Raw genomic sequence first — 57,671 nt, 5'->3', positions numbered from 1 at the left:
CCATCGAGGGCGATCCTGCCATGCGCCGCCGCTCCAGCCGGGCGATGCAAATCAGCGTAATGGCTGCCAGTACGCTATAGAACGCGGCCAAGGGCCACCATTGCCCGGCGTACTGATGCACGAGCACCGTTCCGATCAACGGTGTCAAACCACCCGCCAACGCCGCGCATAGCTGATACGAAAGCGAGATGGCGGAGTAACGCACACGCACTGGAAAAACGCTCGTCATGAAACCCGCCATGACCGCGTACGAGCTGGACATGCACATGACGGCAAACCCCACGCCGATCACAATGGCCACGGGCCGACCCGTCTGGACCAGCAGAAACATGGGGTACGGTGACAACATCGCGAGCAACGCAGCGCGTTTGAGAAACCGCACGTTGCCGATTCGATCCGCAAGCCAGCCCGACGCGAGCTGAGTGCAAAACTGCACGATCGCTACGATGAAGAGACAACCCAGCACCATCGCCCGGTCGAAGTGAAGTGTCTGCGTGGTGTAGCTCAACATGAAGGTGTTCACGAACCACGCGCCCGCCACGCCGATTACGTTCGCTCCGAGACATAGCAGGACCGTGCGCCATTCATCACGTATAACCATCGCTATCGGCAGCTTGACGGTCTTGTGTTGAAGTTTCATCTGCTCGAACGCCGGCGATTCAGCCACGCCCAGGCGGATGACCAGGCCGACAAGCAATAACACCGCGCTCGCAAGAAACGGCGCACGCCATCCCCAACTCCAGAAATCCTCGGCCGGCATCGACGAAACGATCCGGAACGCAATCAGCGACAGGATCAATCCTGCGGGACTCCCTAACTGCGCAAAGGACGCAAAGAATGTACGGCGTTCGGCGGGTGCGTGCTCACCGGCAAGCAGCACCGCTCCGCCCCATTCACCGCCAATCGCAATACCTTGTGCAACCCGCAGCGCAATCAGCAATGCGGGCGCCCATACGCCAATGCGCTCGAAGGTCGGCAAAAAACCAATCCCGACAGTGCCGATCGCCATGATGACGAGCGTCGTCAACAAGGCTTTCTTCCGGCCGATACGGTCTCCCAGGTGGCCGAACACCAATCCGCCGAACGGGCGCGCAAAGAAGCCGACCGCGAACGTCCCGAACGAAGCGAGCGTACTGAGAAACGGGTCGTGCGAAGGGAAAAACAGCTTGCCGAAGATCAGCGCGGAAGCGGTCGCATAGATGTAGAAGTCATACCATTCAATCGTAGTGCCAACGAATGCCGCACCCGCGGCCCGCGCGGGTTGGCGCTGTCCTGGGTGCTGTGCTTCTGAGTCCATTTGCTTGTCTCCTGTGTAGGCTTTGCGCACGGACTCGGACGGTCCGCTTCGCGCGGGTTATCGGGCTTTGACCACACCTGCTGCAATCAGCTTTGTCTGCGTTTCCCGGTCAATGCCCAGTGAATCGAGCACGGCAAGCGTGTCTGCTCCAAGCGCGGGAGGACGTGATCTATACGTCGCGGGCGTGCGGGACAACTTGATCGGCGTACCGGTTCCGCGATACGCGCCCATCTCCACCACCATCTCCCGATGCAGCGTATGCGGATGGCGCGCGACATCATCGACTCCTTGCACAGGGCCGCACGGCACGCCTTCCCTGATCAGCATGGCAGCCAGCAACGCGCATTCGTGCGTAGCAAGCAGCGCTTCGAGCGCTTCCTTCAGTTCTTCACGATGCCCACAGCGCGTGCGGTTGTCGATAAAGCGCGCATCGGCGGCAAGCTGTGGTGCGCCCAGATGCGTGCACAACTTCAGGAACTGGCGATCATTTCCGACAGCCAGGAAAATCGGCTCGCTGCCGGTACGATAACTGTCGTAAGGCGCAATATTCGGGTGCGCGTTGCCGGTACGAACGGGCGTCTTGCCGGAGCCGAAGTAGTTCGGCAGATGCGGATGAAGCAGGGATATTCCGCAGTCGTAGAGCGCGATATCGATCGACTGGCCGAGTCCGCTCAGGGCTCGCTCATGAAGCGCGAGAAGAATGCCGGCGAACGCGTTAAGCCCGGTCACCATATCGACGATAGGCAAGCCCACCCGCAACGGCCCCGCTCCTGCTTCGCCATTCACGCTCATAAGTCCGGTCATCGCCTGGATGACGGCGTCGTAGCCGGGTAAACCACCGAGCGGGCCGTCCGGTCCGAAACCCGAAATCGAACAATGGATGAGCTTGGGGAAGCGCGCCTTCAGTACCTGCTGATAGCCCATGTTCCAGCGCTCGAGCGTGCCGGGTTTGAAGTTCTCGATCAGGACATCGGCATCGGCCAGCAATTGCATGACGATCTCGCGTCCTTCTTCACGCGTGAGATCGACAACGATTCCCTGCTTGTTGCGATTCACGCCTTCGAAGTACGACGCGGTATCTCCGACAAAAGGCGGACCCCAGCCGCGTGTTTCATCGCCTGCGGGAGGTTCCAGCTTGATGACGGTAGCGCCATGGTCGGCGATGGCCTGCGTGCAATACGGGCCGCCTAGAACGCGGCTGAGGTCGATTACTTTGAGTCCCTGGAGTGCTCCGATTTTTCTGGTCATGCTGTTTGCTCCGCATGCTCAGGAAGCAGCCGAAGCGCATCGTCGAGCGACAGCGGCGCCTCGGCGACGATCAACGCCAGGGTTTCCTGCGCGACATCCTCTGCGCCAATTGCAAGCGGGTCTCGCGGGAGAAGCTTGTATCGGGCGATCAGGTGAGCGAGTCCCAGCCTCCTGTAGTCCGGTGCTTGCTTCGAGGCTTCGCTTGCCATGAAGATCGCCGTGCACGCGTGGTACAGCGCTGTGCCCGCCTCGCGCACGAGTTCATCGCGCTGGGTATCTGCTGTGACCCGCAGTAGCACGCTGCAAGCACGCTCCAACACCGACGCAAAGAGCGCATGGCTGCGTGACGGCAGGCGCGCTTCACCAAGCAGCCGTACGAGATATTCTCGCAACGGCTCAAGCGCACCTTCGCGCTTGACCGCCCGCGCAATATCCAGTGCCACGATATTGCTGGTGCCTTCCCAGATCGATCCGAGATGCGCGTCGCGTACGAGCCGCGGGTCGCTCCATTCCTCGATATAACCCACGCCGCCCCGCACTTCCATGGCGTCGCCGGTCACGCGACGCGCATCGCGGCAAGCCCGGAACTTGATCAGCGGCGTCAGGATACGCACGAGCTTTTTGGCTTCCTCATCGCCGGCGTCGGCACGGGGCAGATTGATTGCAATTTGCATGAACATCGAACGGGCTTGCTCGGTGGGCAGCATCATCTTGACGAGTTGCCGCTGCATCAATGGCAGGTCGACGAGCTTCCGGCCGAACGCCTCCCGATTGCGCGCAACGTGCAGCGCTTCGTTGACGGCTCGTCTCATCAGACCTGCAGCGCGCACGCCATTTGAAAGCCGCGACATGTTGATCATGTCGGCCATCTGGTGAAAGCCGCGTCCCACTTCACCGATCAAATAGGCATGAGCATTGTCGAGAATAATCTCGCCGCTCGCCATGGAGCGGCTACCCAGTTTGTCCTTCAGCCGCACGATCCGATAGTGATTGCGCGTGCCATCATCGAGGGTCTTGGGAAGCAGGAACAGCCCCAGTCCTTTCATGCCCGCTGCTGCCCCATCGACATGAGCGAGAACCATCGCCAGGTCGGCGTCGGGGTTGGAGCAAAACCACTTATCGCCGGTGATTCGCCACTCGTCCCCCATCCTTTTCGCTCGCGTGGAAATGCCCGCTACGTCGGAACCGGCCGCTTGCTCGGTCATGAACATCGCGCCCTGGAACAAGGTGTCGAAGTCCTGCGAAACAAGGTTTGGAAGGAAGCGCTCGACCAGGGCGGCCGAGCCGAACTTGCGCAACGTGCGTGTCAGGGAATCCGTCATGCTCACCGGACAGCACAGACCGAATTCGGCCTGGACAAACAGGAACGTCAGCGCGTATTTCACGAGCGGCGCAATGGCCTCGCCGCGATGGCTCATGGACGCAAGTCCGAGCTCGGAATAAGCGACCCGCTCCAGTTCAACGTAAGCGGGATGTTTGTCGATCGACTGGAGATCTTCGCCGCGCCGCGTGCGGTGGCGCAACGTCGGCGGGTTCTTGTCGGCCGTCGCGGCCAGCACGTCGAGCTCGTTCGCAGCGCGGCGGCCTAACTCAACCAGCTTCGGCTCTAAAGCCTCGAAGGCGGCCTGGCCGAGATAAACCCGCAGCAGCGACCCAAAGCCCGGGTCGCTGTAGTAGAAATTTGTGCCGCGGCTATCGGGAATATTCGACTGACCAATGACCGGTCCGCGCTCCATGACGCCCATATGCTTGTCTCCACGTTTTTGCAGTTTTCCCAAGCTTAGGCGTGGTATCGATAATCGTCTAATACCGGTTTTGTTTGGTACGATAAACGCAGATTATCGATGGGAGAGCGTCATGGAACTCAGGCAACTCCGGTTTTTTGTCGCTGCGGCGGAAGAGTTGCACTTCGGTCGTGCGGCGAAACGGCTTCACGTTTCGCAACCCGCCCTCTCCTTCGAGATCCGTAAATTCGAAGAACAACTCGGCGTGCAATTGCTCGCCCGAACCAACAAGAGCGTGGCGCTGACCAACTCGGGACAGGTGTTGCTCAGCGAAGCGCGCAACCTCTTGCAGCAGGCTGCCGAAGCCGAGCGGCTGACGGTGCGATCGGCGCAAGGACTCGCGGGGCGGCTTCGCGTCGGCTTCGTGAATTCGATGTTGTATAGGGGGCTGTCCGAAGCGGTGAAGCGCTTCGAAGCCGATCACCCGGCACTCGAGATTGTGTTGACCGAGATGAACACGAACGAACAAGTCCACGCGATCCAGCGAATGCAGATCGACGTCGGGTGCAGCTACTGGTGCGATCTGCCGACGGGTGTTGTCTCGGTCCCTATCGTCACGGAACCGTTTGTCTGCTGCTTGCCGGAACATCACCGGCTGGCATCGAACAAGATCATCGATCTGCGCAAGCTGTCGCAAGATGACTTCATCCTTTTTCCGCGACAGGTCTCGCCTCATTACCATGACCTGATCATCGCGCTTTGCGTGGAAGCCGGCTTCAGTCCGCGCATACGTCATGAGGTCAGGCTTTGGCAGACCGTTGTGACCATGGTCGGTCATGCAATGGGTATCGCGCTGGTTCCTCAGGCGTTGCGCAGCTCGCAGGACTTGGGCGTGGTCTTCAGGCCGATGAAAAACAATCGCCTTGTCTCGGACGTACTCGCACTCAAACGCGACGATCAGCCGGAGCCTGCGCCTGCGTTGTTCATTGATTATGTGAAAGAGGCGGCGCTGCGTGCGGCCAGGTGAATAGTGACGGCTTGAGCGGGGATAAGCGCGGTGAGAACGCCTCTTCCCCGGGTCAAAGTTCGATTGGAAAATGTCGCCCAGGCGCCGCCGTCGATCAGCTTCAGCCTGCGCCTCGGCACGATTTCTCAGGCTCGCGGAGCACGTTGTAGCTCCGTGCGGTAGGATGCCGGATCGCAAGCCGCTCTCGGCACCGGCGCCTTACCGGCACCTTGCGCCGCTTCTCTCCCATCGCTCATCTGCCGTCCCGCATGACTGCCCTTTCCATATCGTCCAATCGCCATCGTGTTTCATGCATCATTTGTGCGTTTAACGAAGCTCCGCGCATCGGCGCGGTGCTGGCCGTTGCAACGGTGCATCCGCTGCTGGACGAGGTGATCGTGGTCGACGATGGCTCGACCGACGGGACCGCCGACGTCGTCAAGCGCTTCCCTTCTGTCAGGCTGATTACGTGCCCGGTGAATCGCGGTAAAAGCGCGGCGATGGCCGTAGGCATTTCCGCGGCCCAGAACGCGTTGCTCATGCTGCTCGATGCAGACCTCAAGGGGCTCGCGAGCGAACATATCACCGCACTCGCCGCCCCCGTTCTGAATGGCACCGCGGACGTCAGCCTGAGCCTGCGGCAGAACAGCCTGCTGCTGTTTCGCGCCATCGGCCTGGACTTCGTTTCGGGTGAGCGCGTGGTCAGGAAAGAACTGTTAAGCGAAGCGCTCAAGGAAATTCACCGCTTGCCGCGCTTTGGCATCGAGGTGTTCATGAACGACCTGATCATCGAACGCCGGCTCTCGATTGCAGTCACCCACTGGCCGAACGTAACGCAGGCGCGCAAGACTGAAAAGCTCGGCTACTGGGCAGGCGTTCGCGCTGAATGGCGCATGATTGCCGACTTGTTGAAAGTCAGCTATCCGCTCGCGCTGCTGTCACAGACATGTCATCTCTTTTCGTTACGAGTCGATCACGCCGGGCATGCGCCGTTCTTCGTACGCATCCGGAGCCCACGCGACAATGTAGCGTGAGGTTGCTTTGAAGGGTTCCGCCGAAAGGTTCCGTCGAAAGGTTCCGTCTATGCCTCAGTCACGAGCCGGAGCAGGTGTGGCCGCGCGGCGGCGCCACGCAAGCGCGAGAAAGCCCATTGCGCCCAGCAACAGCGGGCAATAGAGCGTCGCGAATCGCCAAAGAACCAGGGCCGTCGCCATGACCGTCCGCGGAACCCAGGCCGCAAACGCAGCTGCAAGCGCCAGGTCTCCCCCGCCCCCGCCTGCAGGAACGCCAGTCCAAAGTGCCGCGTGCAACACCACTGCCTGCACCGCGAGGACAAAGCCCAGCGGCAACCGGTATCCGAGTTCCAGCAAGATGAACCATAGGGCGCTATAGCGAAGCAGCCACTGCAGCGTGGTTAGCAGCAACAGCGCGACCAACCTGTCACGAGGCCCTGTGATGAGCAGGCGCCACTGCTGATGCACGCTGTGGCGAAATTTGTCCCAGCGGGACCGTCGAGCCCTGAGCCATGGGACAAGATGGCCCGCCGCGTCGAGTGCACGTGCGACATAGCGACGGCACATCCAAAGAGCGCCCATCAGGATTGCGACACCTGCGAGCGTGACGGCAACCGTGGATAAACTCACCCTCGGAAGGAAATGCGCTAAAGGGCCGATAGAGAACAGAAGCGCAATCGGGACCGCTACCCCGAAGAACGTCAGGTCGAGTGCCTGGTCGGCGCCCACAACGGTGGTGGCTGTCGCCCACGAAGCCCCGGCGCGCTGAAGCAGGCCGATATTGACCCCGTACCCGGCTGCGCCCATCGGTGACACCAGGAAGGCTAAGTCCGTCACGAGAGTGATCGCAAACGTGCGCATGAAAGAAACATGCAAGCCAAGTGTCGTTTGCATGAGTTGCAGCTTGCCGGCCTTCGCTAGCGCACTCACAGCGGCGCTTGCAGCCAGCACCACGAATACTTCTACCGGGATGGTTCGAAGGCCGGCAAACAACGCGTGGGAGCCTAATAGAAAAGGCACGCCCATCGAGAGACCGACCCCAAGCAACGCGAGCAGGATCGCGACGTTACGTGTGTGGGCGCTGGTCACCGGGACCGCCTGAAAACTTGCCGCAGGGCATTGAGATTCGATATGAAGGAGTCAGATCGCGCCGACCGCACGATCGAGTGGTCGGTCACGAATTCAAGCATGAGAGGCCGAAAAATACGCATTCGATTGGATGATCCTTAAAGCAGTGTCATTACGCCATCGCCATTACCTGTGCACGGGCGACTCAAGACAAACTCGCGCTCGGCATAACCGCTTACCCGTTGCGGTCGCACCCCCATTCTCCCGCACGATAATGTCAAACACGCTGCGATGCGCTTTGACAAAGCCAACGGCATCACTCCTTAAGGCGGTCTTCATCCTCACGTTAGCGCAAAAAACACTCGCGTCACATAATGGTCGCCAGACCCGGGTAACTTCATAAGGCGGCCCATTCGAAACGTTTTTATGTGACCACTTCACCACACCGATGCTACCTGCATCCAGCTCGCATACGGCGGATCATGGTCGTGTGCGCGCATCGTCCAGGTGGAGGGCTTCTGCTTTTAATTATGTCCCGGCGTGGAAAATAATATTTTTGATCGGTGAATGGCGGGGCTAAAGTTATCGGAGATCGACAATCAAATGAAAGGAGATGCAATGGTCTTTTATCACCATGGTGCTGCTATTCAACCGTCGGTAACAAGACTAGGCAACACGTTTCTGGCCCGCGTTTCCATCCTGGAAGAGGATGGCGAAGCGACCTCTCTTGGCAATCTTGGACAGTTCGCCAATCGTGACTGTGCGTTCGAGTTTGCTGTGCGCAGCGCCACGGCGTTCGTAGATGGCGAGCCCTTGCCGCGGTCCCCGTTTGAACAGCCAGGGACCAAATGAATCAACGATAGGCTACTAATCAGGATGTCGCTTGGCTGGCGACATCCTGCGGCAAGTCGTAGCGCATTCGCGCGAAGCATGCTGGGTCGATACCCAAGGTTTCGTTGGTTCGGCTCCAGCGAGATCGACTGCGATGAGGCAGGCATTCGCGCCCAGGATAGTTGCTGCCATCTTGGGAAGTCCCGCGCGCAAGAACCCCCTTTAGACAATCAACGTCTGCATGCTATTGCATCGACAACGAACCTGTGTCGCCTTTAATCCTCAACACGGCCGCTTGAGCCGGTGGCACTATTTTTTGCTCAGCAAGGCTGGCCTTAAGCACGGTAACCTGATTCTCGCTACCCTGATCGAAGTCCGCATCGAGTTCACTGATGCGACGGTTGTACCAGTTGACCACGCAGATCTTGTCCTTGCAATTGTGTTGACGCCATTGCCACTGCTTGACCCGATCGTCCTCAAAAGCTTCTGTGTCGGGCGTAACGTCTTTAGCGCGCTTGTAGGCGATCGCCAGCTTGTCGTCGAGAGTGGACAGTTCGGGATCGTTGCAAACGAGCTTTTCCGAGCTTGAGACCTTCTTGCCGCAATGGAAGCTCGCCGCCTGTGCGGATCCGGAAAAGCCGCCACCCAACAGCAATAACGCCAGCGTGGCGGTCCCGGCAACACGCTTCACGTTGAACAACTTCGATTCCAATTTTCCTGACCTTGTCATACCTGCCCCCGTTAATCCATCGTTGAAGTTGCGCTGATCGAACACGATGCCTGCCATTCGCCGGGCTAAGCTTTTCAAAAGCAGTAGCTTTGAAACGAACGGTCGCACGCCGACTCCTGGAAGCGCGCCTGATGACACGTGAATGTTCACGTTCCATCGCTAACGTTTCCGATACCTCTCCGCCCAAGCGCGGTTCGCCATCGCCTATGTGAGAGCGTTCCTTGGGCGCATGCCTAAAGGCTGAGTCGTTAGGGGGATGATCCAAGTTTTCGAGCGAATGAACCGTGCGAAAAGGAGGCGACCTTCTTAAGGCCTTACGCAATATTTCACGCGTGTAGTGAACTCGGCGGCTTAACATCTCGCCGAGAGTTTTGCATGCAAGATTTTGAAGGGAGCAACTGGATACTTGTCGCTCCGGGAGCGCTCTGCTCCGCTGTAGTGGTCGACCGTGGATCGTTATTGTGAGGCACGTGTGCTGCCTTATTTCGTCTTGATCGTGCGGGGTCCAACCGAGTTTCGACGCCCAACCCAAGCGTCATCCCACTCGCGCGTAATAAAGGTTTTGCGGATGCTTTGCCTCGGCGAAGAAGAACCATCGCTCCGCCACCAGGCCCGCGTACTGCACGAGACACGCCGCGGCCAGCAGGACGACGGAGACGCCGATCGAATGCACGCCTGCGCCCAGCGCCAGCAGTACTACAGGCACCACGAATGCAGTCGCAAGGAAGCCCCACTTGACCCCGCGCAGCGTGCCGGCCGATTTACCGTGAAAGAACTCGCGCAGATTGAATGCGCCGGCCGTGAAACCGCGTGATACCTGCACGACCTTGGCATTCTTGATCCCCGTCGCGCTCTGCACGGTGGACTTGGGCCGCAATCGTGCGTTGCGCACGAGCGATGCCGACCGGCTCGCGCAACCGGCAAGCGTCAATGCGCATGCACAGGTCGCAAGCCCCGCAGTCAGTGCAGGCGCGAACCACGCGCTCAATGCGGTGACCAGCGTAAATCCGGACGCGCAGCCAAGCAGGACGAAGTTGGCCAGCGTGAGCGGCGTGGCCCACTCTTGCAGGAAGCGCAGGCATGCGTAGATCATGGCCGAGCACACGAAGAGCGCGGCGCTCGCGATCACGCCAAACGTCCCCACCGCGAGCGACCATGGTGAGCCGAACCAGTGCGCCAGGCCGTAGAAAAAGTCGCACGCGAGAAACGCCGGCAGGCAGAGGCATTCACGCGATAACCACGAGGTTCGCCACATCGCGACCGCCCGCCAGGCGCGTTCAGGATGCCCGAGATGGAAGAACGAGGCGATGAGTCCGAGTCCGCCAAGCACCACCGACAACGCCGCGCCCGCGACATAGAACGCGCTCGGCGGGGCTGCGAGAAGGCCCAGATAAGAGGCCGTCTCCACGCCGACGAGCGCGATCAACAGGCCCTGCGCCGCACCGCTTAGCGTGGTGAGGAAGACGACTGAGAAAGCGGGGTTCATTGCGGAGTCCTTTGGATGCGCGTCGCGACCGACGCAAGATTCAATTGCCCACCCTCGAGTTGCGCGTCCAAGGTTTGCGGCATGGACTCGGCGGATGCCGTCTTGCACGAACACCCGCCCTCCCCACACCCAGAAGCCGGCGTCATCTTGCGCGGCAAATAATGGTTCGCGGGCTTCGTGTCCCATTCAGGCATCAACTGATACCCCCCTCGCTCCTTGATCGCTTTCGACACCACGGATTCCGGATCGTGAATGTCACCAAACAATCGTGCAGAGGTCGGACAGGCGAGCACACACGCCGGTTGTCGATCCCGATCGGAGAGATTTTCATCATGGATACGATCCACGCACAACGTGCACTTCGTCATCTCCTTGCGCTCTTCGTCCAGTTCGCGTGCGCCGTACGGGCACGCCCAAGCACAGTACTTGCAGCCGATGCATTTATCGAAGTCCACCAGCACAAGCCCGTCTTCCTTGCGCTTATAACTCGCACCGGTTGGACACACCGGCACGCACGGCGGGTCCTCGCAGTGCAGGCACGACTTCGGGAAATGAATAGTCTCAGCGTTCGGATAACTGCCCGCCTCGAAGCTCTGGACCCGATTGAAGAACGTGCCGGACGGATCGGCGTCGTAGGGATTGAGGTCGGCAAGGCTGCCCGACTCGCCCGATGTATTCCACTCCTTGCAACTCGTCACGCAAGCATGGCATCCCACGCACACGTTCAGGTCGATCACCAGCGCCATTTGAGTCATTGCATGTCCCCTTGCTTCTTAGAGTCGCTACTTGCGCCCTACCGCACCGCGCAGCCGTGCCGCGAATTTGCCTTGCCCCGCGAAGTAGGTCTGCACGATCCGCGATATCACGCCGTTCGAACCCGGCAGCGAATGCATGGCGTCGAACTGCGGCAGCGTGTGTTTCGCGTCGGCTTCTGCCGCATAGATCCGTACGCGCACGTCGTACCACGCAGCCTGTCCTGTTATCGGGTCCGAGTTCGAGACACGTCCGGCGGCTTCGTCCGCGTGGTCCGTACCGGGCAGTTCGTCGGTGATCAGGTGATTGAGGAGGAAGCCACGCTGCGATTCGTTCGCGTCCGCGCCAAGGTTCCATGCGCCCGACGCCTTGCCGATCGCATTCCAGGTCCATACCGTCCCCGGCTCAACCGTTTCACTGAAGCGCGCCATGCAGCGCACGCGGCCCCACTGCGATTCAACGTAAATCCAGCCGCCGTCCGCAATGCCGTTCTCGGCCGCCATCAACGGATTCATGTAGAGATAATTCTCGCCGTGGATCTGACGCAACCACGCATTCTGCGAGTCCCATGAGTGATACATCGCCATCGGCCGCTGCGTGACGGCGGCGAGCGGAAAGCGCTCGAGATCGGTTGAATTGCTTTCAAGCGGCGCGTACCAGAATGGCAGCGGGTCGAAGTATTTTTCGACGCGCTCGCGCAGGTGATCGGGAGGCTGCCTGCCTTTCGTTCGCCCTTGCGCGGCGAGACGAAACTTCTGCATGACATCGGAATAAAGCTGGATGACGATTGGTTCGCGGAACTTGCGAAAGCCATTTTTCACCGCCCAGTCCAGATACGGCCCGTTGCAGTTGCGCATGTACTGCAAGTGTTCCGGCATCACGTGATGGAACACGCAGTTATTCTTTGCGTACTGTTCCCACTGCTTCGGATTCGGCTCGCCGACCAGCGCCTTGTCCCCATCCTTGCCACGCCATCCAATCAGGAATCCCACCCCGGAATTGGGCGACGTCGTGAAATTGACCACGAAGTCAGGATAATCACGAAAGCGCCGCGCCCCTTCGGCCGTGGTGAATGCCGGAAACTTCAGTCGCGACGCAAGTTCTATAAGCACTTCCTGGAACGGCTTGCACTGCCCCGAAGGCGGCACGACCGGCACCCGCACTGAATCGGCCGGACCGTCGAACTCGGAGATCGGACGATCGAGCATCGACATCGCGTCGTAGCGCTCAAGGTAAGTCGTGTCCGGCAGGATGAGATCGGCGAACGCTGTCATCTCCGACTGGAACGCATCGCACACCACGAGAAACGGAATCTTGTAGTCACCGTTCGCGTGTTTGTCGACGAGCATCTCGCGCACCTTCGTCGTATTCATCGACGAGTTCCAGGCCATGTTGGCCATGAAGATCATCAACGTGTCGATCGGGTACGGGTCGCCTCGCCACGCGTTGGTGATCACGCTATGCATCACACCATGCACGGCAAGCGGGTACTCCCACGAGAACGCTTTATCAATGCGAACGGGGCCGCCGTTTTCATCGATGAACAGATCTTCCGGCGCGGCAGGCCAGCCCAGCGGCCCGGTTGCAAGCGGCGTGTTCGGCTTGACGGCGTCGGGACTGTTCGGCGGTTTCGCCGATGGCGGCACGGCACGCGGAAACGGCGACTTATGCCGAAAGCCGCCGGGCCGGTCGATCGTGCCCAGCAGCGACATCAGCACCGCGAGCGCACGGATCGACTGGAAGCCGTTGGAGTGCGCAGCGAGTCCGCGCATGGCGTGAAAAGCGACGGGGTTGCCGGTGACGGTTTCGTGCGTCTCGCCCCACGCGTCAGTCCAGGGAATAGGCAGCGTGATGCGGTGATCGCGGCTCGTCTGGATCATCTCCTGCGCGAGACGGCGAATGGTGGCAGCGGGAATGCCCGTGATATCAGCCGCCCACTCGGGCGTGCAATCCGCGACGCGCTCACGCAGCAGCGTGAACGACGGCGCAACGGGCGTACCGTCCGCGAGCGTATAGCGGCCCTCGAGCGCGGGTGTCACGCCGGGGGAATGATGGGGCACGGCGCGCGCCGCATCGACATCCCACCACGCATGATTTTGCGGAAACAGCGGATTGCCCGCGGGTGTATCCGGGTCGTTCACGAACAGGCCGAAGTTCTCACTCTGTTCAGTGAGATCGACGAGATCGGCCGCGTTCGTATAGCGCTGCACGAACTCGTGGTCCCAGGCGTCGGCTGCTATCAACTCGTGGAGAAACGCCATGAACAGCGCGCCGTCTGTGCCGGGTTTGATCGGCACCCATTCGTCGGCAATGGCGGCGTAACCGGTGCGGATGGGATTGATCGCGATAAAGCGACCGCCCGCGCGCTTGAACTTCGAGATCGCGATCTTCAGCGGATTCGAATGATGATCCTCCGCCGTGCCGATCATGAAGAACAACTTGGCGCTGTCGAGATCGGGACCGCCGAATTCCCAAAACGAGCCGCCGATCGTGTAGATCATGCCGGCTGCCATGTTGGCTGAACAAAATCCGCCATGAGCCGCATAGTTAGGCGTACCGAACTGTTTGGCGAAGAGGCCTGTCAGCGCCTGCATCTGATCGCGGCCGGTGAAGAGCGCGAATTTCTTGGGGTCGGTGGCACGGATAGCGGCAAGGCGCTTTTCCAGGGTATCGAAGGCGACATCCCACGACACCGGTTCGAACTGCGCGCTGCCTCGCTCGGCGCCTGCCTTGCGCATCAATGGCTGAGTGAGCCGGGCGGGCGAATACTGCTTCATGATTCCGGATGCGCCCTTCGCGCAGATCACGCCCTGGTTGAGTGGGTGCTCCGGGTTGCCATCGATGTATCGCACTTCGCCTTCGCGCAAATGCACGCGAATACCGCAACGACAAGCGCACATGTAGCAGGTGGTCGTCTTGATCTCGAGCCGCTCGTCCTGCGTGCGGGCGTGATGTTCCATGCTTGGGTCTCCCTCGAGGCTTCCGGTATATGCAGGTGCTACCGAGCCGGTCGAAACCATCCTAATCCCCGCCGGGCGCCAAGGGAAATCGCTATTTGCGAGAGGAACTATCCGCTACGCTGATGATTTCAACTTCCCTTCAATTGCGCGATCAACGTATCGGGAATATCAATCCCTTCCTGTTCCGAAGCTTCGGCAATTCGTTCTCTCCGATAGCCGGGAAGCCGGACGTCGTCGTCCATGAGCATCATTTCAATCAGCGTTTCAACACGCGAGAGATAGGTGTCGTCGCCGGCCAGTGCGCCCGGATCGATCGCCCAGAATAAATGGCCGATACGGGAACGCTCACCCTCCTCTGTCAGGAACGAACCGGCTTCGTAACCGAAGTTCGCGCCGGTCAGCGCCGCTGCCAATAACTCGACTACCAACGCCAGCATGGCGCCCTTCGCCCCGCCGAACGGCAGCATCATGCCGTCGAGGGCGGCACGGGCATCGGTCGTCGGCTGGCCGTCGCGGGTGGTCGCCCAGCCTTCCGGAATCGGCTTGCCGTCACGCGCGGCGATGGCAATCTTGCCGCGTGCGATCTCCGAGAGCGCCAAGTCGATCACCAGCGGCTCCGCGTGACGGCGCGGGAAGACGGCAGCAATCGGATTGGTGCCGAAGAGCGCGCGCCGACCGCCCCACGCGGGCATGGCCGCGGGCGAGTTGCTGAACGCGAGGCCGACCATGCCCGCCGCGCCAAGCGCCTGCAGGTGCGCCGCGCCGACACCGAAATGATGACTGCGCCTCACGCCCGCCACCGCGCTGCCGAACTGCCGCGCGCGTTCGATCAGCGCGTTTATCGCGAGATCGCAGGCGGGATACGCGAGTCCATCGGCGCCGTCGACCAGCACGGCCGCACCACGATCCGAGACGATGCGCGGCTGCGCCAACGGATCGACGCGGCCGTTCCTGAGTTGCGCACAATACATCGGCAGACGGGACACGCCATGCGACGACAACCCGCGCAGGTCGGCATAAACAAGCGCACGGGCCGTCGATTGCGCGGTCTCGGGCAACGCGCCCGCGGCAAGCAGCGAGTCAACAGCAAGCGCGCTCAGCGCGTCGGGAAGCAGTCGGGACATCGATCATTCCTTTTAAGTGATGGGTTTCAATCTGCAAGCGCAGCCGCGATTGGTGCCGCTGCGAGGGAACTCGTGCGCAACGTCGCGCTCCGTCACCTTGAAACGCTGCATGTGATCAGCGAGGTCCTCAGGGAATCTGCTTGAGGATGGCGTCCATGAGGCCCGGAAACCTGCTATCGAGTTCGGCACGTCGCAACGTGTTCTGATGAACCGTGCCGGCCACGCGGGTCTGGACGAGACCCGCCTCGCGCAAGATGCGGAAATGATGGGACATGCTTGATTTCGGGCGGCCGCCGTCGAGCTCGCCGCAGGTGGCCTCCGTGACACGCGACAAATGCCGCACGATGTCGAGACGCACCGGGTCGCTCAAAGCGTTGAAGAGCCGCGTGAGGGTAAAGCCCTCAGGGTCAGGATGGTTAAATATGCGCATACTGCAGATGGTACCGGCTTCTGTGATAATCGGTTGTTCGAGTTATATCGAACTACCGATTTAGCATTATTTCACGGAGCCTGCACGATGCCCGCATTATTCGAACCCTTCAAACTCAAAGACATCTCTTTGCGCAACCGCATCGCGATCCCGCCGATGTGCCAATACTCCGCTGTCGACGGCCTGATCAACGACTGGCACCGGGTGCATCTGGCGGGTCTCGCGCGCGGTGGCGCCGGGCTGGTGATCGTCGAGGCGACGGCAGTGTCGCCTGAAGGCCGCATAACCCCGGGCTGCACTGGCATCTGGAATGATGAGCAAGCGCAGGCGTTCGTGCCCGTCGTTGCATCGATCAAGGCAGCAGGCTCGGTGCCGGGCATCCAGATCGCGCACGCGGGTCGCAAGGCCAGCGCCAACCGGCCGTGGGAAGGCGACGACCATATCGGTGATGATGATCCGCGCGGCTGGGCAACCATCGCGCCCTCGGCTATCGCCTTCGGGGCCAACCTGCCCAAGGTGCCCAAAGCGATGACCCTCGACGATATCGCCCGCGTGCGCCAGGATTTCGTCGATGCCGCCAAACGAGCACGCGATGCGGGTTTTGAATGGCTGGAACTGCACTTCGCTCACGGCTATCTCGGTCAGAGCTTTTTCTCGACGCACTCGAATCAACGCGACGATGCCTATGGCGGAAGCCTCGAGAACCGCAGCCGTTTCATGCTTGAGACGCTGGCTGCAGTGCGCGAAGTATGGCCCGAGCATCTGCCGCTGACGGCTCGCTTTGGCGTGATCGAATACGACGGTCGCGATGAGGAGACCCTCGCGGAGTCTATCGAGCTGGCGAAAAATTTCAAGCGCGGGGGGCTGGACATGCTCAGCGTCAGCGTCGGTTTCTCCACGCCGACGGCCAACATTCCGTGGGCGCCTGCGTTCCTCGCGCCGATTGCGCACCGGGTGCGGCGTGAGGCGCAACTGCCCGTTGCATCGGCTTGGGGAATCGATACACCGGAGCTCGCCGATAACGCAATCCGCGAAGGCCAGCTCGATCTCGTGATGGTCGGCCGCGCTAATCTGGCTGATCCTCATTGGGCGTACTACGCCGCGAAAAAGCTCGGCATTGCACGTCCTTCGTGGACGCTGCCTGCGCCGTATGCGCATTGGCTCGAGCGTTACGCGCTCCGCTAGTCACGCGTCCTGGACGCCGGCAATCGATTTGCTTTTTGCACGCGGTTGCCGGCAAGAGAACCAGCCTGAAAGTTTGGCGTTGTCTACGAGCAAGCCGCCGTCGACAAAATAAGCTATCCGGGCGCGGCTAACGCGCCGCCGGGTTGGCTCGCAAGTCCGCGCTGCCCTGCAACGTACATTGTCAGACCGGGCCCCAATCCCTTCGTCACGGCCCGCGTATCGAACGGATCGCGGCGGCAATGGCATTGCTAACCTTCGCCAGCGCCCTGCTGTGCGCCGCCACGAGCGCGTCGTTGCCCTGCGCGCCTGTTGGTTCACTCACCACCGTGCGTCCGCTCACCGGCTTGCCCTGCTTCGGCGGCTTCACCGACCACAGTATCGAGACCGATGCCGCCTCGGGAGCCGACTCGAAGCTCTCCACAGCAACCGACACGACGTACGTCGGCGCCGTGTCGATGTCTTGCGGATAGGCGGACACAAGCGCACTGGGGAATTGCACCCCAAGGTCTGCAGCGATCACCCGCCGGACCTGAGTCTTGAGCGGCTCCGCCCACCGGGAGAACTCGTCGAGCGTGATCCGGTTGACGTCCGCCCGCCGCACGAACTGCGGGCGATCGACTATCTCCGGTACCGTGACCGCACCCATCACGATGACCCACGTTGGAATGGGGAACCCCGACCCGTCTCCGGTCGGCTCCTGCGGATGCTCGGCGCTCAGCGTATAGAAGCTCGCCTGGGGCGAACTCGCGCAGCCGCCGGCCATTGCCGCCGCAAGCACTACGGTTGCTATCAAGAGAGTACGCGTCACTTCTGGTCCTCCGTCTTGCCGCGAAGCAGCGCTTCAGGATGGCGTTCGAGATAGTCGGCGAGCGCGCGGAACGACGCCGCCGTACGCGACAATTCACGCATGGTGTCGGCGGTGCTTTGCGCCAACGCCGAGTCAGGTCGCAACGTGCTGTTGGCCGAGACAAGCGCGTCGTGCGCAGCGGCCAGCGTTGCACGTGCCTCCGGTGCGACCTGCGTGTTCAGTGTTTTGAGCAGACCGTCTGCCTCGGACAGGGTCTGATGCAAGTCGTTGCCGATGCTTTCGAACGGAATCTTGTTCAGCTTCGCGACGAGACTGGTAATCGAGTCCTGCAGCCCTTGCAGGTTGCCCGGAACGGTCGGCAATTCAGGCGGACTCCTGCTCCAGTCCACCGTGGCCTTCGCCGCCGCCGGGAAGAAATCCACCGCGACGAAGAGCTGGCCGGTGAGGAGGCTCGCCGTTTTCAACTGAGCCCGGAATCCATGGTCGACAAGATATTCGGTGAACGCCTTCCGGTCGGGTTCAACGCGCCCTCCGTTCGCGCCGGACTGAAAGCGTGACGTGAAGCGCTCGGGGTAAATTCTCACCTCAACAGGAATACTGAATTCTTTCTTAACCGGGTCGTAACGTGTATAGATCGCCGCCACTTCGCCGACCACGATGCCCCGGAAATCGATCGGCGCACCGACCGTCAGCCCGCGTACCGACTCCTTGAAATTCAGCACATAGGTGTCCACGATGTTGTCATGCCGCTTCATCGCCTCCCCGCGGTCGTTGAAAAGCGCGAACTGGTGCTGAGCGCCGGCTTCGGTCTTATCGGCCACCTCATCCGGCGGGTCCTGGAATGCGAGGCCGCCGATCAAAATCGACACCAGCGACTCGGTGTTGATCTTCACACCGGCCGTTTCCAGCGTCACGTCGACGCCGCTCGCGTGCCAGAAACGGGTGTTGTTCGACACGTATTTGTCGTAGGGTGCGTTCACGAAAACATGCAGTGTCATGCCGGCGCCGTCGGGATCGAGCGCGTAGGACGTGACCTGTCCAACCTGCAACCGCCGGAAGAACACGGGCGAGCCAATATCAAGCGAACCCATGTTCTCGCTCTTGAGCACGAACTCCCGCCCGGGTACGCCGGCTGCAAACACAGGCGGCGACTCCAGCCCGACAAAATCGCGGCGGCTATCGCTCTTCGTGCCGATGTCCATGCCAATGAACGAGCCTGACAGCAGCGTGCCAATACCCGACACCGTGCCACCCGATATGCGCGGGCGCACGACCCAGAAGCGGGTATCGTCGACCAGCATGTTCGTGGCGTCGCGGTTCACGTCGGCGCTGGCTATGACGCGTTTGTGATCAGGCGACAAGACAACCTTCTTGATCACGCCGATATCCACGTTCTTGAATTTTATCTTGGTCTTGCCCGCTTCCAGGCCTTCGCCGCTGTCAAAGCTGATGGTGATGGTCGGACCTTTCTCGAGGATCGACTGCACCGCGAGCCAGCCGCCGATCAATATCGCCACCAGCGGCACCAGCCAGACAAGCTGCACACGCCAGCGCGAGCGGGGAGCAGCGACCGCTTCGGGGAAATCGGGCGGCCTACTCATGCTCAGGCTCCATGGCGTCCCAGATGAGACGCGGGTCGAACGACATCGCGGCGAACATGGTCAGCACGACCACCGCGCCGAACGCGATAGCGCCCGGTCCCGCCTTGATCGTCGCGAGCGCGTTGAACTGCACGAGAGCGACCAGGATGGTGATGACGTAGATATCGAGCATCGACCAGCGGCCGACCAGTTCCACCAGCCGATAGATGCGCGTGCGTCTTTCGGGTAGCCAGCGCCAGCGGAGTTGCGCCGTCAGGACGAGAAAAATGAGCGCGATGATCTTGAGCATGGGCACGGCAATGCTCGCGATGAAAACAATGATCGCGAGCGGCCACGAGCCCGACGTCCACAGATAGGCCACGCCGCTCATGATCGTGTCCGTTTGCGCGCCGAACAGCGAACTCGTGTCCATCACGGGCAGCAGGTTGGCGGGAATGTAGAGGATCACTGCGGCACTGACGAACGCCCAGGTGCGTGCAAGGCTGCCGGGCTTCCTGAAATGCAGACCTGCGCCGCAGCGCGGGCAGCGTCCTTCATGAACATGCGCCGCCGGCTTCGACAACAGGCCGCAATCGTGGCAGACAAACAGGCCCGCACGTGCGGCCGTCGGAGTCGAGGGGCTGATCTTCCCCTCTTCGGCGGAACCCGTAAACTGGACGCTTCGGGCGTGGTCGATGCGCGCCCAGATATCGTGAGGATCGAACGTCGACGCGGCGGCGGCAAGCAGCAGCATCACCGCGCCGAACGCCCACAACGCAATACCCGGGACCACGCTTGCGATATGCGCGAGCTTGACGAGCGCGACCAGCATCCCGAGGATCAGCACTTCGATCATGCCCCACGGCGTCACGCGATGCAGCACGCGCAACACGATATCGGGCCGGCGCGGAATGTGTCCTGAGCGCAGTGGCAAAAGCACATACGTCACCGCCGCCATGTCTAACAGCGGCATCAGCAACGTCGTGACGAAAACGAGGCCGGCGAGCGGCCAGACGCCATCGTTGTAGAGCACGCGAGCCGCCCCGAACATCGTGGTCTCGACGAGCGTGCCGTTCACCGAGAGCCCGACGACCGGGAAGGAATTGGCCACTGCGAACAACACGATTGCCGCGAGCGTGAACGCGAGTGCCTGGTCTACGCTTGCGGGCGAGCTTCGATACAGCGTCGCACCGCAGCGCCGGCAGCGCGCGGTTGCACCGCCAGTCAGCACCGTCTCGCGCTGCAGCAGGTCGCATTCGTGACACGCGATCAGGCGTGCGGCATTCATGGCGCGGCCTTACCGGCTTGCGTCGCGGCCGATGCCGGGTTCGCCATGGCCGTGGTCCCGTCGTAGGTCGTCGCGGTCATGCGCTCGGCGTCGGTGACCCAGCCACCGCCCATGGCCTGGTAGAGGCTGACGGTCGACGTGAACACCGCGCCTTGTGTCTGCGTGTAGCTCAGTTGAGCGTTGAAGAGACTGCGTTCGGCATCGAGTACTTCGATGTAGCTCGTATAGCCCCCTTCGAAGCGCAGCCGCGCGAGGCGTGCATAGGTGCGTAACGCATCGACCTGATTGCCCTGGACCACGAGCTGCTCACGTGTTTTCTGCAGCGACACGAGCGCGTCGGCGACTTGCTGGAACGCGACCTGGATGGCCTTCTGATATTGAAACAGCGCTTGTTGCTGCTGCGCTTCGGCTTGCTTTACCTGACCGCTGATACTGCCTGCCGTAAAGATCGGCAGCGTCACCGCGCCGGCGTAGGACCATACGCGCGCCGGTCCGGTGAAGAGCGAAGAGAACTGTCCGCTCACTGAACCGAACAAACCGGTCAGCGAGATCGAAGGGAAATAAAGCGCGCGCGCGGCGCCGATCAGTGCGTTCGCGGCAATCAGGTCCTGTTCCGCCTGGCGTAGGTCCGGACGGCGTTCAAGCAATTCAGACGGCAGCCCGGCTGGAACAGCGGGCAGCGCAAGATCGTCCAGCTCGCGGTCGCGCACAATGACCTGCGGGTTGTGTCCAAGCAAGATTGACAGCGCGTCTTCCTGTTGCGCGATCTGCAACTCGATCTGCGGAATGGCCGCGAGCGAGGCCTGGTATTCCGACTGGCTTTGCGCCAGTTCCATTTGCGACACTTCGCCGCCCGAAAAGCGCAATTGAAATACATTGACGGACGCCGCACGGCTTGCGACCGTTGACTTCGCAATATCGAGCTGCCGATCGAGCGACAGCAGGTTCACATACGACGACGCCACCGAGGCCACCAGCGTCAGGATCGTTGCGCGCCGGCCTTCTTCGCTCGCGAGCAGGTTCGCACGGGCCGCTTCCGTCTGCCTGCGCAGCTTGCCGAAGAAGTCGATCTCCCAGGACGCAGAGAGTGTCGCCTGGTACTGGTCCAGGACCGGGCCGGCGCCCGGCAACTGCGTGCCAAGCGGCACACGCTCCCGTTGCGCGTTGAACCCGGCCGCCACCTGCGGGAACAATTGCGAGCGCGTGGTCACGAACTGCCCGAGAAATTGATCGACGCGGGCTGCAGCGGTCTTCACGTCCTTGTTGTCGGCGAGCGCGGTGGCGATCAGCTCGTTCAACGCCGGATCCTGAAACTGTTCCCACCACGCTGTGTCGACCAGTTCTTTTGCATCCGACTCGGTGAAGCGGAATGCAGGCGGTGTATCGACGTCTGGCCGCTTATAGTCAGGTCCGAGCAAACAGCCGCTGAGCGCGAGCAGGACAACCAGCGAGAGAGCGGAGGCACGCATGTCAGTCGTCCTCGCGTTGTGCAGACGGCGTAGTGGTCGGCGCGCCTGCGCCATGGTCCGGCGGGCTCGCCGTCGGGCCGGGGGTCTTCTTTTCGCTACTCCTCTCCGACATCGTTTCGAGCACGTAGAAAAACATCGGAATGAAGAACACCGCGATCACCGTGGCGCCAAGCATCCCGCCAATGACGCCGGTGCCTATCGAATGCCGGCTGTTCGCCGACGCGCCGGTGGCGATGGCAAGCGGCACGCAACCGAGGATGAATGCAAGGGACGTCATCACGATCGGGCGCAGCCGCTCAGTCGCCGCCGTGACCGCGGCGTCGTAGACGGACTCCCCGGACTCGCGGTTCAGCACTGCAAATTCGAAGATCAGGATCGCGTTCTTGGCGGCCAGTGCGACCAGCATCGTCAAGCCGATCTGGAAGTAGACGTCGTTTTCGAGGCCTCGAAGCAGGATGGCGAGCAACGCGCCAAAGAGTGCGAACGGCACCGCCATCAACACGCCCACCGGCAAGCTCCACTTCTCGTATTGCGCAGCGAGAATCAGGAACACCATGATCAGGCCAAACACGAACACGAGCCCGGAGGTGCCGCCGGCCTGCTTTGCTTCGTAAGCTTCGCCGCTCCACCCGACGTCGTAGCCCGCCGGCATCACTTCATGCGCCACCTCGTCAAGCGCGGAGAGCACCTGTCCCGAGCTATACCCTGCCGCCGGGTTCGCCGTAATCTTGACTGCAGGAAAATTGTTGAAGCGCGTCACGAGATCCGGACCGGTGGCAAACTGGGTGGTCACCACCGCTTTGAGCGGGACCATGCTGCCGGTCCTGGCACGCACATAAATCTGGTCGAGATCCTGAGGCTTGAGCCGATACGACGGCTCCGCTTGCAGGATCACCTGCCACAGCCGGCTCGACCGGTTGAACTGCGATACGTACAACGAACCAAACATGGTCTGCATCGCGCTATACACTTCTTCGATAGGAACCCCCAGCGTTTCCGCCCTGTCACGATCCACGTTGACCAGCAGTTGCTGAGACGACGCATTGAACGTCGACGTGACGCGAGAGAGTTCGGGCCGCTGTTTCGCCTTCGCAATGAAGTCATCGACCACACCCGCAAGTTGAGGGATGGTTGCGTCCCCCTTGCTCTGAATCCACATTTCGGTGCCCCCGGTCGTTCCAAGTCCCGGAATCGACGGCGGGTTGACTGGCAGGATGATCCCCTCTTTCACCGCAGAGAGATTTTGAAACGCACCGATCAGGACGGCGCGTGCGTTCTGGGTCTTGATGTTGGCCCACTTGTACCGCTCGTCGAAACTCTTCAAGCCGATAAAAAACGTCGACGCGTTGTTCTTGCTTTGACTGTCGAGCAGACTGTACCCGTCGACCACCGTGACGCTGCTCACGGCCTCCTGCTTCATGAAATAATCGGTGACGTGCTGCGACACCGCCCCCGTGCGGTCAAGACTCGCCGCGTCCGGCATGATCACCGCGCCGAGCAGGTAGCCCTGGTCCTCCGGCGGGAGAAACGAAGTCGGGATCGACCGCATCATGATGACTGCAAGCACGATCATCCCGGCGAACAGCAACAAGGCCACCACGAAACGCTTGATGGCCAGCCTGACCATGCGCGTATAGCCGGCGGTCATCCGCCCGAACGCGTTATCGAACCATCTGAAAAAGCCCTTCTTTTCATGGTGTCCCGGTTTCAGCAGCAACGCTGCAAGCGCCGGCGACAGCGTCAGCGCGACGACACCCGAGAGCACCACGGAGATTGCAATCGTGATGGCAAACTGCTTGTACAGTTGCCCCGTAATACCGCCGAGAAACGCCACCGGCACAAACACCGCGCACAACACGAGCACGATCGCCACTACAGGGCCGGAGACTTCGTCCATCGCCCGCTTGGCAGCTTCCTTTGGACTCAGCTTGTGGACGTTCATGTTGCGTTCGACGTTTTCGACCACGACAATCGCATCGTCCACCACAATCCCGATGGCCAGCACCATGCCGAACAGCGTGAGCATGTTGATTGAAAAGCCCAGGGCAAGCATGCCCATGAAGGTTCCAAGAATCGACACCGGCACGGCGATCACCGGAATCAAGGTGGCACGGAAGCTTTGCAGGAATGCGTAGACCACGATCACGACCAGCACCAGCGCTTCGAAGAACGTGTAAACGACATCGGAGATCGACGCCCGCGTGAACTCAGTCGTATCCATCGCGATGCGGTAATCCATGCCCTCAGGAAAGGACTTTTTCATCTGCTCGAGTGTTGCCCGCACCTGCTTGGACACGTCGAGCGCATTCGCACCCGGTTGCTGGTATACCGCGATGATCGTCGCCGGCTTGCCCTGAAACTTGCTGCGGATCGAGTAGTCTTTTTGACCGAGCTGGGCCCGGCCGACGTCCCTCAGACGCACGATCGCAGCGTCACTGCTCGCCGCGCGAATGATGATGTTCTCGAACTCGGCCGGATCGCTCAGCCGGCCGGTAGTCGTCACTGCAAATGATTGCTCGACCGGGGTGCCGGTTGGCGACTGGCCAATGCTGCCGACCGCGAACTGCTGGTTCTGGTTGGCCACGGCCTTCTGCACGTCGTTCGCTGTAACACCGAGTTGCGCCATGCGATCGGGTTTGAGCCAGATGCGCATTGCATAGTCAGGTGTGCCGAAGATACTCGACTGGTTGGCCCCGGGCACGCGCTTGAGCGCATCGAGCACATAGATGTTCGCGTAGTTGGCAATGTAGGTCGGATCGTAGCGGTCAGTCGGCGAATAGATGGCGATGACCATCATGAACGCCGAGGACTTCTTCTGCACCTGGATACCCTGCGCTTGCACCGACTGGGGCAATTGCGGCAGCGCCAGATTCACCCGGTTCTGCACATCGACCTGTGCAAGCTCGGGGTTGGTGCCAATCTGGAAAAAGACATTGAGCGTGAAGTTGCCCGTCGATGAACTCGACGAGTTCATGTAGATCATGTTGTCCGCGCCGTTGACCTGTTGCTCGATAGGCGCAGCTACATTGTTGGCGACCACGTCGGCGGTCGCGCCGGGGTAACCGGCGGAGATGGTGATCTGGGGCGGGGTGATGTCAGGGTACTGCGCGATTGGCAGATTGAACATGGCCAACGCACCGCCTAGCGTGATGACGATCGAAATGACCGATGCAAAAATCGGCCGATCGATGCAGAAGCGGGAAATGTTCATTTCGGCCGCCGGTCAGTTCGTCGCGGTGTGATCGGGCTGACGCTGCGCCAGTGCCTGTGGGTCGCCCTGCGGCTCATTGTCATTGGCGGCGCTCGGCGTTGGAGGCGGTGCCTGGGAAATCTTCAAGGGCGTGTCGGCGACCACACGAATGGCGCCATCTACAACTATTCGTTCGCCTGCCTTCAGGCCGTCGGTGATGAACCAGTCGTCGCCGTGCCATGAGCCGGTTTCAACTACGCGTTGATGGCCTTTGGAGTCGTTATCGACCACCCACACGAAATGGCTCTTCGATCCCTGCAGCACCGCGCGCTGCGGAATCAGGATCGCGTCGGGACGCACTGCCCCCGATACCCGTGCGCGCACGAATTGCCCAGGGAGCAATCTGCCTTGAGGGTTTGCAAATGAAGCCCGCACGAGAAAGGTGCCCGTTTGCGTGCTGAACGCGGGATTGGCGAAATTGATGCGGCCGCGGGATGGAAACACCGTGCCGTCCGCAAGGATGACGGTGACCTCAAAGTCGTCGTGCGCGGGAAACCGCAATTGGTTTTTCCCGATCTGGTCGCGATAGGCCAGTAGCTCATTCTCGGAAATGCTGAAGTTCACCCACATCGGATCAAGCTGGTATACGGTGGTAAGCAAGCCTGTTGCGGCCGCTGTTACGTAGCTGCCATCCTGCTGCCGGGCGAAACTCGACAAGCCCGTAAGCGGGGACTTGATCGTCGTGTAACTCAGGTTGAGCTCGGAAGTCTGGACCTGGCCTTTCGCGGCGATTACAGCGGCCTCAGCCTCCTTTTCGCTGCCGATCGCGTCGTCACGTTCCTTCTGGCTCAACGCGTTCTGTGCGACGAGCGGAACCACGCGGGCAAGATTGGCTTTCGCAACCGTCAGCCGGGCCTGCTGCTGCGCGAGCTGGCCCTTGGCCGACTGGAGCACCGCTTCGAACGGCTTGGGGTCCATCAGGAAGAGCGTCTGGCCGGCATGCACCCGTTGCCCTTCTGTATAGACCCGTTTGTCCAGGAAACCGTCGACGCGCGCGCGAATCTCGACCTCGCGCGAACTTTGCGTCTGGGCGGTAAATTCGAAGTCGACCGGCGTATCGCGCGCGGCGACTGTCATGACCGTTACATCAATCGCCTGACGCGGGAGCTCAGCCGCAGGCTTGCTGCAAGCGGCGAGCACCGCCAGCACGGCGCCGGCAAACAGACGGTGCAACCAGGAGCAGGCGCATGCGCACCGGTGATCACCCATCTTGATCCGTGAAGCTGACGTCACCATGTGAGTCTCCCATTGGGAACTCGGACTCGTGGAACACACCATGAGCAAGACCGGACGCGCAGCCGGCTACGGCGGTGTGCAATAACCAAACACCGTGTATGTGTCGTCACGATTAACCAGCGTCATTGACAGCGTGCCGTCGCTCTTGTCGATGACAACGGTCCACGCATAGCCGAGCTCCGTGCCCTGCATCAGGATCTGATCCGCGCTGTTATCGAAAAATCGGATCTGGGTCGTGCGTATAGGTCCCGCGATCGTCTTTGCAGCGAAATCGATACGCATGAAACGCGGCACGCCAATGTCGTCCGGCAACCCGCGAAGACAGGTTTCGCCCGGGTCGCAAGCGTGCGCGTCCACCGTCGCGCAGATCAGCCGCTTGCTGCCGTCGAAGTCCGCGCCGAATGCCGCTGTCGCCGAGCAGAGCAACGCCGCTGACGCGCCTGCCAATACGCTTGTCAACACGCTCGCCAACGCTGTTCGCCTTAGTCTGGTCATCATGCTTGCCTCTCCGCTGGCTGCGCTCGTCGACTCTACTGAACGGTGTATCCCCGGCCCGTCATGCATGCGGCCACCGCCCGGCTGAAAGTCGCCATCTGCTGCGAGGCCTGTTGATTGTTCGCTTGTTGCTGACCGGCAGCCGCCTCGTTCCTTCGGCGCTGACGAAGCCCTCCTGCAGCCGTGCCGACCACCGCCCCGATTGCCGCACCCTTGCCTGCGTCGCCTCCGATTGCGCCTCCCATCGCACCCAGCGCAGCGCCGCCGGCCGCTCCCCTGAGCATGCCGCCTTGATGCGGTGGCGCCGCCGGCTGGTTCGCTCCCTGCTGCGCTATCACGACCGGATCAACGCCTGTTGTCTGCTTCGCCCATAACTGGCAATCAGCGGTGTCGGAGTTTTGCTTCTGCGCACTCTGCCCTCTGGCCGGATAGATGATGGGCTGCTGCGCGGCGACGGCGAACGTCAGCGCCCATAGCACCAGACCAACTGATACTTGCTGCATTCGTCGCATGGCTCGGCACCCTTTTATCAAATGAGCAACTCAACCGGTTCACTGCTTTTCGCCGCATGAAGCGTGCTTCATTGGAAATGGCTCACGAAGTAACGCCGGCGTCCGCCCTGGGGCTTAATTAGGATTCCGTTTTAATAATGCAACCCATGTTCCTCTAAAACAATTGGACCTTGGTCCAATACCTTCGTTACAGGCGGGAGTGTCGACCCTCAGGGCCCAGGAGCCGGATCGATCGCGGAACGCACAGCCTGGATAAGAATTTCGTCGTTGAATGGCTTGCGAAGGTAACCTGCGGCGCCCACCGCCAGGGCTTGTTCGCGAACGCCCGCGTCATCATGTGCCGTGATGAAAATGATCGGAATACCGCTGCCCGCCAGTCGCTGCTGGACCTCCAGCCCGTTCAGGCCAGGCATCTGTACGTCAAGCACGATGCAGGCTGGACGGTATGACGGTATCGAATCGAACATGTCCAGAAAGTCGTTGCCCGTCTTGAACGTGTCCGCTGCGAAGCCGGTAGAACGTAATAGCCGCTTGATGGCTCGGCTCACCGATTCATCGTCATCCACCACTGCGACGAACGGCTTGACTTGGCTCATGGCGAATATCCCTAATACAGGCACCTCAGTACCAGACATGGTTCGACGCTGAAACAAGACTATGACAATCTGAAGGATCCGGATATGGGACCTTGGTCCAATATCGGCAGGGGAACATGCGCGGTGCCTGGCGACACCAGTCATTCAGCGCGCGGCTGACTGTCCCGGTGCAAGACGGGTGCAGGACGGGTGCAGACTTTATCGATGACTCGCACCAGGTCGACAAGCGAGTGAGCTTCCATCTTTTCCATCACGCGGGCCCGGTGGACTTTGATAGTTTTTTCGGCGATGCCCAGTTCACACGCGGATTGCTTGTTAGGCCGGCCTTCAACGAGCAGTGCCAACACTTCCCGCTCCCTCGGCGTCAGCCGCGCCATCCGGCCGTGAATACCGTCCAGCTCGATGCGGCTCGAAAGGGCTTGCGAAGAGACTCGCAGCGCGTTCGCTATGGCGGGCAGGAGGTCAGAGTCGTTCACGGGTTTGGCCAGGAAATCTGTTGCACCCGCCTTCATCGCTCTGACTGTCATCGCAATATCACCGTCGCCGGTAATGAAGATGATGGGCAATGGTCTCTTCGTGGAGTTCAATTCGTTCTGCAAGTCGAGACCATTGATATCAGGCAGTCCGACATCCAGTACCAGGCAAGCGCAGCCCTGAATGTCAGGACAACACTCGAGGAACTCATGTGCGGAACCGAAAGCCTCGACGCAGTATCCCGCGGAGCGGATCAGGCGCGTCAACGCCCGGCATACCGCGGGGTCGTCGTCCACCACGAATACAGTGGATGTCGTCTCGCTCATGGCTGCCTCCGACGAGTACCTCGCCATGCGCTGGATTCCGTGGGTAACGTGGGTAGCGTGAAATAAAAAGTGGCGCCGCGATCCTCGTTGTTTTGCGCCCAGATGGATCCTCCGTGCATCTCGACGATCGACCGGCTAATTGAAAGTCCAAGGCCAAGTCCGTCTCGCTTGGAGGTGAAGAACGGCAGGAACAGTTTGTCGAACTTGTTGCCGGGTAGACCCGTACCGGTGTCCCGTACCGCCACACGTATGTCGCCCGCTTCAAGGGTGACCGCAATGGCGACCTCACGATCGAGCGCCGGGCAGGATTCCAATGCGTCGAATGCGTTCAGCAATAAATTCAGCACGACTTGTTGCAATTGAACCTTGTCCCCGTGCACGGGCGGCAACTCGGGGGTAACCGTCACACGCATGCGGATTCCACGCACGATAGCATCGCTATGCACGAGCAAGGTCACATCCCTGATTACGCTCGCAACACTCAGAGGCGCGGCCTCGATGTCACCTTTTTTGACGAGGGCTCGAATCTTCCTGATCACTTCGCTTGCGCGGTGGGTGTCGTCGACCAGGTCATGCAAGATCTCTCGCACCTCCGCCAAGTCGACTGGCTCAGTCGCCAAAAAGCGTTGCGCCGCCTGTGCGTTACTCAATATGGCGGTGAGCGGCTGATTCAACTCGTGGGCGAGCGATCCGGCAAGCTCTCCAAGGGTGGAGACACGGGTCAAATGGGCAAGCTGTTGGCGATTGCGCAGCAACTCGTATCGCTCCGTGCGATCGATCACAATGGTGAGCGTACAGGTCTCGATTTCCCACGAAACGGGATTTAATAAGACTTCCGCCGGAAACTCCTGGCCATCCCTGCGCCTCCCCACCAGGTCCCGGCGCCTGTCCGACTCCCTCTCGCCAAGCGCTGAATCGAGGCAGGCGGAATCCGCGCCACCGGCGTTGAGTTGCAAACCAGGAACCAGGTCGCCGGCTGTCACGCCAGTCAACTCTCCCCGGGGATAACCAAAGAGTTTCTCCGCTGCCGCGCTGGCAAAGAGAATTTTTCCCTGCGGATCAGCAATCAGGGTGGCTAGCGGCAATAGATCAAGCGTGGCGCCGAATCGTTCATCGTGCCGCAGTTTCAGCGCGCCATCCCATGATCCACCGACGGCGTCCACGCGCAATTTGACGTGACACGGTTGCGACTCGTTATCTAAGGACGTTCGACGAAAGCGCCCCCTGGACAGCATCGCCAGATGCGTGTGGACGGCGCGGCGAGCGGATAGTCTTGGCGGACGGAAACCAGCACTGCTGCGAATGCTTGTCTGGTCCTGAAGGACTTCTGCCGTCCGCTCCCTACCCGGAGCTTCTTCAGACGCTGCGAAGGCGTAGTTGTTATACCTCTGCGTTGATGAATCGGCGTCGACAGGGGACCCGACCGTTGGCCCCAACGTTTGCAAACGTCTGAGTTGAATGAAAATAAGCAGTACGATTAATACGGCTGCTGCAGCAGCAGAGAACATAGTCATGACGCCGTGCTCCCTCAGAAGTTCGAGCAGGCATGCTGGAACCCAGGCGCGCCGGATTTCGAACGATCCGGGTTCGCGAGGGCCTTTGTCTGAGCATGCACTTGCCGAACAAGCATCGTGCGACATCGCAGCGAGAGCACCGTAGATTCCTGTTCTACGGGATCCTCGAGCGGGTTTTTATTTATCTTTTGCGACAAGTTTGCTGGAAATCACCAGGCGACAAGCGCCTGATACCTGCAACGGCGCGTTAATAAACCTTTTACGATCCGCAAATCTAATGATCCGGAGACGCCGGCCTAATGCCGACGGGTAACGAATTCTCAACAAAAGCTTAGACGCTGTGTTTGTTTCCGTAAAGAAATTCCTTGCATATACCCAACGGCCGGCATTATCCGTTTCGACAGACAAATTAAACACATAGCTAATGTTGCCTGTATCAGACCAAGGGTTAATTGCCTGGACGTGAGTGCGGCCTAGCTTCAAACAGGGAGGCGCCCCCAGTGGATCGGGCGCTTGCAAACGCTTCATGCGGGCCAAGTCGGCAACGGGCTGATGATCGTTGCATTATTTGAAACGAATTGGCGGTTTGATCCGCGGTTTTGCATGCGTATCGTTATTCGAATTCAATTGACGCTAAAAGCCGCTAAATAGGGCTATGCCCATAACCGCCGTTCAGCAAAGGCCGGCGCTCTGGCACTGGCGCTGACGTCAGTAGCATCAGGCTTCCCGGTCCGCGCGATCCCAAACGATCCCGGTGGCCGCGCGAGCGGGATCAGAACCGTACTCGCCTCGTCCTCTATCAACTGCAAATCGACGACTGGCGGCAACTCAGGCGAGTAAGCGGCCGCATCGCGATCTCATTGACGCCGAGAGGTGGCAGCCGCAAGCAGGCGTGCTCACGTTGAAAATGGACACCTGTCCCGCCATGGGGTTCGCTCAGCACCCTCCCCATGACAAATAGCGGAGGAACTCACACGAGCAGGTATCTCCCTTGATTGGCAATCCTACCAATACTGCAGGCCGGCGAAACCACCTCAGCACAATGTCCGGTCCTGGACGCGGTCGCCGGCAAGGTCATGCAGAAGTACCAGGGCTCGTGTTGCGAGCAGTTATGGCAGATTTTGAAAACGATAGAATGGCTCGACAAGGGGCTAGCTTTAATGCGAAATCTGGACAAGGTGCTCAAACGGCCGCATCATCCGAGTTTTTCCGCTGCTGGAGGGGCGAAATCCGGATGCTCCGGGCATAACCGCGTACTCCGGGCCCTGCCCGCGCGTGAGACCTGACGAAAAGGCCAAGCAATGCCCAGGCACAACCCAGCGCTTCATCGTAGTCAGAAAGCCCCCATGACCCCGGGGCGGAAGCGGTTTCTCGTCATTGGCGCAATCCTCCTGATCGCGGCTTTGGGCTGGGCATTGGCAGCCGTACTGAAGCCCGCCATCCAGCGCACAATCGTCATGACGACCGGCGCGGACAATGGGATCTATCGCGGCTTTGCGGATCGGTATGCCCCCCTCCTGAAACGCGACGGCATTACGCTTGATATCCGCAGTTCTTCGGGCTCGGTCGAAAACTACAAGCGCTTGCAGGATCCTGACAGCGAATACGAAGTGGGCTTTATCCAGTCAGGCACCACCCGCCCGAAAGAGACCGATGACCTGCAGACGATCGCGGCCGTTTCATATGAACCTATCTGGGTGTTTTATCGTGGCGATACGATCGTCAACCGGCTCGCAGAGCTACGTGGCAAAAGGATTGCCATCGGCGTTCCCGGCAGCGGCTTGCTGAACGTTGCCCAGGTATTGCTCTCGTATAGCGGCGTCACCGGCGACAACACCACGCTGCTGGAAATGGACGCAGCCAAGGCGTATCAAGACCTCGAAAATGGCACACTGGATGCGGCTTTTTTTATCGGCAGGCCCGATGCCTCCATGCAGCAGACGTTACTGAACAGCAATCTGAAGCTGATGAGTTTCGCCCAGGCCGATGCCCTGGTGCAAAAATTCCCGTCGCTCTCCAAGATCATTTTTCCACGTGCGTCGACCAGCATCGTCAATGATCTTCCGCAGACCGATGTCACTCTGCTCGCCGCAACGGCTTTGCTTGTATCCAAGGACACCCTACACCCTGCTCTCGCTTACCTGCTGCTGGAGGCCGCCAAAACCGTGCACGGCGGCGAGGATTACTTCACGCCACGTGGCGAATTTCCCAACCTGAACACCGATGAATTTCCCATCTCCGATGAAAGCACGCGCTACTTCAAATCCGGCCGTCCCTTCCTGCAGCGATACCTTCCGTTCTGGCTGGCCAGCTTTATCGAAAGGCGCCTGCTGATCCTGCTGCCCTTCATGGCCTTGCTGATAGGTTTGCTGCAGGCTTTGCCGCGCATGGCGCAGACGCGGATTAAAAACCGGCTCGTGGTCTGGTATCGGGAGATTAAATCGCTGGAAGACGAGATATGGAGAAGCCCGCAACCAACCGCGGACCAGATTGCGCAATGGCGCGAGGAAATCGAGAGCATCGATGCGAATGCCAGCCAGATCAGGATGCCTCAGCGTTACTTTCAGGACGTTTATGCCCTCAAGCAGGCGATCGGTGTGGTGCGGGAGCGCATTTCCCAGGCGGCTGCAAAGGTGCAATGACCAGTGGAATTTTGGTCCTCCGTCCGCCCGGCTGAATCCGAGGTAACCGCACGATCGAACTCAAATGCGCTTATGCCGAGCATCTCACCCGGCAAAGCGCATCAGCCTATCCTTTACGCTGCCAAGCCTCGTCTCTACGCAGTAGCCGCGGCCGTCAAGCTATTCACACCCATTTCATCCAGCACGTCGCGCACCGCGGCGATCAAACCGTGCATCTCCTTTTCGTAAAGCCGGCCGATGCAGCCGATACGAAACGATTCCGCGATCGTCAGCTTGCCGGGATAGATCACGTAACCGCGAGTTTTCAGGCCATCGTAGAAACGCTCGAAGACAAAGCCCGGATGGGTGGGCATCCGGAAGGTCACGATGATCGGCGCCTGCAAATCAGCCTTCAACAAGAGTTCAAAGCCGAGCGCCTTCATGCCGTCGACCAGCACGCGACAGTTGTTCCTATACCGCCCCCCTCGCCCACCCACGCCCCCTTCCGCATCGAATTCCTTGAGCGCTTGGTGAAACGCCACGATCACATGGGTAGGCGGCGTGAACCGGTACTGCCCGGTCTTTTCGAAATTCGCCCACTGGTCGAAGAGGTCGAGAACCAGCGTGGTGGCGTTGCCTTTGGTCGCGGCCAGGGCGTCACGCCGGCACACGACGAAGCCAAGCCCCGGCACGCCCTCGATGCACTTGTTCGACGAAGCCGACACCGCGTCTGCATGAATCGCGGGCGCATCGATAGGCAGTGCGCCGAAGGCGCTCATTGAATCGATGAGATAGCTCTTTTTGTACTTGGCCGCGAGCGCGCCGATCTCGGCGATCGGATTGAGAATGCCCGAGGTCGTCTCGCAATGGACCACGAAAATATGCGTGATCGAGGGCGTGCGCTTCAGTATTGTCTCGACCCTTTTCAGGTCCGGCGGCGCATCTTCGGCGGTTTCATGGGTGACGGTCTTGCGGCGGGCGATGTCGAGAATGCGTTTCGCGCGCTGACCATAAGCACCGTTGATGAGCAACAAGACCTTACCAGTCGGTGGCACGAAACTGGTCAGCATGGCTTCGACGGCAAAGGTGCCGGAACCTTGCATGGGCACTGTCACATAGTCGCCCTCGCCCTTGCCGTCCGCGATCTCGGCAAGTCGCGCGAGCACCGCCTTGTTGATCGCAACAAAACTCGCGTCGCGCGAGCCCCAGTCGTGCATCATCGATGCCTTGACGGACCGCGAGGTGGTCAACGGTCCAGGCGTCAGGAGAAAGGGATCGCCCGTTTCGGAAACGGCTGGTTTGACGACCGCGGCTTGATTCATGAGATGAGTGTCCAGTATCGATGCGTAGCGCGATGTGTAACGTTTATAGGCTGCACGAAGAGTCGATAGTGTGTGATTCGCAGGCTGCGAGGCGTTCACGTCTGCCAAGGTCTTCGGCGCATGACGACATTTTAACCGCCTGTCGTCTTTTTGCATGCCTTAGCCCCGCCGTGACCTGGAAGCACATCATCAATGGGTACAAATCGTACCGTTGGTCGTAAATGTGGATCGACTAAGGGAGCCGGCGTCAACAGTCCGGCTTAACGGACGACCCGCAGATTCACGGACTCATACTTCAAGTTGTTCCAGCACGCGCCCTTTCGTCTCCACGCCCAGGAAATGAACCGCTATCGCTGCCAGCATCGGCACGATGGCGAGCAGGTACAAAGCCGTGTCGAGATGACCGCCAACGAGCGTTTTGCCGACCATCGCGGGGGCGAAGATGGCCGCCAGCTTTAACCACGCGCCGGCTACACCGCAACCGAACGCTCGGATGCTGGTTGGATACAGTTCGGGCGTATACACGTACGCCGTGATGAATCCACACGACATGAAGCCGATCGCAAACGCGCAGCATGTCGCAACCACGTACACCGACTCGTTGTGAAACACAGCAGCCAGCACCAGTGAAACCGCGCACAACACGAATGACACATTGATGACCGGCTTGCGCCCCACCTTATCCACTATCAGCGCACAGATCACCGACCCCACCACACCAAGGAGCGACGCCGCCACGGCCAGATTCAACGCCAGTTGCAGCGGCGAGTGATAGACGGTCTTGTAGATCGTCGGCAGCCAGGTCGACAGGCCATACTGAATCACGCCGCAGGTCATCCACAGCAACGCGACCGCGATCGTACGCTTGATATAAGCAGCCCCGAAGACATCACGCGCACGACGCTTGGGGTGACGATGCGCCATTGCGTCAAACTCGGTCGTGGCGGACAGTGGCGGCAACGCACCCTTGACCGTGGCTTCGAACGCTTTCAGCGCGTGGTCGGCGTCGTGCATGCGGTCTTTCGATGCCAGCCAGCGCGGCGATTCCGGAACAATTCTGCGTAGCGCGAAGAACAGGAGCAATGGCACTCCGCCAATGATATACATCACCTCCCAGCCAAAACGCGGCACGATCCAGGCACCCAGTGCATTCGATGCCAGCAGCCCGATTGGGAACACGATTTCATAGAGCAACACGAAACGTCCCCGCCCGTGTGCCCGCGTGATCTCGTTGATATAGGTTGCCGCGACCGGCAATTCGCCACCCAGCCCCAGTCCTTGCGCAATCCGCAGCGCGACAAAAACGGCAAACGTCGGTGCGAATCCGCAGGCAATGCTCGTGACACCGATGATCCCGGAGCTCCAAGCAATCGAGCGCACCCGACCGAAACGTTCGGCCAGCGCCGGAAAGAGGAACGCACCAATCAACTGGCCGATTGAACCCGAAGCAATCAGGAATGCGATCTGTCCGGGCGTGAGACCCCATTTCTGGATCAGCAACGGCAGCGTGGTCGCGATGGTGATGACGTCGAAGCCATCGAAGAAAGTCGCCGCGCCAATCAGGAAGCGCGCACGCACCTGCATCGGGTTGGTCGGCAGACGCTCGATCCGCGCGATGATCGAACCGGCGGTAAGCGCCGCCGAGGCGCTCGCCCCGCCCTGCGCTGCAATCGTATTGCCTGAAGTACCTTCAAGCGTATTGCCAAACGTTCTCATGTCTGTACCTCGTCCTCGTATGGCGTCCATGGTGTTAAGCGAGCGCTTTGGCCGTATCGGCCAGGGTCGCGACGTCAATCGTCCGACCCTGGCTCATCCACTTGCGCGCGAGCTTCAGGTCGCGCGGCATGTTGATCGAAATCACGCCGCGAATGACGCCCGCTTCCAGAAAGAAAAGACTCGCGCGGCGTGCGTTCAGGTCGCCACGTATCACCGGTTCGATGCCGGCGGGAATGTCGCCGAGGATCTGCAGGTTCACGTCGTATTGATCGGACCAGAACCATGGAATTTCCGCGTAGGGCTCGCGTGTGCCCATCAGCGCGCGTGCCGTTGCTATCGCCTGGTTTTGCGCGTTAGCCCATGATTCGAGCCTGACGCGACGCTTGAGCCACGCGTTAGGGTGGTTCGAGACATCGCCGCAAGCGAAAATGAACGGGTCCGATGTCGCCCCGAATTCATCGACCACAATGCCGTCGTTCACATCGAGCCCCGCCTCTTGTGCGAGTGACGTGTGCGGCGTCAGGCCAATCCCGGCGACTGCGAAATCGGCATCGAGCGTGCTGCCGTCCGCGAACGTGGCGCGCACGCCTTGCTCGTGATCGTCCAGCGAGATAAGCGATGCGGCGAGCCTTACATCGACCCCATTTGAGCGATGCAAATCCAGCAGGAAATCGGACATCGTTTGGGGCAACGAGCGGCCACACAAGCGCGGTGCGCCTTCAATGACAGTTGCGTCCACGCCAAGCTTGCGCGCCGTCGCCGCCACCTCGAGGCCGATCCAGCCGCCGCCGATCACAAGCACGCGCGCACTCTTGCGCAGTCTCGCGCCGAGCGACACGGCGTCATCGAGCGTACGCAGATAGGCAATGTGCGATGTCTTCACCAGCGATTCGGGCAAGCGCCGCGCGGCACCGCCGGTCGCAATCACCAGCCGGTCATACCGCACCTCCCGGCCCTCGGATGTACGCACGAGCCGCGGTTCGCGATCGATTGCCACGGCGCAATCCGGCTGCCATGCTTCCACGTTCAGCGCCGCGAAGTCATCCGATGAAACCAGCCGAACCGTGTCGATATCGGCATCGCCGGAAAGCACCGCCTTCGAGAGCGGCGGGCGCTCGTACGGCAAGTGAATCTCGTCGGCGATCATCACAAGCCGCCCCGCGAAACCGTCCTTGCGCAGCGTCTTGACGATCCATCCCGCTGCCTGTCCGCCGCCGATCACCACGACCGTATGCGGTTCGCCCAATATCAGATCGTCAGCCATTTTTGCGCTCCGTCATGAACTTCCCCTCCGGCGCCTTCGCGTTCTTCTGCCGGCGCGTGTTGCCATCGAGACCGCCATCGACGGCCCATTCCGCGAACACCGTCGGACCGGGTTCGAAATCGCGCGGTTGCCAGTCGGGTGTGAGCACGTCTTCGTCGGCGTAGTACTCGATCAAGCCGCCCGCCGGATTCTGGAAGTACCAGAAGTACGCCGACGACACCGGATGCCTGCCGGGGCCAAGTTGCGTCGTCCAGCCGCAGCGGCTGACGTGCAGGCCGCCGCCGAAAACTTCATGGATATCGCGCACGGTGAACGCGACGTGATTCAGGCCGCGTTTGCCGTCGGGCAGTTGCAGCAGGAACAGGTCGTGATGACCGCCGTGCGGCGCACAACGCATGAACGCGCCACGCCCCGGATAGCGATCCGACGTCTCGAAGCCAAGCAGGTCGTGATAGAACTTTTCCTGTTCGGCCACGCAATTCGTGAAGAACACGACATGGCCCACTTCGATGGGTTCGGCGCGTTCATACACGGGACTTGGCGTATTGATGCGCAGATCCTGACCCCACACGTTCGAGGGCGATCCCTTGATATCGAGCGTGTGCTTGCGCGTGACTTCAACGCGAATCGCCATGCCGTTCGGGTCGATGCAACCTACCGCATCGCCGGTTTCGAAGTGACCCGGCTGACCGGCGAACTTCCCGCGCAAAGCGTCGAGTTCTGCGGCGGTCGCGACACCCCATGTCACTTCGCGCAACGTCGGACCCGGTTCGAAAGCGGGCGGGAGCGATGGATCGTTCGCATCGACGACCATGATCGTGCAGCCGTTCTGCGCTTCGAAACGCGCATGGGTTTCGTCGTGCGCGACTTCTTTCAGGCCCCAGTCGCTGAAGAAGGTCCTGCAGGTTGCGAGGTCGGTCACGCCGTAGGTAACCTGTTCAATGCCGAGAATAGTCATGACTCGTTTTCCTAGTTGGCCCACGGCAGCGGAGCGTCGTTCATGCCCCAGTAAAGGCTCTTCTGCTGCATGTATTCGCGAATGCCGAGATGGCCTTTTTCGCGTCCCATGCCGCTGTCCTTCCAGCCGCCGAATGGCGTCGAAATCGAAAATTGCTTGTACGTATTGATCCAGACGGTGCCGGTTTCCAGCGCGCGGCCCACTCGCCAGGCGCGCTTGTAGTCGTTTGTCCAGATGCCGGCGGCGAGCCCGAAGACGCTGTCGTTGGCTTCGCGCATGAGAGACTGTTCATCGTCGAAAGGCAGCACGACGAGGACCGGTCCGAAAATTTCTTCCTGGCAGATACGCGCCTCGTTGGTCAGGCCATCGAGGATCGTGGGCGAGTAGAAGAAACCTTGTTCGCGGTTATCGCCTTTGGGACGTTCACCGCCGCATAACAGCTTGCCGCCCTCTTGCAGTCCGAGCGCCACATAGCGCTCAACCGAGTCGCGATGCTGTCCGGTGATGAGCGGTCCCATCTGCGTGTCCTCGCGCGACGGGTCACCCACGCGCAGGCGTTTCGCGCCCTGCACCAGGCGCGCGACGAACGTGTCGTAGATCGAGCGCTGTACAAACAGGCGCGAACCCGCGATGCACGACTCGCCCGATGAGCTGAAGATGCCGTACAGCACGCCATTCACCGCGTGGTCGATATCAGCATCGGCGAAAACGATGGTCGGCGACTTGCCGCCCAGTTCCAGCGATACAGGCATCAGCTTGTCCGCTGCCAATCGCGCGATCCCGCGCCCCACTTCCGTACCGCCGGTGAACGAAATCTTTTTGACCAGCGGATGGCGTACCAGCGCGTCGCCGACAATCGACCCCTTGCCCGGCAGAACGCTCAGCACGCCCTTCGGCACGCCGGCCTCCTCGCATATACGCGCAAGCGCCAGCGAAGCCAGTGGCGTCACCTCGGCGGGCTTCAAAACGACTGCGTTGCCGGCGGCCAAGGCCGGTGCAAGTTTTTGCGCATCGGAAGCGATGGGTGAATTCCACGGCGTGATCGCCGCTACCACGCCGAGCGGTTCATGCACGCTCATCGTCATGAAGTCACCGCGCGAAGGCGTGAGTGACTCTTCAAGCGTCTCGACGCACGCAGCGAAGTAACGGAACGTGTTGGCCGCGCTCGTGACCAGCCCGCGCGTCTCGGTGATCGGCTTGCCGTTGTCGCGGCGTTGCAGTTGCGCGAGCGCTTCATGGCGTGCGGTAATCAGATCGGCAATCCGATGCAGCACGGCCGCGCGCTGATGCGGTTTCAACCCCGCCCAGTTCGACTTGCGCCACGCCGCATCGGCCGCTTCGACGGCCTCGCGGGCGTCGTCGGCATTGGCAGCACTGATCTCGGCGTTGATCGACTGGTCGGCCGGGTACAGGCTTGCATAAACCGCGCCGCGACCCGGGCGCCATTCGCCGCCGATCAGGATGTCGCTCGATACAAGAAGACTGGATTCGGGAGAGTTCATTTAGGTTTCCTTCAGATCATTCAGATCACGCAGCGCGCCGCACGGTTGCGCAAAGCGCGGATCGCGCTGAACGCCGTCAGCGCGGACGTCTTGGGATTGTCGGGAAGCGGCTTGCCGCACATTTCGAGCGACATCTCGCCGAACGCGCCCCGCGCCACGATTCGATGTACATTGCGCTCCACCTTCGGGTCGGCAATGAGCCGCACGATGGTCTGGTCGAGACCGAGACCGGCCAGCGCAATGGTCGCCGCAACATTGGCGTTCTTCGGATAGAGACGCGCCGCATCACGCGCACTGCCTTCGAAAATCACGCGCTCATCGGTCAGGCTCAGCAGGTCGAACAAGGCTTCTGCCGGCGTGCCCAGCCAGCCCGAGGGCGGCTTGCGGCCCGTGTACAGGACTTCATCGAGGCCGCCTTCCCGCGCCGCAGCCAGCGCATCGACGCCACCTATCGCACCGGACAACAGCGTCAGCACAGACTCGCCTTCATCGGCGGCGCGCGACAATGCGTCGAGTAACTGCTCGTCCGATAAAGCACCAATCGACGCCACCGCGCAGTCCGTCCCTGCCTTGAGCAGCGGCACCACGTGATCGAGCAGCGCGCCGTGTCCCGCGCATTCCAGCGCGAAGTGCGGGCGCCGGCTGAGCGCATCGACGGACGACACGACATCGACGTCCCGGCCGACCTGCGCACGCACCTCATCCGCGTAGCGCGACGGCACGATCACATGCGACACGCGCACCATTGGATCGGACGCCATCGCGCGATACACCGTCGATCCGACCGCGCCGAAGCCGATCATCGCGACATCGACGGGGACCGTGTGGCCGTTGGCGTCACGCATATTCGGGCTCCTTCGGCTCTTCCTTCTTGACCGGCGGACCCGCGAATGCCGTTGCAAACGAGCCCACCGACACCATGTCCACTTCGATCATCACCGGGCCGGTTTTCTCGTAGCCTTGACGGATGATTTCTTCGGCGCGATCCAGCGAGGAAATGCGGTGATGCGTCATGCCGAAGCTCGCGCAGAACTGTGCGAAATCGGGTTGATGCAGATCCACGAACATCCGACGGCCGCCGTATTGCGCGTCCTGGATGTTGCGGATCACGCCATAGCACTGATCGTTCATCAGCACGATCATCACGTTCGCGTCTTCCTGCACGGCCGTCACGAGTTCGCCGACGTTCACCATCAAGCCGCCGTCACCGACCAGACACACGGTCTTCTTCGCCGGATGAGCCAACGCCGCGCCGATCGCCATCTGCATGCCTTGGCCGATACCACCGCCAAGCGCATGCACGCCTGAGCGGGGTTCAAAAACCTTCAGGAGGCGATTGCCCCACGTGCTGTTGGAGATCGTGACGTCGCGCACCCAGTTGTAGTCGCGCCCGATCACGCGTTGCAACGATTCCACGAGGCGCTTGTACGGTCCCAGGCCTTTAGCCACATCCGCGGTCGCAGTTTCGCGTGCGGCCGCGAGATCACCGGCGAATGACGGATCGATCTTCAAGTGGCCTTCAAGACGCGTTGCGAGTTCATCGAGGATGGACAACGAATCGCCATGCACGAACATGTCGTTCTTGTAGCCCCGATTGTCGGCGCACGCATCGGCGTCGATCCGATACAGCGGTTGCGGCAACGCCAGCTTGTACTTGAGCGTCTCATTGCCGCGCAGACGCGAACCGACCACAAGCATCGCATCGCAGGTCTTGTAGAAGCTCTCCACGGCCGGGTGCACATTGAACGCACCGAGCGTGGCCGAGTGATCTTCGGGCACCACGCCGCGTCCCTGAACGCTCGTCACCACGCCAAACCCCAGCGCAACGAGCCGGTCCACGGCAGGACGCGCATGCCGAGACCCGCCGCCGAGCCACAGCAACGGACGCTTCGCGCGGATCAGCGCCTGCGCCAGTTGTTCGACCCGCGCGCCGTCATGCGTGAGCGTGCTCACGTGGGGAGCGCCAAGATCCGCCGGCCATTCGATCTCAGCCGCCTGGATATCGATGGGAATCTCGACGCTCACCGGCCCGCTCGGCGCGGTGAACGCGACGCGCACGGCCTCACGCACAATGGCAAGCGCGGTGTCGACCGAACGCACGCGAAACGCCGCCTTGGAAATCGATGCCAGCATGGAAAGCTGATCCGGTGCTTCGTGAATGTAAGCAAGGTCCTGATCGAGAAACTGCGTCTCGATCTGGCCGGTGATATGCAGGAGCGCCGTACCTGCCGTCAGCGCTTCCACCATCGCACCGGCGGCGTTGCCGGCGGCCGTTCCCGTCGATGTGAACGCCACGCCGAGGCCGCCGGAGACACGCGCGAGGCCATCGGCCATGTTCAGCGCGCCCGCTTCGCCGCGTGCGCCGACGTAGCGAATCTTCCCGCGCGTACCAATGGCATCGAGGATCGGCATGTTGTGGATCGAGATCACGCCAAAGGCCGTGCGAACGTCGCATTGTTCGAGAAAGGCGGCGATCACTTCGCCAACGGTAGTGGTGTTAGACATGACGTGCAAATCCTCCGGAAACATCGATATGGCTCCCAGTCGTATAGGACGACAGGTTCGTGGCCAGATAAAAGAGTGCTTGTGCCGCTTCTTCAGGACGTCCGAAGCGGCCAAGCGGAATGTTTTTCTTGCGCGCAAGTTCAGCTGTCCATGCTTCCCAGCTCTGGCCGTCCTGCGCCTGCGCCGCATGCCGGCGGCGCCATTGACCCGACTCCACAATGCCGATCAGAATCGAATTGACGCGAATGCGTTGCGGCGCGAGTTCGGTGGCGAGCGACTTGACGAGGCTCAGCACCCCGGCGCGTGCCGACGATGTCGCGACCATATGCGGCTCGGGCTGCAGCGCGAGCAGCGAATTCACGCAGACGATCGACGGCGACGGTGCGTCGCGCAGCATCGGCAGGAACGCGCGGGTCGGACGAATGATGCTGAAATACTTGAGGTCGAGTTCATCGCGCCAGGCTTCGTCGGTGGTATCGGCGAAGGTGGACACGCGGCCCTGACCCGCGTTGTTCAGCAGCATGTCGGCGCGGCCGAAGTGCTCGGAGACCTTTGCGGCAAATGCTTCGATATCCTTTGCATCGAGTACGTCGCATTGCACTGTGAGCAATTGAGCATCGGCGAACTGACTGCTCAGTTGCGCTTCTGCGGCCTCAAGCCGCGTGGCGTCACGTCCACAAATTGCAACCGATGCCCCGGCGCGCAGAAACAGCTCCGCAGTCGCCAGGCCGATGCCCGAGGAGCCGCCCGTAATAACGGCAACCTGGCCTGTGAGGTCGATCTGGATCATGATTTCAGTCCTAGCGATTTCAGATATTTGCTTTGAGCGCCCGGCCGGTAGTTCAGGCGTGAAGACAACTCGGTGGCCGCATGACGCACCTTGTCCACCAGGCCGGTATCCAGCAGCGTTGCATCGATTTCCGGCCGCGGAATCGTGGTCGTGATCACCGCGACAATGCGCCCCGTGTCGTTGCGCACCGGCGCGGTGACAACCGATATGCCACGCTCGAACGATGACTGGCTGATCGCATAACCGCGTTCGGCATCGGCGCGAACCATCTCGTACAGCGCCTCGACCGTCTCCGGCGTGAGCCGCGTATAACGCTCGAGCACGGGCTCGGGATACAACGCGCGCAGTTCATCGAGGGAAAGATCCCCCATCAGCACATGACCGTGCGTGGTCGCGTGGGCAGGCAGCCGCGTACCGACATTGACCTTCACCGAACTGAAGATCGGCTCCTGGCTCTGGGCCTTCGCCACGAACACGACGTCGCGGCCATCGCGAATCAGGATGTGACTCGTGAGCCCCGTCGAGGTGCGCAAGGCTTCGATGATCGGCAAGCCGAGATCGGTCAACTCCAGCGAGCTGAGATACTCGAAACCCAGCCGCAATACAGCAACGCCCAGCCTGTAGTTGCGATCCTTGTCCGCCCGCTCCAGGAAGCCGAGCGACTCAAGCGTCTGCAATAGACGGAAAACGGTTGTGCGTGGAATCTTCAGACGCTTCGATAATTCCGGCGCACCGAGCACCGGCTCGCGCGGAGAGAATTCGGCCAGGATCTTCAAGCCTCGTTCGAGTCCAGGCACGATGTAATTGCCATCGTCTTTCTCTGCGTCATCAGCCGTCACGGCGAGGGTTCCTGCTGTCATTGCATCACTCCCTTACACTGCGTGCCGAACGCCTCGATCAAGGCGCTGTAGCGCAGCGGCGCTTCGATGTAGCCCGCATGACCCGCACCGGGAACCACTTGCAGGTTGACGTTGGCGGCTTTCGCGATCTGTTCGCAGGCAGCGGGCGGCGTGATCGAGTCTTCGGCGCCCACTGCAACCGCTACGCGACCTTTGAAGTGCGTCAGGTCAGACGCCAGATCCGCGTTGGCGAGAAGATGCGTCGCCTGCGCATAGCCGGCCGGATCGATGCGTGCCATGTTCCAGCGCACCCATTCCTTCGCGTCCTCACCGGCATCGGCCGACAGCATGTTCGCGCTGCGTTTTTCAGCCAAGCCCTGTGGCCCGAGTTCAGCCAGCATCGCAAGGCGCGCATCGCGCTTCTCTTCACGCACCTGCGCCGGTGCCGCGCCGTATCCTCCCGCAGGCGACAACAACAGCAGTCCCGCTACCCGCGCCGCCTGACGGCTCGCGAACGAGCCCGCCATGATTGCGCCGAGCGAATGGCCCACGAGCACGCAGCGTTCGATCCCGAGTGCATCGAGCCAGTCGCTCAACGCGTCCGCATAGTCCGATGCCACCGGCGAGGCGGACTTAACGCGGCTCGACTTGCCATACCCTGGCGCGTCCCACGCAAGCACCTGATGGGCGTCTCGCAGTGTTTCCATCTGGCGCACCCAGGACGCGGCGCCCGAGCCAATACCATGCAGCATCACGATCGGCATGGTGTGCAGGTGCCTGCCCCCTGCCTTGCGATAACCGATCGTGCCTCGCGCGGTATCAACGCATTGCTCGGGGAAACGAACGAGCGCGTCAGCGTGGCTAAGTGAGAAAGCGGGCGATGTCATCGGCTTAGCGCTTAAGCCGGGCCAGCGGGGAATCGGGCGGATACGTCGGCGTGATCGGCTTAGCCGCGCCTAGCATCACGCACATGAGCGCGTCTTCATCGCCGATATTGATTTCCGTGCGGTACACGCCCGGCGGCACCGAGATCAGGTCACGCTCACCGACAACCGTTTCCCACGACTCGCCGTCCTTCTCGCACACCACTTTCATCTTTCCGCGAATCACGAAGAAAATTTCTTCGACATCCATATGAATATGGCTCGGACCAATGTTTCCGGCCGGAATGACCATGGTCGAGAACGTGAAGCCGCCGGCCGGAACCGTGTTGACATCCTTCGCCACGCCCGTGCCGCCCGTGCCGACATAACGCATTTGTGCCCGACGATACTTCGGGTCGTAATCCGCCTGGAACTTCAGCGCGTCCCAGTCGTACTTGCGCGTTTCAAGACGCGCGACGCGCGAGTCCATCCATTGTGAAAAACTCGCTTCTTCGGGCTGTTCCCACGACTTGCGTTCGATATCCGCATCGGCCATTGATTGCTCCTTCAACACGTTGAGTTTGTTGCTGCTTGATTCACTGAATCAGTTCATGACGAAGCCGCCGTTCACCGGCAATAACTGGCCGGTGACGAAGCGGGCTGCATCGGACAAGAGAAACAGGACGGGACCGTTCACGTCGTCGGGAACCTGCGCTCGATTGAGCGCGCGTCCCTTCATGTAATACTCGTGGCGTTCAGCCGGCACGTACGCGGTCGCCTCGACTTCGGTCAGTCCAGGCGCAATGGCGTTCACCGTGATGCCATGCGCACCGAACTCGCGGGCAAGCGATCGGGTCATCGCAATGACGGCGCCCTTGCTCGCGACATACGCGAGCAGTTTTGGTGCGCCCCAAAGGGCTGTATCGGACGCAATATTCACGATGCTGCCCCGACCTGAATCACGAAGATGCGGCATAGCCGCAATGCTCATAAGCCAGGTTCCGCGAACGTTGACGTTCATGACGGCGTCCCACGTCGCGGTGCTCAGTTCGTCGGCAGACTTGCCGCCTGAATTCGTGATCGCCGCGTTGTTGATCAGCCCGTCGATACCGCCCATCAACTCGGCGCTCGTCGCAACGCACCTCTGAATGCTCGCCGTATCGTTCAGATCGAGCGGCACGAAGTCCACGCGATAACCCGCTTCGTTCAACGTCTTCGCAAGTGTTCGGCCTTCGTCTTCCAGCACGTCGCCAAATGCCACTCGCGCACCCGCTTGGGCCAGCGACGTGACAAACGCCGCGCCCAATCCGCGCGCGCCACCGGTGACAAGAATGCGGCGTCCGGCAAGCGCGTCACGCATGACCGTGCTCCGGCTGTTGAGCCTTCAACGCGTCGAGCGCGGCAAGATGTTGTTGCGCGCGTTGCTTGAACATGCGGCGCACACGCGTCATGCCGACATCGTGCTGATACAGGAACTCGTGGTCACGCGCATTCGGCGCCATGCTTTCGAGTACGTATCGATCCTGTTCCAGCACCGCCCAATGGAGTCCTTCGAGACGGTTGCGATACATGAATTTCCATGCATCACGCTGCCAGCCCGAGACCTTGCGGGTACGCCAGAAATAGACCTGGCAATTGTTTTCATCGACAGGAACAGCGAAGCCGATGATTCCAAAGTTGCCACCCGGACCGAACTTCTTCTTGTACGGAATCGCCAGGCGCATCCACAGGCAACCCGTTTCACCGATCTCGACCCAGTCGAAATTGACGTCGCGCTGGCCGACCTTTTCGAACATCAAGCCGGTGTCCGTCTTGCGCACGCGCATGTCGGCTTGCTTGTCGCCGTCGGCCATGGAGTGGGACGTGGCGTGCAGATACGCGCCATGCATCGGGTCCATGACGTTGTCGATTGCGTACTGGTAATTGCACTTCCAGTGCGACATGCACAGGAAGCTCGCGTATTCCTCGCCGACCAGCTCTTCCGGTAATTGCAGCGGTGCGGGTTCCTTGTTCGCGTCATCGCCGAACCAGAGAAAGATCGCGCCCGCATGTTCTTGTGCCGGATACGACTTCACGCACTTCTGCCCTTCGAGCGGACACGCGGACACGGCCGGCACCTTCTGCACGGTGCCGCTGCCATCCACCTCGATACCGTGATACCAGCATGCCACGCTGCCGCCGAGGTTCCATCCGAGTGACAGACGCGCGCCACGATGCGGGCAACGATCTTCAAGCGCATGAATCTGGCCGTCCTTGTCGCGCCACAACACGATCTGGTCGCCTAGCCGGGTCAGACCGATCGGCGCATTCGCCACTTGCCAACTCGGCGCAACGGGGTACCAATAATTGCGCAAGCCTCGATCGAGGTACGCCTGAACCGGTTCAATCCCAGCGGTCACGTTATCTGTATTGGGAGACGTCATCTACTTAACTCCTGATATCGGTTGATGCGGCGTTCAATCGGCCAGCGTGCGGAACTCGGCGGCGAGCCGCTCTTCGGTCCACGCAGCGCCCTCGGGCGTACGAAAGCCGATACCGTTCAAGCCGTTGACGACCTGATCGAGCTCGACCGCACCGGCATCGAACACGCGTTCGAGCGCATCGCCGAAGTCGTTTTCGTATTGCGTCGGCTCGGCCTTGCGCGTTTGCCAGATGAAGTTTTCCGTCTCGCCCGGCTTTTCGATCACGCCCTTGCCGGCCACGTTGTTCGGCTCCGGCGCAAGCCACGGCTTGAGCGAGGGATTGAAGTTGATGGTTACTTCGCGAGGAGCGTCATTCGTTGCCATGTCATTCCACCTTGATCTGGATTTCTTCGCCGGCGAGTCGAACCGAGTAGGTCTTCAAGTCGCGGCCACCGGGCTCTTTCAGGCACTTGCCCGTCGGAATATGAAAAACGGCTTCGTGCAACGGACATTCGACCGTGTCGCCATCGATAAAACCTTGTGTCAGCAGCGCAAACGCATGCGGACACACGTTCTCGAGCGCATACAACTCGTCGCCCACGCGATAAATACCGACCTCCGCGCCGCCTTCGATCTTGTATTCGATCGGAGAGTCCTCCGACAGATCACCGGCCTGTCCGGCGCAACGCCATTGCTCAGCCATTGCTCACTTCCTCCGGGGTTTGTTTGTTCCATATACGGAACGTTGATTTACATGTGGTCATTATAGAAGCGGTTTCTCGCTGATCAAAAAGAAAAATGACGCTCTCAGTGAAAACACTTAGTGGACTGAAGATTGGCGAATTCACCGCTCATACAGGACGTGCATGCGTACCGAGCTTTTTCTTTCAAAACAGTTAGTTATGCCCCATTTTGGGTGCCCGTCAGATCCGTTGGGTCACAATTTCCGATCGCACGAATTTATTTTTTCCCAGCTCAAAAACTGAATATACTTTCCATAGGCAAGACGTTGATCCATAGGTGGAACAAACCAATGAATCACTCGACTTGAGGGAACGGGAATGCGCGGCGGGGGAAATCAGAGCTCGCGAATCAATTGAACAATTAGGAGAACGTAAGGTGAAACACATCATCGCGGCGGGGTTGATCGGGGCCGGCGTTGCATCGGGCGCGTGGGCGCAGAGTTCCGTGACGTTGTACGGCAGCCTGGATGCAGGCATTGCGTACATCAGCAACAGCGGAGGCCACGCCAAATGGATGGAAGAGCAAGGCAACATGCAGCCGGACCGTTGGGGCATTCGCGCGGTCGAGGATCTGGGCGGCGGGCTGCAGTCGATCGTGGTGCTGGAGAATGGCTTCTATACGAACACCGGCGCCTTTGCGAAGAGCGGTGTCGAGTTTAACCGGCAGGCTTATGTGGGCCTTAGTTCGGACCAGTTCGGCAAGGTCACCTTAGGGCATCAAACGCCGTTTTCGTTTGATTACCTCGGACCGCTGTCCACGGGGTATCAAGCGGCAAGCTGGTACGCGTTCCATCCCGGCAATATCGACGAACTCGCGGACACCGGCGTGGTTCCCTATGACAACTCGGTGAAGTTCACCTCGGCGAATTATCACGGGCTCACCTTCGGCGCGATGCTGGGTCTGGGCAACACGACCAACTTCTCTACGGGCAAGTCAGATAGTTTCGGCGTGAGTTACGCGAACGGCCCCTTCACCGCGGCCGCGACTTATTCGAACGAACATAACCGCACGGTCTCCGTCTCGACACTCGGCTACGTGACTTTTCAGAACCAGCCGGCCGCAACCTATACCGCCGATAAAGTCGAGAACATGGGCGCAGGTGTTTCCTACACGATCGGCAACGTGGTAACGCACGCTTTGTACACGCGCGTGAAGCTGCAATCGAATAGCGTGTCCAACCTGTTCCAGAGCTACGATGCGGGCGCGACGTGGAAGATGGTCCCGGACAACTGGATCGCGGGCGGTGCAGCCACGACGACATTCGCCGGCGCGCGCTATACGCAGTTCGAGATTGGTGACATCTATCTGCTGTCGAAGATGACGCAGGTGTATGTGAATGCGTTGTACGAGCGCGCCAGCTCAGGGGCGAATGCCGCGCTGTTCACGGCGGGTGTATCGAGTAACCGCAATCAGGTGGCGGTGCTCGCCGGGATTCATCACGCGTTCTAAAGCGAGCCGCCAAGAGGCGTCGCGCATCTACGCGACGCGGCTCTTTCACTCCGCTTTTTCGGTTCCGCGTGCAGCCAGCTGAGTGGTGGGGTCGCCATCGTAGGGCCGGTACCCCATTCGCATCGATAGTTCGATCGCCGCGCCGCATACGGCGGTAACGAGGTCGTCCTTCTCACGCGCCGTTCCGAATTCCGAACGCGGCACCGTGACCGTCACTGCAGCGACTATGCTGCCCGAGCGTTCCCTCACCGGCGCCGTCACCACCGAGATTCCCCGCTCGAATGCTCCTTCGCTCGAGCCATATCCCTGCGATGCACACGCACGCACCCGTTCCTCCAGTTCGCTTACTGTGCCCGGCGTCCGGTCCGTGAACTGCTCGAGTCGTTTTTCCGGATAAAGCACGCGAAGTTGCGGCAAACCAAGGTCGCTCATCAGCACGTGCCCGTGCGTGGTTGCATGCGCGGGAAACCGCGTGCCGACATGCACCCTCACCGAGCTGAACATGGCGTCGTGACTCTGGGCCTTGGCGACGAACACCACATCGCGTTGATCGCGGATAAGCAAGTGGGCATTCAGGCCGGTAGCGTCCCGAAGACGTTCGAGGATCGGCGCCGCGAAGTCAGTGAGCTCGAGCGAACTCAGGTATTCGAATCCAAGCCGCAGCACCGCGACGCCCAGCCTGAAATTCCGATCGTCATTGACGCGCTCCAGGAAACCCAGCGATTCGAGCGTCTGCAGCAATCGGAACGTCGTTGTGCGCGGGATGCCTATACGCTTCGACAATTCAGGCGCACCGAGAATCGGCTCGCGAGCGGAAAACTCCGCAAGAATTCGCAGGCCGCGCTCGAGTCCCGGGACCAGATAGGACGCGCCGGCGGCGGCGTCCTCCGTGCTCTCGGCGGCGTCGTTCTGCCCGTCAAGAGCCGACGTTTTTTCGGTGGTGGGTTGTTTGGGCATACCGTCTTACTCGGAATTTCGTCGGCAGCCATCATAACCGACGCGAATGTTGCGATCCGTCGAGTGCGCGTCGCTGATAAGACTGCGAAGCAGAGCATCGCCGATCACGTCGCCCGGCTGCTCCCCGAGATGACGCGCTGTCGACGTGGCAGGCACCGGGCCGCGAGCTATATGGCACCAGCGAATAAATGGTGCCCTTGCTGCTGGCATTCGTATGTGCAAACGAGCCCGGCGCCACAGCGGCGGATCAGCCCTACATTTTTCCGGCAAAAAATGCCTTTTTTGTCCTACCCTATATGTGGGACCTGCAGCACGATGCCCGTCCCGCATCATGGCTATGGGGGCAAGCCTCTGAATCTGCCCCGGCCGCAAATCGTCCTCCAGCACGATACGGTGCAACCAGCCGGAGGGTAATCTCGAGTCAGGCCAATCGCCTGACCAAATCCCACGCAGCCTCGGGGGACGTCGCTCCGAGCGCGGCACTGGCACCTTGATGCACCGTCCAATGGAGACTGATGATGTCAATTCGACTAGGAGAAGACGCTCCCGATTTCACCGCCGAAACCACCGAAGGGACGATCCGTTTTCACGAATGGATCGGCGACCAGTGGGCGATCCTGTTTTCGCATCCGAAGGATTTCACCCCCGTTTGCACGACGGAACTCGGATACCTGGCAGGCCTCAAGCCGGAATTCGAGAAGCGCAACACGAAAATTATCGGGCTCAGCATCGATCCCGTCAGTGACCACGAGAAGTGGGTCAAGGATATCGCGGAGACGCAGGGCCACGAGGTCGCCTACCCGCTGATCGGCGATTCGGACCTGAAGGTCGCGAAGCTCTACGACATGATTCATCCCGAGGCGAGCGGCGGCGGCCCGCGCACCGCGGTGGACAACGCGACCGTACGCTCGGTGTTTCTCATCGGGCCGGACAAGAAGGTCAAGGCGATGCTCGTCTACCCTATGAGTGCAGGCCGCAATTTCGACGAAGTGCTGCGCCTGCTCGATGCGCTGCAACTCAACGCCAAACACGCGGTGGCGACGCCGGTGAACTGGAAGCCGGGTGAAGACGTGATCATTCCAACCTCCGTTTCCAACGATGCCGCGATGCAAAAATATCCGCAGGGTTTCAAAACCGTGAAGCCTTACCTGCGATACGTTGCGCAACCGAAGTAAGCGCCCCTTGATTGGAGCGGCAAGCGCCTGACCGTGCAAAGTCCGGCGCCCGATGTGAGTCCGGGTGCATTCGTGTGTCCGGCACGCTGACCGGGCTGCGCCCAAGTTAGACTACCCGCGGGACAGCTTGTCAACGCCCCGTGGGCGGCACCCTGAAGCGCTCGCAAAAGCGGGCCGCGGAGCGAAATCGTGTTGACCTTCCGCCAGCTATTCGATCAGCAATCGTCGACCTACACGTATCTTTTGGCGGATAGCACAACACGCGAAGCTGTGCTGATCGATCCGGTTTTTGAACAGGTGCGCCGGGACGGTGCCCTGATTGAAGAGCTTGGATTGCATCTGCGTTACACAATCGACACCCACGTCCACGCCGATCACGTGACCGGCGCATGGATGCTGAATCGCCGCATAGGTAGCAGGATTGCGATATCGGCTGCGAGCGGCGCCGAAGGCGCGGACCGCTATCTGAGTCATGGAGACAAGGTCGAGTTCGGCGCGAGGTATCTGACCATTCGCGCGACACCGGGTCATACCGATGGATGCATCACACTCGTACTCGACAACGAAACCATGGCATTTACCGGCGATTGCCTGTTGATCAGGGGCACTGGCCGCACGGATTTCCAGCGCGGTGACGCGCACGCCCTTTTTCGCGCGGTCCACAATCACATTTTTACGCTGCCCGCCGCGTGCCTGCTTTATCCGGCCCACGACTATCGCGGTTTGACGGTCACCAGTGTGGGCGAGGAGCGGCGCTTTAATCCGCGCCTTGGCGGTGAGTTGTGTGAAGACGATTTCAACGGATACATGACGAACCTGCACCTGCCGCATCCGAAGCAGATCGACGTAGCGGTGCCTGCGAACCTGAAATGCGGCTTGGCGGCCAGCAATCCAGCGCAAATGAAGGAGCCCGAGTGGGCGCCACTGACATGCAGCTTTGCGGGCATCTGGGAAATCAATGCCCAGTGGCTCGAGGAAAATCTGCGTGCGGTCGAGATCGTCGACGTGCGCGAACCCGGCGAGTTCAACGGGCCTCTGGGGCGCATCCCCGCAGCTACGCTTATTCCCTTGGGTGATCTAGCCGAGCGCGCCGCTGAACTCACGAAGGAACGCCCGATCGTGACTGTCTGCCGGGCCGGCGGTCGGTCGGCGCAAGCCACGCTCATGCTGCGGCAGGCCGGCTTCGAGCGGGTCGCCAACCTTGCCGGCGGTATGCTCCGCTGGCGTGCGGAAGGCCGCGTTGTTGAAAACGCCAGCATGTAGCGGTCGGCCATGCGATGTCTGACCTGATCGTATTGATCGTTATCCTAAGCTTACTCGCTGTGTAGCGGAGGCCCGACCGGCTTGTGGGCGACCTGCGTCGATAGCACGATAGCCGTCGAGGTCCTGCCGTATGTGTTCAGTGCATCAACAATGCTCTGCAAATGCTGCACGTCGGTAGCAAGCACACGCAGCAAGGCGCAATCGTCGCCTGTCACTGTCAGGCATTCGATAACTTCGGGGCGCTCCCGGGCAAACGCTTCATACGGCCGCCCCGCCTGAGCCTGCACACGGATCATGGCGGTGATCGTGTAACCGAGTTTCGCCGGGTCGACCCACGCGCGATAGCCGGCGATGACCCCCTGCGCCTCCAGTCGCTTGATTCGTTCAGACACTGCCGGCTGACTGAGGTGGACGCGCCGGCCGATTTCCGCATGGGACACGCGCGCATCCCGCTGCAAAAGCTCCAGGATTTTGCGGTCGTGATGATCAATTTTGGTATTCATTGAAAACTCCCGATAAATCCGATCAATGATCGGGTTTTCCTGGAAAATACCATTGAATGTCTGTTATCAAAACCAGGATGACGCGATAGATTATAAGTTGCTCCCACCATCGTACGAGTCTTCATATGCACCTGAAAATCTGGCTGATCTTCATCGCAACAACGGGTCTCGTCTGCCTGACGCCCGGCGTTGCAGCCCTCCTCGTGATCGCGCAGGGCATCTCCAACGGAGTGCGGCGCAGCTACTGGGCCATCGCCGGAATCGCGCTCGCCAATTCAATTTATTTCGCCTTGTCGGCGACCGGTCTTGCTGCTCTGATCGTCACGAGCCACAACGTGTTCAATGCGGTGAAGTGGGCCGGGGTTGCCTATCTCGTGTATCTCGGTGTCCGGGCGTTATTCAACCGGTCGAGCGCGCTGACTATTCAGCCCGCGGGCATTGCGGCGCTCAGTGGTCCGCGTGCGTTGAGCCAGGGCCTGATGGTCGAGTTGGCCAACCCGAAAGCGCTGCTCTTTTTCGTCGCGCTGCTACCGCAGTTCGTTGACGTGCACCGGTCGATCTGGCTTCAAATGCTGATCTTCGGCCTGACTACCGTACTGCTCGACCTCTGTTCGTATACTTTCTATGCGTGGCTCGGCGCGAAAAGTCAGGGATTGGCCGCCAATCGAAAATGGGCCAGTGCCGCGAGTCGGGCGAGCGGTGTCGTGTTGATCGCCGCGGGGGCGCTAACCGCATTCGCAAAAGCCTGACGCCGCACGCTAAATGAGTTGCGGGGTAAAACACAATTTAAAGGTGATGCGGTTCCAGACGCGAGCCACAATCGTAAATTGACATACCTGCTCATGTGTTTGCTGAAGTGCATAGCCGGGCGAGAACAGAAGCGCACATCTATTGTCGCGACAACGCGGGCAATTCCTGTCGGTTCATAATTCTCAGAAAATCAATAGTAATCCGAAGTACTTCATGTATCGCTGAGTAACCCGAGTTGGCAGTCGGGATCTCATCCTGATTAATTGCACCGTTGGCATGGATCGGGGTATCGACATGCAAAGGCCGGCGGAACACAGCAAAGCTGGTTCACCGCATCACCGTAAAATGTTGCGGGAATGGCGTTACTTTATCCGGGTGACCGGCGTCGCCGCCAGCACGAGCCAGTGGCGTGCCGGCAAGAAGCGGCGTAAGCAACGCCGGGATAATCCCGCGATTGATCACATCGCCAAAGCAGCGATGCAGACCATAACCCCAAAGCATGTAGACATTCCAGGGCCGGTCCATGCGAAATGCGTCGGGATCGTCCACCGCTGCCGGATCAAACATCGCCGACAGGTTCGAGGCCAGCACCATTGTGTCCTTCTTCACCCGGCACGCATGCGTGGTGCCCGAAGCAATTTCGCAGTCACGCGCGGCACGGCGGTAGATCACCGGATTGACCGGATTGAACCGCAACGCCTCGAAAACGGCGCAGCCGACTGCATGCTCATCGCTGGACGCCGCAGCCGCTTGTGTCCGAGCCAGCACATCCGGGCGATCGAGCAATCCGTCCAGCGCCTGCACGCAAGCCTTCGAAATGGTCGGGATCGCGCCGATGACGAGTCCGATCATGTTGTTGCGGATGCCGGACCCCTCGAATCCCCCGGTACCGGCATCGCGCAGCGCGATGGCACGTTTGAGTACGGTGACTGGGCCATCGGCGTTTGCTTCGGCCTTGGCAATGGCCGCGTCGATAGCAACCAGGCACCTGGCTGCGCAGTCCAGCGCTTTCTTCTCGATGTCCGGATCACCCTGCAGGTCGACGAACAAATACCAGAACATGGCGGTCGCCCATTCGCGAAGATCTTCAACCGAGGCGGTATCAATGCCGAAATAGCGCTGCACCATCAGCGCGGGCACGACCGTGGTCAACACCTGGGGCAGATCAATAGTCTTCGAATGATGGGTAATGATCTGCCGAGCCGCTTCGCGTGCCTGCGGCACGACGATATCAGCCACGTCGCCACGTTGTGCGGCAAGCCGCATGATCGACGTATCACGCTGGTAATCGGCATCATCCTGCATCCCGAGAAAGAAATTGACACCGCCCGTGATCTTGCGCATTTTGGGCTCGTAGACGACCTCGAAGTCGTCTTGCCGATCCAGCACCTCGCGCACGTCGTCAGCGCGGGAGACAATCACCGTACCGTTACAAGGATAAGCCGTGATCAGCGTCTTGTCGGTGGCCAGATTGGGTGCAAACGCGCGCAGCGACGCGAACAGCGCACGCTGCCCCGCCGGATCGGCCAGCAAGCGTTTCAGCCGCTCCTTGATGTCACCCGTGCCGCTCGCCAGCATTGAGGCGAGCTCGGCTCCCCGCAGCGCGCCCTCGCCCAGCGTGTGAGCCTCGAGCTCGGTGGCATGGAACAGGTTCAAGGCAAGGGACATGCGTGCACCCTGTTTCAAGTGGGATCGGTCACGCCCATGCCGATCAGGCGCAGCGCCGTCATGCTGGGCATGAAGAAATAATCGCCGCCACGCGTCGTCACGAATGGCGGAATGCCACTGGCGATGAACGGGGGATTGCCCTTGGCGAGATCGGCCGCGATCACGAAGCGCGCATCGTTCGCATGACTACCGACCAACGGGCAAGTATCGTTGCCGAGGCCGAAATCGAGACCATAGTTCAGCCATTGTTGCTGAACGAACTCGAACTGGCGCGACAAGTCGGCGCAAACGACGAGCATGACAACGCCATGTTCACCATTGGCGTCGCTCGCGCTGCCATACGGAAGACCGCGGCGCAGGACGCGCCTGCGGTTGTTGAGCGCGGAGCCTGAACGAAGTTTCGGGTTGTCATCGCCAGCACGGGGGTCGAGCATGTCACGCGTGTTCATGCGCCGCGCATGAGCCCCAACCGGACAGCGCACACCGGCCGAATCCTCGCGATACCCGAAATCGACCAGACGACGCGCCCGCTCCGCGTTGATCGAGTCATCGAGAGGCTCTGGATATTCGCGGTTGAAGGCCTGCCAGTCGGTATAGGTCGGAGCTGCCATCACCGGCACCCCGTCCGGCCACCGGCCCGCCAATTTCGCCATTAAGGTCTGAGACGCCTCCTCGTGCGTACCCATGCCCCACAGCCTGGCCAGTTGGGTCGCCGTGACATCGATCCACTTGCGGAAGCGTTCCACATCCTGATGCAGCTTTCGATAGGCGAAGAAGGTTCCATTGCGGCTGAAATCGAGGGGCATGGCGGCACCAGGAATCTCCTGCGCTTCATCCGGCCAGCCCAACAGGAATTCCCCGCGTGCCAGCAACGACCAATTGCCGAAGCCGTCGGATTTGCCCTGGCCGATGGCACTGGCTGCCGCCTGGGCGTCCGGCACCTGCCCGTCGAAGGCCGGATCACTGATCGCGTCGGTAAAGCCAAAATGCTCGTTGGGCGTCGGAACGATCGTGTCACCCATTTTCTGCGTGATGGCTGAAAGATCCTGCCAGCGATCGTCCGCGCCGCGATGGCCACGGCACAGCACCACACCAGCGCCACAACATTCGCACCAATCGACGATCTCCAGCGTGAGCGTATCCAATGACAGAACAGGGCTGCCGTCCTGCTGCATTTGGGCATTGAGCATGACGAGAATATGCGGATACGTCTCCGGGTCTGTCCGGGTCCATACCGGGTCCCAGTCCGCATGCGATGCGCCGTTCGCGTTGTCGCTCAGGATTGATGCCCGGGCCGACATACCGTCGATGAATTCATCGGGCAAGCCGCGCAGCGTCCGCGTAGGCACGCCCAAGGCCAACAGGCCCCGGAACGTGAAGGCGAGGTTGATCGTCACGTCGGGCCTCGGCACTACCACCTTGCCGGTAGGCCTGCTGCGTTTGCGGGAAGGCCATCGCAGCGCCGTGGTCACGCGCGGGCGCAGAAACTCGATAAAGGCGCGTCCGCGGGCCGCATCACGCACATTGACCAGCAGGAAACGCCCCTTCGGAAAACCTAAACGGCCATAGGCAGTGAGGATGTTGCCCTGGATATCGGCAAGATCGAGATCTGCGACAGCGTGCTTTCTCTCGATCATGACTGGATCACTCCTGGCGCCTGGCTCGGTTGTGAGAGGTTAGAGGGCTGGTGCTCGTCGACGAATCGGCCGAAGGCCCCGTGAAGGTCGACCGGATCGACGCCTTGCTGCGCAATGGCGAAGCGCGCAAATTGCTGCTGGAGATAGAGAGACTTCAGTACCGTGCGCAGATCGGAATCGGGGGCGGTGGCAAACGGCCTGGCGCCACGCCCCAAAATGTAGCGATACGCAACATAGCCCGAGAGGGCAAGCGATAGCGCAAAAGCAACCAGGCCCCACCACCCCGCCTTGCACGCGACAAGAACTGTCATTCCAAGCGTGAAAACCCCGATCGCTATCC

50 protein-coding genes (1 of these 50 running past the window's edge) are annotated in these 57,671 nt (G+C 60.6%); 9 read left to right on the top strand and 41 right to left on the bottom strand.

Features of this window, described 5'->3' with window-relative positions; all coding sequences use genetic code 11:
* The 3 genes in view from FH08_RS0128665 to FH08_RS0128655 are tightly spaced (at most 57 nt apart) and all read right to left on the bottom strand, a layout consistent with a single transcriptional unit that may run on beyond the window.
* Positions 1-1,297: the 5' portion of an MFS transporter gene (locus FH08_RS0128665; RefSeq protein WP_031361647.1), read on the bottom strand. It extends 29 nt beyond the left edge of the window; only the first 1,297 of its 1,326 coding nucleotides appear in the window; it begins with the start codon at positions 1,295-1,297; its stop codon lies off the left edge, out of view.
* Between the two features lie 57 nt (positions 1,298-1,354).
* Positions 1,355-2,545 carry a CaiB/BaiF CoA transferase family protein gene (locus tag FH08_RS0128660; protein ID WP_031361646.1) on the bottom strand — a complete coding sequence of 397 codons (1,191 nt, stop codon included), beginning with the start codon at positions 2,543-2,545 and terminating at the stop codon, positions 1,355-1,357.
* Positions 2,542-4,290 carry an acyl-CoA dehydrogenase family protein gene (locus FH08_RS0128655; protein WP_031361645.1) on the bottom strand — a complete coding sequence of 583 codons (1,749 nt, stop codon included), beginning with the start codon at positions 4,288-4,290 and terminating at the stop codon, positions 2,542-2,544. The genes FH08_RS0128660 and FH08_RS0128655 overlap by 4 nt, the downstream gene beginning before the upstream one ends.
* Before the next feature lie 112 nt (positions 4,291-4,402).
* Here FH08_RS0128655 and FH08_RS0128650 point away from each other — a divergent pair, with 112 nt between their 5' ends.
* A complete protein-coding gene (locus tag FH08_RS0128650) occupies positions 4,403-5,296 on the top strand; it encodes a LysR family transcriptional regulator (protein WP_031361644.1) in 894 nt (297 codons plus the stop codon).
* Between the two features lie 248 nt (positions 5,297-5,544).
* The gene (locus FH08_RS0128645) at positions 5,545-6,309 is read left to right on the top strand and encodes a glycosyltransferase family 2 protein (RefSeq protein ID WP_063771236.1); all 765 of its coding nucleotides are present in this window, start codon (positions 5,545-5,547) and stop codon (positions 6,307-6,309) included.
* A gap of 54 nt (positions 6,310-6,363) precedes the next feature.
* On the opposite strand, the gene FH08_RS0128640 is transcribed toward FH08_RS0128645, so the two are convergent.
* The gene (locus FH08_RS0128640; protein WP_031361642.1) at positions 6,364-7,377 is read right to left on the bottom strand and encodes a lysylphosphatidylglycerol synthase transmembrane domain-containing protein; all 1,014 of its coding nucleotides are present in this window, start codon (positions 7,375-7,377) and stop codon (positions 6,364-6,366) included.
* A gap of 597 nt (positions 7,378-7,974) precedes the next feature.
* Between FH08_RS0128640 and FH08_RS0128635 the strand changes: the two genes are divergently transcribed.
* Positions 7,975-8,208 (top strand): hypothetical protein, encoded by a 234-nt coding sequence (locus tag FH08_RS0128635; RefSeq protein WP_031361641.1) that lies wholly within the window; start codon positions 7,975-7,977, stop codon positions 8,206-8,208.
* A gap of 223 nt (positions 8,209-8,431) precedes the next feature.
* Here the strand turns inward: FH08_RS0128635 and FH08_RS48670 are convergent, their stop codons facing one another.
* From FH08_RS48670 to FH08_RS0128605, 6 genes are all read right to left on the bottom strand, one after another.
* Positions 8,432-9,025, bottom strand: coding sequence for a lysozyme inhibitor LprI family protein (locus FH08_RS48670; RefSeq protein ID WP_152602939.1), 594 nt, complete (start codon positions 9,023-9,025; stop codon positions 8,432-8,434).
* A 427-nt stretch (positions 9,026-9,452) separates the two neighbouring features.
* A complete protein-coding gene (locus FH08_RS0128625; RefSeq protein ID WP_031361639.1) occupies positions 9,453-10,403 on the bottom strand; it encodes a dimethyl sulfoxide reductase anchor subunit family protein in 951 nt (316 codons plus the stop codon).
* Positions 10,400-11,158: a 4Fe-4S dicluster domain-containing protein gene (locus FH08_RS0128620; protein ID WP_031361638.1), complete on the bottom strand. Its 759-nt coding sequence runs from the start codon at positions 11,156-11,158 to the stop codon at positions 10,400-10,402. Before FH08_RS0128620 ends, FH08_RS0128625 begins: the two co-directional genes overlap by 4 nt.
* Before the next feature lie 27 nt (positions 11,159-11,185).
* Entirely contained in the window at positions 11,186-14,116 is a 2,931-nt protein-coding gene (locus FH08_RS0128615) for a molybdopterin-dependent oxidoreductase (RefSeq protein WP_031361637.1), read from the bottom strand.
* Positions 14,117-14,244: 128 nt separating this feature from the next.
* The gene (locus FH08_RS0128610; protein ID WP_031361636.1) at positions 14,245-15,240 is read right to left on the bottom strand and encodes an Ldh family oxidoreductase; all 996 of its coding nucleotides are present in this window, start codon (positions 15,238-15,240) and stop codon (positions 14,245-14,247) included.
* Between the two features lie 127 nt (positions 15,241-15,367).
* The gene (locus tag FH08_RS0128605; RefSeq protein ID WP_031361635.1) at positions 15,368-15,670 is read right to left on the bottom strand and encodes an ArsR/SmtB family transcription factor; all 303 of its coding nucleotides are present in this window, start codon (positions 15,668-15,670) and stop codon (positions 15,368-15,370) included.
* Positions 15,671-15,757: 87 nt separating this feature from the next.
* Here FH08_RS0128605 and FH08_RS0128600 point away from each other — a divergent pair, with 87 nt between their 5' ends.
* The gene (locus FH08_RS0128600; protein WP_031361634.1) at positions 15,758-16,855 is read left to right on the top strand and encodes an NADH:flavin oxidoreductase/NADH oxidase; all 1,098 of its coding nucleotides are present in this window, start codon (positions 15,758-15,760) and stop codon (positions 16,853-16,855) included.
* Positions 16,856-17,060: 205 nt separating this feature from the next.
* Here the strand turns inward: FH08_RS0128600 and FH08_RS0128595 are convergent, their stop codons facing one another.
* From FH08_RS0128595 to FH08_RS0128545, 11 genes are all read right to left on the bottom strand, one after another.
* On the bottom strand, positions 17,061-17,663 hold the full coding sequence (locus FH08_RS0128595; protein WP_235210525.1) for a PqiC family protein: 603 nt from the start codon (positions 17,661-17,663) through the stop codon (positions 17,061-17,063).
* Positions 17,660-19,264: an intermembrane transport protein PqiB gene (locus FH08_RS0128590; protein ID WP_031361632.1), complete on the bottom strand. Its 1,605-nt coding sequence runs from the start codon at positions 19,262-19,264 to the stop codon at positions 17,660-17,662. Before FH08_RS0128590 ends, FH08_RS0128595 begins: the two co-directional genes overlap by 4 nt.
* Positions 19,257-20,531 carry a paraquat-inducible protein A gene (locus tag FH08_RS0128585; RefSeq protein WP_031361631.1) on the bottom strand — a complete coding sequence of 425 codons (1,275 nt, stop codon included), beginning with the start codon at positions 20,529-20,531 and terminating at the stop codon, positions 19,257-19,259. The genes FH08_RS0128590 and FH08_RS0128585 overlap by 8 nt, the downstream gene beginning before the upstream one ends.
* On the bottom strand, positions 20,528-22,000 hold the full coding sequence (locus FH08_RS0128580; RefSeq protein ID WP_035567326.1) for an efflux transporter outer membrane subunit: 1,473 nt from the start codon (positions 21,998-22,000) through the stop codon (positions 20,528-20,530). Before FH08_RS0128580 ends, FH08_RS0128585 begins: the two co-directional genes overlap by 4 nt.
* Position 22,001: 1 nt before the next feature.
* A complete protein-coding gene (locus tag FH08_RS0128575; RefSeq protein WP_031361629.1) occupies positions 22,002-25,211 on the bottom strand; it encodes an efflux RND transporter permease subunit in 3,210 nt (1,069 codons plus the stop codon).
* A 12-nt stretch (positions 25,212-25,223) separates the two neighbouring features.
* Complete coding sequence (locus tag FH08_RS0128570) at positions 25,224-26,459, bottom strand: efflux RND transporter periplasmic adaptor subunit (protein WP_235210528.1); 1,236 nt, start codon at positions 26,457-26,459, stop codon at positions 25,224-25,226.
* A 93-nt stretch (positions 26,460-26,552) separates the two neighbouring features.
* Positions 26,553-26,984: a hypothetical protein gene (locus tag FH08_RS0128565; RefSeq protein WP_031361627.1), complete on the bottom strand. Its 432-nt coding sequence runs from the start codon at positions 26,982-26,984 to the stop codon at positions 26,553-26,555.
* A gap of 32 nt (positions 26,985-27,016) precedes the next feature.
* Positions 27,017-27,493: a YMGG-like glycine zipper-containing protein gene (locus FH08_RS0128560; RefSeq protein ID WP_031361626.1), complete on the bottom strand. Its 477-nt coding sequence runs from the start codon at positions 27,491-27,493 to the stop codon at positions 27,017-27,019.
* A gap of 209 nt (positions 27,494-27,702) precedes the next feature.
* Positions 27,703-28,089, bottom strand: coding sequence for a response regulator (locus tag FH08_RS0128555; protein WP_031361625.1), 387 nt, complete (start codon positions 28,087-28,089; stop codon positions 27,703-27,705).
* Positions 28,090-28,229: 140 nt separating this feature from the next.
* Positions 28,230-28,889 (bottom strand): response regulator transcription factor, encoded by a 660-nt coding sequence (locus FH08_RS0128550; RefSeq protein WP_035567336.1) that lies wholly within the window; start codon positions 28,887-28,889, stop codon positions 28,230-28,232.
* Entirely contained in the window at positions 28,886-30,052 is a 1,167-nt protein-coding gene (locus FH08_RS0128545) for a PAS domain-containing sensor histidine kinase (protein WP_235210524.1), read from the bottom strand. The genes FH08_RS0128550 and FH08_RS0128545 overlap by 4 nt, the downstream gene beginning before the upstream one ends.
* 1,697 nt (positions 30,053-31,749) lie before the next feature.
* Between FH08_RS0128545 and FH08_RS0128535 the strand changes: the two genes are divergently transcribed.
* The gene (locus FH08_RS0128535; protein ID WP_031361622.1) at positions 31,750-33,045 is read left to right on the top strand and encodes a TAXI family TRAP transporter solute-binding subunit; all 1,296 of its coding nucleotides are present in this window, start codon (positions 31,750-31,752) and stop codon (positions 33,043-33,045) included.
* A gap of 134 nt (positions 33,046-33,179) precedes the next feature.
* On the opposite strand, the gene FH08_RS0128530 is transcribed toward FH08_RS0128535, so the two are convergent.
* From FH08_RS0128530 to FH08_RS0128460, 15 genes are all read right to left on the bottom strand, one after another.
* Positions 33,180-34,346 (bottom strand): 2-aminoethylphosphonate--pyruvate transaminase, encoded by a 1,167-nt coding sequence (locus FH08_RS0128530; RefSeq protein WP_031361621.1) that lies wholly within the window; start codon positions 34,344-34,346, stop codon positions 33,180-33,182.
* 288 nt (positions 34,347-34,634) lie between these two features.
* Complete coding sequence (locus FH08_RS0128525; RefSeq protein ID WP_051888609.1) at positions 34,635-36,062, bottom strand: MFS transporter; 1,428 nt, start codon at positions 36,060-36,062, stop codon at positions 34,635-34,637.
* Positions 36,063-36,096: 34 nt separating this feature from the next.
* Positions 36,097-37,326, bottom strand: a complete 1,230-nt coding sequence (locus tag FH08_RS0128520) for an NAD(P)/FAD-dependent oxidoreductase (RefSeq protein ID WP_031361619.1) — start codon at positions 37,324-37,326, stop codon at positions 36,097-36,099.
* Entirely contained in the window at positions 37,319-38,284 is a 966-nt protein-coding gene (locus tag FH08_RS0128515) for a VOC family protein (RefSeq protein WP_031361618.1), read from the bottom strand. The genes FH08_RS0128520 and FH08_RS0128515 overlap by 8 nt, the downstream gene beginning before the upstream one ends.
* 11 nt (positions 38,285-38,295) lie before the next feature.
* Positions 38,296-39,786, bottom strand: a complete 1,491-nt coding sequence (locus tag FH08_RS0128510; RefSeq protein WP_031361617.1) for an aldehyde dehydrogenase — start codon at positions 39,784-39,786, stop codon at positions 38,296-38,298.
* A gap of 20 nt (positions 39,787-39,806) precedes the next feature.
* A complete protein-coding gene (locus FH08_RS0128505) occupies positions 39,807-40,631 on the bottom strand; it encodes an aspartate dehydrogenase (RefSeq protein WP_031361616.1) in 825 nt (274 codons plus the stop codon).
* Positions 40,624-42,291, bottom strand: coding sequence for a thiamine pyrophosphate-binding protein (locus tag FH08_RS0128500; RefSeq protein WP_031361615.1), 1,668 nt, complete (start codon positions 42,289-42,291; stop codon positions 40,624-40,626). The genes FH08_RS0128505 and FH08_RS0128500 overlap by 8 nt, the downstream gene beginning before the upstream one ends.
* Entirely contained in the window at positions 42,284-43,081 is a 798-nt protein-coding gene (locus FH08_RS0128495) for an SDR family oxidoreductase (protein ID WP_031361614.1), read from the bottom strand. Before FH08_RS0128495 ends, FH08_RS0128500 begins: the two co-directional genes overlap by 8 nt.
* The gene (locus FH08_RS0128490) at positions 43,078-43,941 is read right to left on the bottom strand and encodes an IclR family transcriptional regulator (RefSeq protein WP_031361613.1); all 864 of its coding nucleotides are present in this window, start codon (positions 43,939-43,941) and stop codon (positions 43,078-43,080) included. Before FH08_RS0128490 ends, FH08_RS0128495 begins: the two co-directional genes overlap by 4 nt.
* On the bottom strand, positions 43,938-44,807 hold the full coding sequence (locus FH08_RS0128485; RefSeq protein ID WP_031361612.1) for an alpha/beta fold hydrolase: 870 nt from the start codon (positions 44,805-44,807) through the stop codon (positions 43,938-43,940). The genes FH08_RS0128490 and FH08_RS0128485 overlap by 4 nt, the downstream gene beginning before the upstream one ends.
* Before the next feature lie 4 nt (positions 44,808-44,811).
* A complete protein-coding gene (locus tag FH08_RS0128480) occupies positions 44,812-45,339 on the bottom strand; it encodes a cupin domain-containing protein (RefSeq protein WP_031361611.1) in 528 nt (175 codons plus the stop codon).
* Between the two features lie 48 nt (positions 45,340-45,387).
* Positions 45,388-46,143: an SDR family oxidoreductase gene (locus tag FH08_RS0128475; RefSeq protein ID WP_031361610.1), complete on the bottom strand. Its 756-nt coding sequence runs from the start codon at positions 46,141-46,143 to the stop codon at positions 45,388-45,390.
* On the bottom strand, positions 46,136-47,206 hold the full coding sequence (locus FH08_RS0128470) for an aromatic ring-hydroxylating oxygenase subunit alpha (RefSeq protein WP_031361609.1): 1,071 nt from the start codon (positions 47,204-47,206) through the stop codon (positions 46,136-46,138). Before FH08_RS0128470 ends, FH08_RS0128475 begins: the two co-directional genes overlap by 8 nt.
* 33 nt (positions 47,207-47,239) lie before the next feature.
* Positions 47,240-47,569 (bottom strand): recombinase-like helix-turn-helix domain-containing protein, encoded by a 330-nt coding sequence (locus FH08_RS0128465; protein ID WP_031361608.1) that lies wholly within the window; start codon positions 47,567-47,569, stop codon positions 47,240-47,242.
* A gap of 1 nt (position 47,570) precedes the next feature.
* On the bottom strand, positions 47,571-47,888 hold the full coding sequence (locus FH08_RS0128460) for a non-heme iron oxygenase ferredoxin subunit (RefSeq protein ID WP_031361607.1): 318 nt from the start codon (positions 47,886-47,888) through the stop codon (positions 47,571-47,573).
* A gap of 416 nt (positions 47,889-48,304) precedes the next feature.
* On the opposite strand from FH08_RS0128460, the gene FH08_RS0128455 reads away from it, so the two are divergent.
* On the top strand, positions 48,305-49,378 hold the full coding sequence (locus FH08_RS0128455) for a porin (protein ID WP_031361606.1): 1,074 nt from the start codon (positions 48,305-48,307) through the stop codon (positions 49,376-49,378).
* A gap of 45 nt (positions 49,379-49,423) precedes the next feature.
* Here FH08_RS0128455 and FH08_RS0128450 read toward each other — a convergent pair whose 3' ends face one another.
* Positions 49,424-50,335: an IclR family transcriptional regulator gene (locus FH08_RS0128450; RefSeq protein WP_031361605.1), complete on the bottom strand. Its 912-nt coding sequence runs from the start codon at positions 50,333-50,335 to the stop codon at positions 49,424-49,426.
* A 518-nt stretch (positions 50,336-50,853) separates the two neighbouring features.
* Between FH08_RS0128450 and FH08_RS0128440 the strand changes: the two genes are divergently transcribed.
* A complete protein-coding gene (locus FH08_RS0128440) occupies positions 50,854-51,510 on the top strand; it encodes a peroxiredoxin (RefSeq protein WP_031361604.1) in 657 nt (218 codons plus the stop codon).
* 192 nt (positions 51,511-51,702) lie between these two features.
* Positions 51,703-52,773, top strand: coding sequence for a rhodanese-like domain-containing protein (locus FH08_RS0128435; protein WP_031361603.1), 1,071 nt, complete (start codon positions 51,703-51,705; stop codon positions 52,771-52,773).
* 50 nt (positions 52,774-52,823) lie between these two features.
* Here the strand turns inward: FH08_RS0128435 and FH08_RS0128430 are convergent, their stop codons facing one another.
* Positions 52,824-53,276: an Lrp/AsnC family transcriptional regulator gene (locus tag FH08_RS0128430; protein ID WP_031361602.1), complete on the bottom strand. Its 453-nt coding sequence runs from the start codon at positions 53,274-53,276 to the stop codon at positions 52,824-52,826.
* Between the two features lie 125 nt (positions 53,277-53,401).
* On the opposite strand from FH08_RS0128430, the gene FH08_RS0128425 reads away from it, so the two are divergent.
* A complete protein-coding gene (locus tag FH08_RS0128425; RefSeq protein ID WP_031361601.1) occupies positions 53,402-54,025 on the top strand; it encodes a LysE family translocator in 624 nt (207 codons plus the stop codon).
* A 328-nt stretch (positions 54,026-54,353) separates the two neighbouring features.
* Here FH08_RS0128425 and FH08_RS0128420 read toward each other — a convergent pair whose 3' ends face one another.
* The 3 genes from FH08_RS0128420 to FH08_RS0128410 form a co-directional block, all read right to left on the bottom strand.
* Positions 54,354-55,694, bottom strand: a complete 1,341-nt coding sequence (locus tag FH08_RS0128420) for a cytochrome P450 (RefSeq protein ID WP_051888608.1) — start codon at positions 55,692-55,694, stop codon at positions 54,354-54,356.
* Between the two features lie 14 nt (positions 55,695-55,708).
* Positions 55,709-57,331 (bottom strand): Dyp-type peroxidase, encoded by a 1,623-nt coding sequence (locus tag FH08_RS0128415; protein WP_031361599.1) that lies wholly within the window; start codon positions 57,329-57,331, stop codon positions 55,709-55,711.
* On the bottom strand, positions 57,328-57,671 hold a 344-nt coding region (locus FH08_RS0128410; protein ID WP_031361598.1), incomplete at its 5' end, for a hypothetical protein. The genes FH08_RS0128415 and FH08_RS0128410, both read right to left, overlap by 4 nt.

The sequence above is a fragment of the Caballeronia sordidicola genome, assembly GCF_000729995.1.
In the GTDB taxonomy this organism is placed as follows: Bacteria; Pseudomonadota; Gammaproteobacteria; order Burkholderiales; family Burkholderiaceae; genus Caballeronia; species Caballeronia sordidicola_A.
The sequence above is the reverse complement of the archived record's forward strand: the minus strand, read 5'-3'. Positions and strand labels throughout refer to the sequence as shown.

Coding starts and splice junctions, on each gene's coding strand:
- FH08_RS0128660 (WP_031361646.1), bottom strand. CDS start 2,545: ATGACCAGAAAAATCGGAGCACTCCAGGGACTCAAAGTAATCGACCTC.
- FH08_RS0128655 (WP_031361645.1), bottom strand. CDS start 4,290: ATGGGCGTCATGGAGCGCGGACCGGTCATTGGTCAGTCGAATATTCCC.
- FH08_RS0128650 (WP_031361644.1), top strand. CDS start 4,403: ATGGAACTCAGGCAACTCCGGTTTTTTGTCGCTGCGGCGGAAGAGTTG.
- FH08_RS0128645 (WP_063771236.1), top strand. CDS start 5,545: ATGACTGCCCTTTCCATATCGTCCAATCGCCATCGTGTTTCATGCATC.
- FH08_RS0128635 (WP_031361641.1), top strand. CDS start 7,975: ATGGTCTTTTATCACCATGGTGCTGCTATTCAACCGTCGGTAACAAGA.
- FH08_RS0128625 (WP_031361639.1), bottom strand. CDS start 10,403: ATGAACCCCGCTTTCTCAGTCGTCTTCCTCACCACGCTAAGCGGTGCG.
- FH08_RS0128620 (WP_031361638.1), bottom strand. CDS start 11,158: ATGACTCAAATGGCGCTGGTGATCGACCTGAACGTGTGCGTGGGATGC.
- FH08_RS0128615 (WP_031361637.1), bottom strand. CDS start 14,116: ATGGAACATCACGCCCGCACGCAGGACGAGCGGCTCGAGATCAAGACG.
- FH08_RS0128610 (WP_031361636.1), bottom strand. CDS start 15,240: ATGTCCCGACTGCTTCCCGACGCGCTGAGCGCGCTTGCTGTTGACTCG.
- FH08_RS0128605 (WP_031361635.1), bottom strand. CDS start 15,670: ATGCGCATATTTAACCATCCTGACCCTGAGGGCTTTACCCTCACGCGG.
- FH08_RS0128600 (WP_031361634.1), top strand. CDS start 15,758: ATGCCCGCATTATTCGAACCCTTCAAACTCAAAGACATCTCTTTGCGC.
- FH08_RS0128590 (WP_031361632.1), bottom strand. CDS start 19,264: ATGAGTAGGCCGCCCGATTTCCCCGAAGCGGTCGCTGCTCCCCGCTCG.
- FH08_RS0128585 (WP_031361631.1), bottom strand. CDS start 20,531: ATGAATGCCGCACGCCTGATCGCGTGTCACGAATGCGACCTGCTGCAG.
- FH08_RS0128580 (WP_035567326.1), bottom strand. CDS start 22,000: ATGCGTGCCTCCGCTCTCTCGCTGGTTGTCCTGCTCGCGCTCAGCGGC.
- FH08_RS0128575 (WP_031361629.1), bottom strand. CDS start 25,211: ATGAACATTTCCCGCTTCTGCATCGATCGGCCGATTTTTGCATCGGTC.
- FH08_RS0128570 (WP_235210528.1), bottom strand. CDS start 26,459: ATGGGTGATCACCGGTGCGCATGCGCCTGCTCCTGGTTGCACCGTCTG.
- FH08_RS0128565 (WP_031361627.1), bottom strand. CDS start 26,984: ATGATGACCAGACTAAGGCGAACAGCGTTGGCGAGCGTGTTGACAAGC.
- FH08_RS0128560 (WP_031361626.1), bottom strand. CDS start 27,493: ATGCGACGAATGCAGCAAGTATCAGTTGGTCTGGTGCTATGGGCGCTG.
- FH08_RS0128555 (WP_031361625.1), bottom strand. CDS start 28,089: ATGAGCCAAGTCAAGCCGTTCGTCGCAGTGGTGGATGACGATGAATCG.
- FH08_RS0128550 (WP_035567336.1), bottom strand. CDS start 28,889: ATGAGCGAGACGACATCCACTGTATTCGTGGTGGACGACGACCCCGCG.
- FH08_RS0128535 (WP_031361622.1), top strand. CDS start 31,750: ATGACCCCGGGGCGGAAGCGGTTTCTCGTCATTGGCGCAATCCTCCTG.
- FH08_RS0128530 (WP_031361621.1), bottom strand. CDS start 34,346: ATGAATCAAGCCGCGGTCGTCAAACCAGCCGTTTCCGAAACGGGCGAT.
- FH08_RS0128525 (WP_051888609.1), bottom strand. CDS start 36,062: ATGAGAACGTTTGGCAATACGCTTGAAGGTACTTCAGGCAATACGATT.
- FH08_RS0128520 (WP_031361619.1), bottom strand. CDS start 37,326: ATGGCTGACGATCTGATATTGGGCGAACCGCATACGGTCGTGGTGATC.
- FH08_RS0128515 (WP_031361618.1), bottom strand. CDS start 38,284: ATGACTATTCTCGGCATTGAACAGGTTACCTACGGCGTGACCGACCTC.
- FH08_RS0128510 (WP_031361617.1), bottom strand. CDS start 39,786: ATGAACTCTCCCGAATCCAGTCTTCTTGTATCGAGCGACATCCTGATC.
- FH08_RS0128505 (WP_031361616.1), bottom strand. CDS start 40,631: ATGCGTGACGCCAACGGCCACACGGTCCCCGTCGATGTCGCGATGATC.
- FH08_RS0128500 (WP_031361615.1), bottom strand. CDS start 42,291: ATGTCTAACACCACTACCGTTGGCGAAGTGATCGCCGCCTTTCTCGAA.
- FH08_RS0128495 (WP_031361614.1), bottom strand. CDS start 43,081: ATGATCCAGATCGACCTCACAGGCCAGGTTGCCGTTATTACGGGCGGC.
- FH08_RS0128490 (WP_031361613.1), bottom strand. CDS start 43,941: ATGACAGCAGGAACCCTCGCCGTGACGGCTGATGACGCAGAGAAAGAC.
- FH08_RS0128485 (WP_031361612.1), bottom strand. CDS start 44,807: ATGACATCGCCCGCTTTCTCACTTAGCCACGCTGACGCGCTCGTTCGT.
- FH08_RS0128480 (WP_031361611.1), bottom strand. CDS start 45,339: ATGGCCGATGCGGATATCGAACGCAAGTCGTGGGAACAGCCCGAAGAA.
- FH08_RS0128475 (WP_031361610.1), bottom strand. CDS start 46,143: ATGCGTGACGCGCTTGCCGGACGCCGCATTCTTGTCACCGGTGGCGCG.
- FH08_RS0128470 (WP_031361609.1), bottom strand. CDS start 47,206: ATGACGTCTCCCAATACAGATAACGTGACCGCTGGGATTGAACCGGTT.
- FH08_RS0128465 (WP_031361608.1), bottom strand. CDS start 47,569: ATGGCAACGAATGACGCTCCTCGCGAAGTAACCATCAACTTCAATCCC.
- FH08_RS0128460 (WP_031361607.1), bottom strand. CDS start 47,888: ATGGCTGAGCAATGGCGTTGCGCCGGACAGGCCGGTGATCTGTCGGAG.
- FH08_RS0128450 (WP_031361605.1), bottom strand. CDS start 50,335: ATGCCCAAACAACCCACCACCGAAAAAACGTCGGCTCTTGACGGGCAG.
- FH08_RS0128440 (WP_031361604.1), top strand. CDS start 50,854: ATGTCAATTCGACTAGGAGAAGACGCTCCCGATTTCACCGCCGAAACC.
- FH08_RS0128430 (WP_031361602.1), bottom strand. CDS start 53,276: ATGAATACCAAAATTGATCATCACGACCGCAAAATCCTGGAGCTTTTG.
- FH08_RS0128425 (WP_031361601.1), top strand. CDS start 53,402: ATGCACCTGAAAATCTGGCTGATCTTCATCGCAACAACGGGTCTCGTC.
- FH08_RS0128420 (WP_051888608.1), bottom strand. CDS start 55,694: ATGTCCCTTGCCTTGAACCTGTTCCATGCCACCGAGCTCGAGGCTCAC.
- FH08_RS0128415 (WP_031361599.1), bottom strand. CDS start 57,331: ATGATCGAGAGAAAGCACGCTGTCGCAGATCTCGATCTTGCCGATATC.